The following is a 54,755-nucleotide window of genomic DNA, read 5'->3' on the forward strand; positions in this document are numbered from 1 at the left end:
GAAACGCGGTAGCGCCGATGGTAGTGTGGCATTCGCCATGCGAGAGTAGGACACTGCCAGGCTCCTAATTACGGTCACAGCGATGTGATTGGCCAAAAATGCAGACGCATTTGGCTGGTAGCAAGACCCTGAAAGCCCGCTCTCACGAGCGGGCTTTTTTCATGTCTGAAATTCCGGAAGGAATAGATCCTCCATGTTACCTTCTGCTTACTTCCTCTTTTCAAATCATATGTTTACTGGCCGGACATCTGGCGTTAGCACGCAATAGGCTTGTATCTGTCATATAACTCGGTAGAGTGAAGAGATGTGATGTTCGCCTGCTTTTCTGCAGATGGCTTTTCGTATCAGGCGTAACCTACCCCCCGCTTTTATCAACCTTGAGTTAGTGGTATCGATATGGAACAAGTAAATAAATCTACTTTTAGCGATGTATTGGAATACGTGCGTATGTCTCGTCGTCAGAACAAGCTCAAACGCGAGATCACCGATAACGAGAAAAAAATCCGTGATAACCAGAAGCGAGTACTGTTGCTCGATAACCTGAGTGACTACATCAAGCCGGGCATGAGCATAGATGAAGTTCAGGCCATCATCGCCAACATGCGCACCGACTATGAAGAGCGAGTCGATGACCATATCATCAAGAATGCTGAGCTCTCCAAGGAGCGTAAGGAGCTGAGCTCCAAGCTGAAAGCGATGAGCTCCCAGAAGTAATCCATCCAGGATAGAGATATTGAACACCGGCACATCGCCGGTGTTTTTGCATGAGTACAGCGGGTTAGAACGAGACAATCGACTCCCATTTTGGAGGTCGGCCTGTTACCATCGGCACGAAGCGGTGAATAGTTTTCAAGCCATTGACTTGAAAAGACTAAGCTTGAGTGAAACACAATAAATTGCGTAACCATGGTGGGCAAATATGGGCGCATTACAACGGACGGATCTGGATACAGTGGCACCTCAAGAGTTTCCCGTCCCGCCAGAGGGCGGTCCCAAAAAGCGCAAGCGTCGCTCCTGGTGGCGTTGGCTATTCTGTCTGTTTATCTTGCTCTGCCTGATAGCGGCAGGCCTGCTGATCGCTTACGAGATGAAGACCTCCAAGCTTCAATCACAAGAGATTTCCCGTTATGCGGCCAAGCTGACATATCAGGTCGAGCCAGGGCCGAGCAAACAGATTATCTTCCCGGATGACGGCCCCTTTGATAAACGGTTGGGCTATGTCTTGTTGCCCATGATGCAGGAGCGCTTGCTTCAGCGAGGCTATGAGGTGAGCGCGCAGGTACGCTTCTCCGATGCGCTCTACGACTATGCCAAACGTGGTTTCTTCGTACCATACACCGAGAAGGTGCAAGCTGGTCTGACCCTGCATGACTGCCGGGCCGACTCTTTCTACGCGTTCCACTATCCCACTTATTACTACCCCGATTTTGCCACGATCCCGCCTCTGGTCGTGCAGTCTTTGCTGTTCATCGAGAACCGCGATCTGCTGAGTAATGAGCAGCCCTTGGCGAATCCCGCTGTCGACTGGCCACGCTTTACCAAGGCGGCCGTCTCCCAGCTTGGCAAGGCGCTGGACATGGAAGGGCAGTCGGCGGGTGGCAGCACCCTGGCGACCCAGGTGGAGAAATACCGGCACTCACCCGATGGTTTGACCGTCTCGCCGACTGAGAAAATCCGTCAGATGATTTCAGCCAGCGTAAGGGCTTATCGATTGGGGCCTGAAACCCTGGAAGCGCGTAAACTGGTCGCCTGGGCCTACCTCAACTCTGTCCCCTTGTCGGCGGCCCCTGGTCATGGCGAGGTGCATGGACTGGGTGATGGTCTCTGGGTATGGTTTGGTGCCGATGTGGCCGAGGTGAATCGCCTGCTCGATCCTGCGCGCAATCAGGATGCCTCCCTGGACGATAAAGGGTTGGCACTGCGCCAGGTGGTCTCCTTGATGATCGCCCACCGTCGTCCCTCCTACTACCTCGCTCAGGGGCGTGATGCCCTGTCCGCGCTCACCGACAGCTATCTGCGTCTCTTTGTGCAAGAGGGCATGATCACCCCGGATCTGATGGCGGCTGGCCTTAAGGCCAAGATCAAATACCGGGATTTCTTGCAGTCACCTGCTATTACCAAGGTCAATAACAACAAGGGGTTGCAGGTTGCTCGCACTCGTTTGAGCCGCCAGCTAGGGGTGCAGTTGTACGATCTGGATCGCATGGATTTGACCGCCGAGACCAGCCTCAATATGCCGCTGCAAAAAGAGATCACTGGCTACCTGCATCAGTTGGCCGATCCCGTCTTTGCCGAGAAAGTCGGTTTATTTGGTGAGCGGTTACTCTCGCCGGAGAAGACGGGGGATGTGCGTTACAGCTTTACCCTGTTCGAGAAATCCCAGGATGGCTTCAAGGTTCGGGTACAGACTGACAACACGGATCAACCCTTCGACATCAACGAGGGCAGCAAGCTGGAGCTGGGATCTACCGCCAAGTTGCGGGTGCTGACGACTTATCTGCAGATCGTCGCCGAGCTGCATGACAACTATGTGGAGATGCCGGCTGAGAACCTGCGCAAGCTGGATCTCTCCCCCCAGGACAACATCAGCCGCTGGGCAGTCTCCTATCTGGCCTCGGCCAAGGACAAGAGCCTGTCCACCATGCTGGAGGTGGCACTGGATCGCAAATATTCGGCCAGCCCCTATGAAGGCTTCTTCACGGGCGGCGGCATGCACACCTTCAACAACTTCAACAAGTACGATAACAATCGCAATCCATCGATCCGTGACGCGCTGCGAGAGTCCCTCAACCTGCCATTCGTGCGTCTGATGCGTGATCTGGTGCGCTATACCCTCTACAAGGAAGGTAACCGCAATCAGCTGCTCAAGGATGACAAGGATCCGCGCCGCACCGAGTATCTGACCCGGTTTGCCGATAAGGAGGGGCAGACCTATTTGCTGCGCTTCTGGCGTAAATACAATGGCAAGACCCCGACCGAGCAGATCGATACCTTCCTCGATGGGCTCAAACCGAGTGCGAGTCGTTTGGCGGCGGTGCATCGCTATCTCTACCCCGATGCGGATTTACCGACCTTCACCGCCTTCCTGGATGCGCGTCTGCCCAAGGTGCTGCGTAATCAGTTGAGTGAAAAGCGTATCAGCCAGCTCTATGACTCTTATGGTCCAGGTAAGTATTCACTACCGGATCAGGGCTATATCGCGCGGGTACACCCTCTCGAACTCTGGCTGGTCTCCTATCTCAAGGCCTATGAGAAGGCGACGTTCGCCGATGCGGTGCTGGCGAGTCGGGACGAACGTCAGGAGGTCTATAGCTGGTTGTTCAAGACCCGCCATCGCAGTGCCCGCGATACCCGGGTTCGTACCATGCTGGAGGTGGAGGCCTTCCTCGATATTCATCAGCGCTGGGCGAAGGTGGGCTATCCGTTCGATCACCTGGTGCCCTCTCTGGCCACTGCCCTGGGCAGCTCGGGCGACCGGCCAGCGGCTCTGGCCGAGCTGATGGGTATCATTCAGAACGATGGCATCCGGGCACCGACCTTGCGCATCGACCACCTGTCGTTTGCCAAGGGCACGCCGTTCGAGACCGAGTTTGAGCCACTCCATACCCAGGGTGAGCGGGTGCTACCCTCCGAGGTGGCGACAGCCCTGCGAGGTGCGCTTTCCAAAGTGGTGGAAGGCGGCACGGCGCGGCGCATCTCTGGCGCCTTTACCCTGGCCGACGGCACAGTGCTGACCATGGGTGGCAAGACGGGGACAGGGGACAACAGGCTCGAAACCGTGGGACGCTACGGCAACGTCACCAGCTCCCTGGCTCGTAACCGCACGGCTACCTTCGTGTTTTTCATCGGCGATGATCACTTCGGAACCCTGACCGCCTATGTACCTGGCAGTCAGTCAGACAAGTTCCGCTTCACGTCGGCGCTGCCAGTGCAGGTGCTCAAGGGCATGGCACCCTTGCTCACACCTTATCTGGTGCCTGGGACCCAGACCCAGTGTCTGGCGCCGGTTGCGGGTTGAGAACAAGGGAATGCCAGATACGAAAACGGGGCCTGATGGCCCCGTTTTTATAGCGATATCCGTCCATCACTTCCCTTACAACTGGTCTTCTATCTCGCCACGCAGATATTGGTAGATCTCGCGAAATGCCGCAGGCGGCTTGTTATGCTCGCGCTCTTTCTTGGCGTTGCGGATCAACTGGCGCAGCTTCTGGCGGTCCAGTTCATGGAACTGGGACATCAGTTCATTGAGAGCCTCGTCCCCTTCGACGATCAAGCGCTCGCGCCACTGCTCCAGGCGGTGCAGGCGAGCATTGATGGTGGAGTGGCGATTCTTGAAGATCGACAGTGCTTCGGTGATGGGCGCTATGTCGCGACTGCGCATCAGTTTACCGATGAACTGCAGGTGACGGCGGTAGGACTCATCCTTCTTGGGCTTGAGTTTACGACCCAGTTCGATAGCTTCCGCCAGCTCTTCGTCCAGTGTGATACGTTCCAGCTCGCTGTGGCTGAGATCGACGAGATCATCACCCATCTGCTGCAGTATCTCGGCCTCACGCTTCAACTGGCTCTTGCTGGGGCCCCAGTCATCCAACTCTTGCTCATCGTTAAAGTGGCTCATTATTCTTCATATCCTGTCATTCGCGTTTGGTCGATATGTTACCAGTTTCTCCCGCTGGGCGCAGGGGTCTGATATGCTTAGCCCCCTTCCTTTCTTCACGCAGACTTGAGTTATGACGCAGCAAGACGAAATCCGCCAGGATCAGGCGCAACTGGAGGCCGTGGTGGCCGAGGCGCTTGAGATTGCCAAAGGGCTGGGCGCCTCCTTGGCGGAGGTCTCTATCAGCAAGCAGACCGGTTTGTCGGTCAATACCCGCGGCTGCGAGCTGGAAAGCATCGAATTCAACAAGGATGGGGCGCTGGGCATCGCCGTCTACCGCAACGGTTGCAAGGGATCCTCATCGACCACGGATCTGAGCCAGTCCGCGATTCGTGCCGCCGTCGAGGCGGCCATCGAGATTGCCCGCCACACTTCGGCCGATGATTGTGCCGGCCTGGCCGATCCCGAGCTGCTCGCCTGGGATGCCCCGGACTTGCAGCTCTGTCACCCCATAGAGCTGGATCCCCAGCGTGGCATCGCATTGGCTATCGAGTGCGAGCGGCTCTCCCTGAATCGAGACAGCCGGATCAAGCACTCCGATGGTGCCGGTTTCTCCAGCCACCTCGGTATCAAGGTCTATGGCAACAGTCACGGTTTTGTGAAGGGCTATGCGGCCTCGCGTAACTCCCTGAGTTGCATGCTGATCGGGGAGCAGGATGGCGACATGCAGCGCGATTATGGCTACTCCTCCAGCCGTGACCTTGCCGGGCTCTGGAGCCCGCAACGCATCGCCGACGAGGCCGTAGAGCGTACTCTAGCCCGTCTTGGTGCCCGCAAGATCACGACCCGCCATGCTCCTGTGCTCTTCCACCCCGATACCGCAGCCGGTCTGTGGGGCCATCTGGTGATGGCCATCAGCGGCGGCAATCTCTACCGCAAGTCGAGCTTCCTGCAAGGTCGTCTGGGCGAACAGATCCTGCCTGCCTGGCTCAGGATCCAGGAGTTCCCCCATCTGCTGGGGGGCTTGGCCAGTTCGCCCTTCGATGGTGAGGGGGTGCGTACCCAGGATCGCGACATCATCCGCGATGGCAGCCTGATGAGCTGGCTGCTCACCTCCTACTCGGCGCGCAAGCTGGGGCTGACCACCACGGGCCACGCCGGTGGCATTCACAACTGGCAGGTGTCAAACACGGGTCAGAATTTCCTGGGCTTGCTCAAGGAGATGGGCACGGGTCTGCTGGTGACCGAGCTGATGGGGCAGGGGGTCAATATCGTCAATGGCGACTACTCCCGTGGCGCGGCTGGGTTCTGGGTCGAGAATGGCGAGATAGCCTACCCGGTCGAGGAGATCACCATCGCGGGCAACCTCAATGACATGTACCGCCAGATAGTGGCAGTCGGTACCGACGAAGATGAACGATCCAGCCTCAAGACCGGCTCTGTGCTGATCGAGAACATGAAGCTGGCCGGCCACTGAGTCTTTGCCCTGTACGGCAAAATAAAAAGGCCCCCTCGCCAGGCGAGGGGGCCTTTTTCATCGGCAGCATGCGGTTTAGCCGGCGATGCGCTCGATGCGACCACCCAGGGCTTGCAGCTTGTGCTCTATGTCTTCATAGCCACGGTCGATGTGATAGATACGCTCGACTATAGTGGTGCCTTCGGCGACGAAGCCAGCCAGAACCAGGCTGGCGGAGGCGCGCAGATCGGTGGCCATGACCTGGGCACCCTTGAGCTGCTCGGTGTCACGGCAGATGGCAACGTTGCCCTGCAACTCGATATCCGCGCCCATCCGCACCAGTTCCGGCACGTGCATGAAGCGGTTCTCGAAGATAGTCTCGGTGACCATGCCGGTGCCCTTGGCGACGGCGTTCAACACGGTGAACTGGGCCTGCATGTCGGTCGGGAAGGCCGGGTAGGGAGCGGTCTTGATGGTGACCGGCTTGAGGGTACGACCTGTCATGTCCAGGCTGATCCAGTCTGGGCCCTTCTCGATGAGTGCGCCCGCCTCTTCCAGCTTGACCAGTACAGCTTCCAGCAGGGAGGGATCCGTCTTGCGGCAGACAACCTTGCCACCGGTGACAGCGGCACCGACCAGGAAGGTACCGGTTTCGATGCGATCCGGCTGGACGCTGTAGGCGCCACCGTGCAGCTTCTCGACCCCGTCGATAGTCAGGGTATCTGTGCCTGCACCCTGCACCTTGGCGCCGAGGGTGTTGAGGAAGTTGGCGAGATCGACCACTTCCGGCTCACGGGCGGCGTTCTCGATCACGGTGCGACCATCGGCCAGGGCCGCGGCCATCATCAGGTTCTCGGTGCCGGTGACGGAGATCATGTCCATCAGTATGTGGGCACCCTTGAGGCGACCATCGACACGCGCCTTGATGTAACCATCTTCGATGGTGATCTTGGCACCCATCAGCTCCAGGCCATGCACATGCAGGTTGACCGGACGGGCTCCAATGGCGCAACCGCCAGGCAGGGAGACGTCTGCGGCACCGAAGCGGGCGGCCAGGGGGCCGAGGGCCAGTATGGAGGCGCGCATGGTCTTGACCAGCTCATAGGGGGCGACGTGGTTGTTGACGGCACCGGTCAGTACGGTCACGTTACCGTTGACCTTGGTGCTGGCCCCCAGCATCTCCAGCAGCTTGAGGGTGGTGCCGACATCTTTGAGGCGAGGCACGTTGGAGAGCTGGATCTCTTCGTCACACAACAAGGTGGCGAACAGGATCGGCAGGGCGGCGTTTTTGGCGCCGGAGATGGTCACTTCGCCGTTGAGAGTACAACGACCATCGATCTTGAATTTGTCCATGTTACTTAAATACCAAATCAGGAGGGCAGGATAAATTTGCGTTCACGGGCCCACTCGGTAGGCGTAAAGGCCTTGATGGAGAGGGCATGAATGGCGTTGGTGGCGATCTTGTCCATCAGCGGGGCGTAGATGGCCTGCTGCTTCTTGACCCGGCTCATGCCGTCGAACATGTCGCCGACGGCGATCACCTGGTAGTGACTGCCATCCCCTTTGACGTGCACTTCGGACAGGGGCAATGCCTCTAGGAGTAGTGCTTCAATTTCAGAGACTTGCATTATGCGTCCTCGGTTTGTTGGGCAATGGGTTGGAAAAGAGCGACGACCCCGTACAGGGTCGCCAGAGTATAGATGTCGGCGGTGGCATTGATCAGCTGTGGCTGGGCGCCCCGGGCCAGTGCGGCCTTGGCCCACTTGACCAGCAGCGCCAGCCCGGCGGAGTCGAGTCGCTCGACCTGGCTGAGGTCCAGACTGTCTTGCTGCCACCACTGATCGCGGCTCTGCCACAGAGTGATGACCTGCTCGGATTGCAGGTCGGCACCGAATGTCATGACTTGAGTACCAGCGGCTTGGCGTTGTGGGCCTGCAGCTGGGCAATCACGGCGTCTATGCCGTTCTGGCGGATCAGGCCACCGAGCTCGCTCTGCTTGGCGGAGAGCAGGCTGATACCTTCGGCCACCATGTCAAACGCCTTCCACTCACCGGTCTTGTTGTTCTTGCGCAGCTTGAATTCGAGGAAGAGATCGGGCTTGCCGCTCTCCTTGACGCTGACGCTGACTGCCGTGATGTTACCGGTCGCGGGCTTGCCCGGTTCGACCTTGACAACCTGCTTGTCAAAATGGGCAAGGGCATCGGCATAGGAGCTCACCATGTATTCGGTGAACACCTGCACGAAGGCATCACGCTGGGCCGGGGTGGTCTCTTTGATCTGGTTGCCGAGCACCTTGTAGGCAGCAAAGCGGGTGTCGATGTAGGGCAGCAGCTCTTCGCGGATGATGACTCTCAGGTGATCCGGATCCTGCTTGATTTGTGCCTGATCGGCCTTCAAGCGGGCGAAAGTCTGCTTGGCTGCGGTATCGACCAGAGCATAGGGGTCGCTCGGATAGCTCTCGGCCTGGGCCACCAAGGAGAACAATATGCTGGTCATCAGCCCGATCAGCAGGGTCATTTTCTTCAACATGGTTACTCCTTCTTGGTGTCGTCTTTGCTGTCGGAAGATTGGCTATACAAGAACTTGCCAATCAGATCCTCGAGCACTATGGCGGACTTGGTGTCTTCTATGGTGTCGCCATTCTTGAGCATGCCAGTCCCCATCTCCTCGTCGGAGAAACCGGGTGCCAGGCCGATATATTGCTCGCCGAGCAGGCCAGAGGTCAGGATGGAGAGGCTGCTGGTTTCGGAGAACTCCCCGGCACTCTTTTGCATCTCCAGCGTGACAACGGGCACCTGGGTGTTGCTGTCCAGGCTGATGTCACTGACTCGACCGACTACCACGCCGCCCACCTTGATCGGCGAGCGCACTTTCAGGCCGCCGATATTATCGAAATGGGCGCGCAGGGTATAGGTTTCTCCCTCAGGTTTAAAGCTCAAACCGGCGACTTGCAGTGCCAACGCCAGAATGGCTGCGATGCCGGCCAGCATGAAGGCGCCAACCAGGAATTCTACTTTGCTGAACTTCATCTTTACCTTATCCAAACATGATTGCGGTGAGTATAAAATCCAGGCCGAGCACGGCCAGGGAGGAGTTGACCACGGTGCGGGTCGTGGCCTGGCTTATCCCAGCCGAGGTGGGCTTGGCATCATAACCGTTAAAGAGCGCAATCCAGGTGACAACCAGGGCGAAGATCACGCTCTTGATGGCGCCCTGCATGATGTCATCCTGCCAGTCTACCGCGGCCTGCATGGCGGACCAGAAGCCGCCCTCATCGACGCCGAGCCAGTCTACCCCGACCAATTTGCCACCCATGATGCCAATCAGGCTGAATATGAAGGCCAGCAGCGGCATGCTGATGACGCCAGCCCAGAAACGGGGGGCGACCACGCGGCGCAGGGGATCGACCGCCATCATCTCGAGGCTGGAGAGCTGCTCGGTCGCCTTCATCAAACCTATCTCGGCGGTGAGTGCTGAACCGGCCCGGCCTGCGAACAGCAGCGCAGTGACCACAGGACCCAGCTCGCGGAGCAGAGAGAGAGAGACCAGCGGCCCCAGGCTGCCTTCCGCACCGAAGTCTTTCAGTACGTTGTAACCCTGCAGCGAGAGCACCATGCCGATGAAGAGGCCGGAGACCAGGATGATGGCGACCGACTGCACCCCCACCACATAGAGCTGCTGGATGAGCAGCGGGAAGTGCTTGCGCGGTTGCGGGCGACCGGCCAGGGCGTGAAACAGCATTATGGTCGCCCGTCCCATGGCGGTCAGAGACTGGATCCCGGATCGCCCCAACTGGGTTATTTGACTTATCAACATCATAGATCCTGTAGCAGTTCGCCAGCCGGGAAATGAAATGGAACCGGACCATCGGGCAGCCCTTGCAGGAACTGTTCGACCTCGGGATTGCGATCCTCCCGCAACTGCTGGGGTGTGCCCTGGGCCACGACCTTGCGATTGGCGATGATATAGGCGTAATCGGCGATGCCCATCACCTCGGTGACATCATGGGTGACGATGACGGAGGTAATGCCAAGGGCATCGTTGAGCTCGCGAATAAGTTTTACCAGCACCCCCATGGTGATGGGATCCTGGCCGACGAAGGGCTCATCGAACATGATGAGGTCCGGATCCAGAGCGATGGCCCTTGCCAGGGCCGCGCGTCTGGCCATGCCCCCCGAGAGCTGGGAGGGCATCAGGGATGCCGCGCCGCGCAGACCGACGGCTTCCAGCTTCATCATGACGATGGTGTGGATCAGCGCCTCGGGCAAGCCGGAGTGCTCACGCAGGGGGAAGGCCACATTGTCGAACACCGTCATGCCGGTGAAGAGGGCACCACTCTGGAACAGCATGCTCATCCGCTTGCGCAGGGTATAGAGTCGGCCGCGCGACAGGCTGGGCACGTCCTCACCGTCAAACAGTATGGTGCCGGCATCGGGTTTGAGTTGACCGCCGATCAGCCGCAGCAGCGTGGTCTTGCCGATCCCGCTTGGCCCCATCACGGCGGTCACCTTGCCACGGGGGATGGTGAGGCTGATGTTGTCGTAGAGCAGGCGATCGCCGTGACTGAAGCTGAGATCGGAGATGGTGATCAGATCGTTGTTCAAACAATTGTCCATCGGGTGCAAATGAAGAGCGAATTTTATGGGCTAGTCTAGGTCTAAGCAACAACAAGGCACAACTATTGAGCAGGCCAGTCCCCTCTGTCGGCGACAGTTTCCGGCCTTTCGCCCCCCATCATGCTCGCCAGAAACCATCAGATTCGCTTATCTGGACAGACTTTTTTATAATCCCGCAGCTAATTTCGGCCCGGAGCTCTCCCCATATGTCTATCAAGCCTGAAAACCTGTCTGAAATGTTCGATTTTCGTCGCAGTGCCAAAGCGGTGCTGGACATAGAGAAACAAGCCATCGAGGGCTTGCATCAGTATCTGGACGAGACCTTTGTTCGTGCCTGCCAGCTGATGCTGGGCTGCGGGGGCAAGATAGTCATCACTGGCATGGGCAAGTCCGGCCACATCGGCAACAAGATTGCCGCTACCCTGGCCAGTACGGGTACCCCGGCCTTTTTCCTGCATCCTGGCGAAGCCAGTCATGGGGACCTTGGCATGATCTCGGCAGGGGATCTCATCATCGCCATCTCCAACTCCGGGGAGAGCGACGAGATCCTGGCCCTGCTGCCGGTACTCAAGCGCCGGGGCATACCGCTCATCTGCATGACCGGCAATCCAGCCTCGACCATGGCCAAAGAGGCGAATGTGCACCTCTGTGTCAGGGTCGAACAAGAGGCCTGCCCCCTGGGACTGGCCCCGACCTCCAGCACCACGGCCACCTTAGTCATGGGAGATGCTCTGGCGGTGGCTCTGCTGGAAGCCCGTGGCTTCACCGCCGATGACTTCGCGCTCTCCCATCCGGGGGGATCCCTGGGCAAGCGCCTGCTGCTGCGGGTTGGCGATCTGATGCATGCCGGAGATCTGTTGCCCCGGGTAGGGATAGATGCCACCATCAGTCAGGCTCTGCTGGAAGTCAGCAGCAAGGGGCTCGGCATGACGGCCGTGGTCGATGGCGACGGCCTGTTGGCCGGCCTGTTTACCGATGGTGACCTGCGCCGCATCCTGGATCTGCGGGTCGATATTCACAGCACGCCTATCGCGCAGGTGATGACGGCCAACTGTGTTACCGTAAGACCGGAGATGATGGCCGCCGAGGCGGTAAAGTTGATGGAAACGAAAAAAATCAATGGCTTGTTGGTAGTTGATGCGGACAAACGACCGCTCGGTGCCTTCAACATGCACGATCTGCTCAAGGCGGGAGTGATTTGATGCAACAGATTGCAACGCCCTATGGCCCAGTGACGGCAGCCCAGCATGAGAAGGCTGCCCGTATACGCCTGCTGGTGTGCGACGTGGACGGCGTGCTCTCCAATGGCCTCATCTATATGGGCAACGATGGCGAAGAGCTCAAGACCTTCTGCACCCGGGACGGGGCAGGCATGAAGGCCTTGATGAAGGCGGGGATTGAGATTGCCATCATCACCGGCCGCAACTCGCGCATCGTCAGCAACCGGATGGCGAGTCTGGGGGTCAAGCATCTGGTACAGGGGGCGGACACCAAGCTGCCTCACTTTGAGGCGCTATTGGCCAAACTGGGCCTGGAGGCCACTCAGGCCGCTTATATGGGGGATGACACCATAGATCTGCCGGTGATGCAGGCCTGTGGGCTGGGGGTCGCAGTTGCCGATGCTCATCCACTGGTTGCGGCCCGGGCCGATCTGGTCACCCGTTTGGGTGGCGGCATGGGGGCGGTACGCGAGTTGTGCGATCTCATCTTGCAGGCTCAGGGCCATGCCGATGAGCTGGCCGAGGTGTCGGCATGATCAATCGCCAGACCTTGCTGTTCGCCGTGCTCTTCCTGGCTGCCTTGGCCATCTGGCAATTGGGAGACGTGACCCTGGCGCCGCCAGCCGCGACCAAGACAGAACATTATCAGCCGGACTTCATCGCCAAGGATCTGGTGACCACCCGCTTCGACGAGACAGGCAAGCGCAGCGAGCGGCTGGAGTCTGTCTATGCCGAGTATTTTCAGCTGCTCGAGCAGGCTACCTTCGACAAGCCCATCGTCTATCTGTTTGATGACAAGGGTCAGGAAGAGTGGAAGGTGACCGCCGAGACGGGAGTGCTCAACACGGACGACAACGTGATACTGCGCGATAAGGTCCATCTCGATGGCCTCTTGCCCACCTCCTTCATCTCCACCCTGGACACACCCTATCTGGAGCTGGACTTGGTGACCCAGGATGTGAGAAGCAATCGGCAGGTCAACATAGTCGCCAAAGAGTTCCAGACCGAGGGCGTGGGCCTGAAGGGTCATCTGGATCGCAAATATTTCGAATTACTGGATCAAGGTCATGCCATCTATTTCAATGAAAAACGTTAATCTGGCCGTCCTGGCACTGCTGCTGTGCGGCGGCGTCAACGCCAAAGAGTCCGACTTCGCCGAGAAGGTGTATGTGGACGCCGTCAAGCAGATCGCCGAGATGCAGGATAACCGCGTCACTTTCAGTGACGATGTGATCATCACCCAGGGCACCATCAAGATTAAGGCTGACAAGGTCGTGGTGATCCGCTCCGGCGAGAAGGGTGCCGAGGTGATGACCGCCTATGGCAAGCCCGCCACCTTCTTCCAGATCCTCGATAACGGCAAGCCGGTCAATGCGCACGGTGACAGCATCCGCTATGAGCTGAAGAACCGCCTGGTGACCATTACCGGCAACGGTGAACTCAAGCAGGAGGACAGCCAGGTCAACGGCGACCTCATTCGCTATGACATCGTCAAGCAGAAGATGATCGCCGAGAGCAAGGGGGAGACCAATCGCGTCAAGACGGTCTTCCTGCCTGATCAGGTTGAGAACTTCGACAAGCCCGCCGACAAGAAGCAGGACAAATAAACCATGGCCGTGTTGAAAGCAGCAGGGCTGCAGAAGAGCTACAAGAAGCGCATGGTGGTCAGTGATGTCAGCCTGGAAGTGGGCACTGGCCAGATCGTGGGTCTGCTCGGCCCGAACGGTGCGGGCAAGACCACCTCTTTTTACATGATCGTCGGCCTGGTGCAGCGCGATGCGGGCCTCATCACCATCGATGAGCAGGACATCAGCCTGCAGCCCATGCATATCCGTGCCCGCAATGGCATCGGTTACTTGCCGCAAGAAGCGTCCATTTTTCGTCGCCTCTCCGTCTATGACAACCTCATGGGGGTCATGCAGACCCGCAAGGGGCTGAGTCGGGAGGAGCGTGAAGACAAGGTTGAACAGCTGCTGGAAGAGTTCAGCATCACCCACATTCGCGACAACCTGGGCCAGAGCCTGTCCGGTGGCGAGCGACGCCGAGTCGAGATAGCCCGTGCCCTGGCCGCCGAACCGCGCTTCATCCTGCTGGATGAGCCCTTTGCCGGGGTAGATCCCATCTCCGTCATCGACATCAAGAAGATCATCCAGCACCTCAAGGAGCGGGGCCTGGGTGTGCTTATCACCGACCACAACGTGCGGGAGACGCTGGACGTGTGCGAGAAGGCCTATATCGTCAGCCATGGCCAGATGATAGCGGAAGGCACTCCCGCCGAGATCCTGGCCGATGAACAGGTCAAGCGTGTCTATTTGGGCGATCAATTCAGTCTATAGTAAGGGGAAATCACCCTTTGCTGCCTGATGACCGCCTCGCTGAATATAAGGATATCCCGACGTAGATGAAGCCGACACTCCAGTTGCGCCTCGGTCAGCAATTGACCATGACGCCACAGTTACAACAAGCGATTCGTCTGCTCCAGCTCTCCTCATTGGAACTTCAGCAGGAGATCCAGCAAGCCCTCGATAACAACCCCCTGCTCGAGCAAGAAGAGGCCGAGCAGCAGGAGACCCATGCCGAGGTCAAGCAAGACGAGAGTCAGCTCGACAGCAGCGAGGCCATGGCGCAGGAACAGATGCCGGACGAGCTGCCGGTCGACAGCAGCTGGGATGATGTCTACTCCGCCGGTACTGGCCAGAGTGCAGGGCCCGTCTTTGAGGGGGAAGAGAGCGTCTATCAGGGGGAAACCACCGAGAACCTGCAGGACTACCTGCTGTGGCAGATGCGACTCACCCCCTTCAGCGATGTCGATGCCGCCATCGCCCTGGCCATCATCGATGGCATTGATGAGTCCGGTTACCTGACCAGTCCTCTGGAGGATATCCGGCAGGCGGTGAGCAGCGAAGAGGTTGAGGTAGAGCTCGACGAGGTGGAAGCCGTGCTCAAGCGGGTGCAGCATTTCGATCCCGTGGGCATCGCCGCCCGTTCGGTGCAAGAGTGCCTGCTGATCCAGTTAGGTCAGTTCAGCCCCGATCTGCCCTGGCTGGCCGAGGCGCGGGAGGTGATTGGCGAGCACATGGATTTGTTGGGCAATCGTGACTATCGCACCCTGGCGCGCAAGACCCGCCTCAAGGAGGGGGATCTCAAGGAGGTCATCGACCTTATCCAGCAACTCGAGCCCAGACCCGGCAACAGGGTGGTGCAAAGTGACTCCCAGTATGTGATCCCGGATGTGTCAGTCATCAAGCGTCAGAATCGCTGGGTGGTGGAGCTCAATCCGGATTCGGCACCGCGCATTCGGGTCAACGAAACCTATGCGGCCATGGCCCGCCAGGCGCGTACCAGCCAGGATACCCAGTTCATTCGCTCCCATCTGCAAGATGCAAAATGGTTCATCAAGAGCCTGGAGAGCCGCAATGAGACGCTGCTGAAAGTTGCTACTTGCATCGTGGAGCAGCAGCAGGGGTTCTTTGAATATGGCGAAGAGGCCATGAAACCCATGGTGCTCAACGACATCGCCGAGGCGGTGGAGATGCATGAATCGACTATTTCCCGGGTGACTACCCAGAAGTACATGCATACCCCGCGCGGCATCTTCGAACTGAAGTATTTTTTCTCCAGCCACGTCAATACCGAAGGAGGAGGTGAATGTTCATCGACTGCAATTCGCGCCCTGATCAAGAAGCTGGTGACGGCGGAGAACCCGGCGAAACCGTTAAGTGATAGCAAGATCGCGGATTTGTTGGCCGAACAGGGTATTATGGTGGCACGACGCACGATCGCCAAATACCGTGAATCCTTGTTGATACCACCGTCCAATCAGCGCAAACGCCTGGTTTAGGCAAAACAAAAGGAAGACGTTATGCAAATTAACTTGACCGGACACCACGTAGAGATCACCGAAGCACTACGTGATTATGTGAATAACAAGTTTGCCAGACTCGAGCGTCACTTTGACCAGATCAACAATGTTCACGTGGTGTTGAGCGTAGAAAAACTGAACCAGATTGCCGAAGCCAAGCTACACGTCAGCGGGGGCGAAGTGTTCGCCAACTCACAACATGCAGATATGTATGCTGCGATAGATAGCCTGCTCGACAAACTTGATCGACAGATCATCAAGCACAAAGACAAGCTAAATCAAAAATAACTATGCAACTTGAACACATACTGAGTCGGGACTGCACCAAGAGTGCGGTCCCTTGTACCAGCAAGAAACGCGCCCTGGAAATCATCAGCGAACTGGCCGCCGAGCGGCTGGGAACCTCACGCCAGGCCCTGTTTGAATGTCTGCTTGCCCGTGAAAAAATGGGTAGCACCGGCATAGGTGCCGGGATCGCCATTCCCCACGGTCGTATCGGCGACGAGTTCCCGCCGACGGCCGTCCTGATGACCTTCGCAGAACCCATCCCCTTTGACTCCATCGACAATCAGCCCGTCGATCTGCTGTTTGCGTTGCTGGTGCCGGAGAGTGAGTGCAAGCAGCACCTCAAGACCCTCTCCCTGATGGCATCCAAGCTCGGTGACAAGGCGGTGTGCCGCCAGTTGCGCCAGGCCAGCAGCGATGATGATCTCTACCAGATCATGATCTCCGCCTGATGGGCATCACTCAGCTCTAATCAATCCTTGTTGTGGGAGGGCGCAAGATGCAGCTCATCGTAGTCAGTGGCCGATCCGGGTCGGGCAAGACAGTCGCCCTGCGGGTGCTGGAAGATCTCGGTTATTACTGTGTCGACAACTTGCCGGTCAATTTATTGCCCCAGCTGATCGTGTCGGTACAGAGTCAGTACGACAAGCTGGCGGTCAGCATAGACGTGCGCAATCTGCCCAGCGATCCGGAGCGGCTAGAGACGCTGCTTGCTCAGGTGCGCAACGATGGCAGGGTGCAGTACAGCAGCTTCTTCTTCGATGCCGAGAACAGTACTCTGCTCAAGCGCTATGGCGAGAGCCGCCGCCTGCACCCGCTGTCTCGCAAGCGCCTCTCATTGGACGAGGCGATCCGTGAAGAGACCCATCTGCTGGCGCCTATCTCGGCCAGCGCCGACCTGCGCATCGATACCACAAGCCTCAGCATCCATGACCTGAGCGAGCTCATCAAGACCCGGGTGCTCGGCAAGAAAGAGAACGAGCTGGTGCTGGTGTTCGAGTCGTTCGGTTTCAAATATGGCATTCCCAAGGATGCCGACTTCGTGTTCGATGCCCGCTTCCTGCCCAATCCGCACTGGATCCCCGAACTCAAGCCCTTTACCGGCAAGGACGAGCCCGTGGCTCGCTACCTGGCCAGTCAGCCGGACGTGATGCAGTTCACCCTGCAGATAGAGAACATGCTGGCGACCTGGTTGCCAGCCCTGGAGCGCAACAACCGCAGCTACCTCACGGTCGGCATTGGCTGTACCGGTGGCCAGCACAGGTCGGTGTTTATCGCCGAACAGCTGGCTCGCACCTTTGAGGGGCTCGGCAAGAACGTGCAGATCCGCCATCGCACCCTGGACAAACGCGATCCGCAACATTGATGGCCCAACGGGAGGTCAGATGACAGTTTCCGCCTCGGTAGAAGTGAAGAACAAGCTGGGCATGCATGCGCGCCCGGCCATGATGCTGTTCGAGCTGGTACAGGGGTTCGATGCCCATGTGCTGCTGCGTAACGAAGAGGGGGTCGAGGCCGATGCCGATAGTGTCATCGGCATGCTGATGCTGGATTCTGCCCAGGGCAAGCAGGTGGAAGTGCAGGCCGAAGGGCCCCAGGAAGAGGCGGCCCTGGCCGCAGTGGTGGCGCTGTTCACCTCGGGTTTCAACGAGGAGTAGGGCCGATCACTCCCCTGGTTAGTGGGGCCCGGTGCGTGCCAGCGCCTTGAAACTGGCGAAGTTTTCACAGGCCAGCAGACTCTTGCTGGCCTTCTCGTTCATCAGGCTGATGAAGAGATCGTAGAGGCCCATGGCCTCCTCATAGTCCCCCTTGCTGATGGCCAGCACGAAGATGAGGCTGGCACTCTCGCCGTTGCCCCACTCTATGCCTTGTGGCGCCAGCACCGTATAGACACAAGTACGCTTGGCCAGCAGGCCGAGGGAATGGGGCAGGGCTATCCCTTCCCCCAGCATGGTGGAGACGATGTGCTCGCGCTCGAACAGAGAAGCGCGAAAACCGGCCTCGACCATCTCTTCCGCTTCCAACTGCTCGCAGACTCGCATCAGTAGCTGACTCTGGTTGATGGCTTCATTGAGAATAAGGAAGTGGCGCTCGCTGAAGTATTTGTCGAGCAGGTAGGGGCGGGTGCGATCGATCAGCACCAGCTTGCCGAGCTGCTCCAGCTGATACTGGGTCGGAAAAGGGTTGACCTGTACCACTGGGATGCCCTTCTCGCTCACCCGTACCGTGCTTATCACGAAATCCTGATCCAGCCTGTCCAGGGCCTCGTAGTCGCGCACCGAATCCAGGCTGGTGAACCTCAGTTGCGGGTATTCACGTCTGATGCTGGCCTCCAGTACCCGGAAGGTGGCATTGCCCGCATCGCAGAGCAACAGGGCATGGGGGCGACGCTCGTAGCCGATGTCGTAGTGACGCTCCAGCCCGACACCTATGTGGATCACCAGGTAACCAATCTCGTGGTTGGTGAGCCGGTAAGGGGTCTGTCTGATCCACTCGGAGATGGCGGCAAGGGTGATGTCGTAGGCGAGGGGGTAGTGCTGCTTGATGTGCTCGGCCAGCGGGTTGTGACTGCCTATCTGGTATTTGACCCGCAGCAGCATGGTGCTGATGTGGGTGAGCAGATCCCCGCGCAGCTGGGCGTCGTGGCGCAGGTCATAGGGGAAATGCTGATGGATATAGTCGAGCAGATGGCTGACGAGCCGCTCACTCTCCGCGGCCATGACCGGATTGAGCAGGGGGTTGTCGGCAATGACCCGCGCCTGGATCTGGATGGCCAGACAGGCCAGCTCGCTTGCACCCGGCCGGGTCAGGCTGGGCAGTTGCGCGAAGATGGCTTCGGCCGCCGTCAACATGCTGTCCGTCAAGTCTTCGGTATCGAACTGGGCCAGCTCATGCCCTGCGGCGAGACGCAGCAAGGCGACGGCGCAGTAGATGGTCAGCTGCTGCAGCCCCTCATCGGTCAGTCGCAACTGGTGGCGGCTGAGTTGCTCGTGGATCCGGTTGCCGAGTACCTCCAGGGTCTTGCTGGGGCAGAGGGTGGGCAGCAGGCTCTGCAACTGGGTGTTATGGAGCAGCTCCTGATAGAGCAACTGGGTCAGGCAGGCGCGGATCGCCGTCTCCTCGCCCTGGATGCGCATGCCGAGGCGAGCCTTGCTCTCTATGGTCAGCCCGAAGTGAGCCAACCGCTCGCGCACCTCGGCCATGTCCCCCTGCAGTGCCGCCCGGCTCAGATACCAGGTATCGGCCAGGTCTTCCAGCCTGATCCCCTGCTCGGCGCTGAGCAGCATGATCTGCAGATGCAACACCCGCTCCCGGCTGGTGCGTGGCAGGCTCGCCTCCTGCTGGCGGCTGGCAAGCAGCGCATCGAAGAGCGTCTGGTTGTAGATCTTGAGCCGATAACCGGCACCACGCTGATGAATGAGGTGGGCACCGTGGTTGGCGATCAGCTCATTGAGGGTAGAGACATCGGTGCGCACCGTGCGGGTCGAGACCTGCAGCTGGCGCGCGAGCTCCTCCTGGGGCAAGGCTTGATCGCGCAGGGCATCCAGCAACTGGTTCAGGCGGGGAGTGGGAAACTTCATAGGGGTCTGGGTCGCTCCGATCTGGCCATGAGGGGATGAGGGATGGGATCATATCGACAAATCATTCAATAACCCAACCCGACCAGCTGGGTCGGGTTGGGTGTTAACCAGGGGCTATGGCGATATCAAGCCAGCAAGCCCTTGACGGTGGCGAGCAGGGTGCGTACATCCTCGGGGCGGGTCTCGCCACTGGCCTGGTCGATGATGGAGCTGTAGATGTGCGGTATCACCTTGGCGACGCCGGCCTCCAGGGCAATGCGCACTATCTCCTCGAAGTTGTCGAGGTCGATGCCGCCGGTGGGCTCCAGCCAGAAGTCATGGCGGGCGCACGCCTCGGCCACCGCCACATACTCATCCCGGCAGGCGAGGCCATTCATGGGGAAGAACTTGACCGAGCTGCCGCCCATGTCTTTGAGCAGAGCGATGGCGGTATCGATGGGCACTATGCCATCGGCCTGCTGGGCGCTGAGGGCGCCGGTGGAGATCTTGACCATGCCGGGGGTGCCGGTCGGGGAGATGAGACCATTGACCAGGCTCTCGCTCTGACCGAGCAGGGCCCGGCTGGCGCCGACCCCGGTGAACACCTGGTTGACGTGTTGGGGCTGCAGCTGGCGGGCCAGCTCGGCCACCATGGCGGACTGGCGGGGATCCCCTGCGCCCAGGCCGATGGAGAGGGCGTTGTCGATAAGCTTGGCGTACTCACCCATGTCGGCGACGGCGGAGGGCACATCCGGGTAGTTCTTGGAGAGCACGCCGACCAGCACATGGCCCTCGGCGGCTTCATAGACATCGACGGCGTTTTGCCTGGAGCCGGCCAGCACGTTGAGGCAGACACGGTCACGGTAGTAGTTGGGAATAAGGGACATCAGCGGGTCTCCTGGGTTAACTGGGCGATGGCGGTATGGATCTGATCGAGCTGGGCAGGGCTGACGCTGCGCACATCTATCTCGATATGGCCTTCATTGGCCTTGTAGCCGCGACAGTAGATGGCCGGGTTGCCCTGTTGCAGGCGCTGCACCAGCTGGGTCGTACTCATCGGGAGTCTGGCGTGGTCGAAGGCGATGTCGGTGCGGGCGATGTCGCGTCCGGCACTGTCCCACACTGTTCTGGCGCTGACGCCCGGTAGCTGATTGAGCCGCTCGATGAAGGGGGTCATCTTGGCGACCATGGCGGCGCCGCTCTCTTTTTCTTTGACGAGATAGCGTTCGATGGCGTGGGTCAGGCCGAGGATCCCCTCCTTGCCCACCTTCATGGCGCGACCTATGCCGTTGCTCTGCTGCTTGACCCACTCCACATACTGACGTTTGCCGAGCACCAGGCCGCTGGTCGGGCCCTCGATGGCCTTGGCGCCACTGTAGATGACGAGATCGGCGCCGAGTTGATAGTAGAGCTGCAGATCCTCCTCGGCCGCCGCATCGACGATGAGCGGCAACTGGTGAGCCTGGGCCACCTCGACTGCCTCTGCGACCGACAGCATGCTCTTCTGCACGCAGTGGTGAGACTTGATATAGAGGATGGCGGCGGTATTGGGGTTGATGGCGGCGGCCAGTTGGGCGGGGGAGCATTCGTTGGCATAGCCCGCCTCGACCAGCTTGCCGCCCCCCAGATTGATCATGGTGCCGACCGGGGCGCCGAAGTTCACGTTATGGCCCTTGGCCAACAGGATTTCGCTTGGCACCTGATGCGGGTGGGCGTGCAGTTGCTCCAGGCGGTAGGGATCGCCGCGCACTATCATGGCGGCCACCGACTGGGCGATGCCTGCGGAGGCGCAGGAGACCACCACGGCGTCTTCCACATCCAGCAGGCGGGCGATATAGGCGCCGCTCTTGTTGACCAGATCCTTCACTTCAAAGTAGTGATCCAGGCCGAAGTTGACCGCCTCGACCACTTCTTGTTCCGGGGTCGAGGCCCCGAGAATAGTCATGCGGCCGGAGGCGTTGATCACAGGTTTGAGATCATATTTTTCATAGACGGAAGACATGATGAGATTCCCCATGTTGAGTCAGAGTCAGTTTGCCCGCGACCAGGGCGGCAACAGGCATCAGCTGGTGGTCACCGCTGCGGTGCTGCGCCTCGGTATCGGCGAACAGGCGCGGCTGGTGGGCCAGCTCGAACAGGGTCAGGTCGGCATCGGCCCCCAGGGTCAAGCGCCCCTTGCCGCGCAGGCGCAGTGCATCGGCGGCGCGGTCGGTGACGCAGGAGATGACCCGCTCCAGGGGCAGGCCGATGGCCAAGAATTTGGACATGACGTGCGCCAGGCTGTAGACGGGGCCCTTGATGCGGTTCTTGCAGTAGATATCCGAGCTGATGGTGTCCGGCAGCACGCCAGCCTGGATGGCTTGCTCAGCCACCTCGAAACTGAAGCTGGCACCACCGTGGCCGACGTCCATCAGCAGGCCGCGGGTCATGGCGCTGCGTACGGAATGCCTGAGTTCCCCGGCCGGGGTGAGGATGCGATTGGGCTTGCCGTTATAGCAGTGGGTCAGCAGATCCCCGTCGCCGAGCAGGGCGACCAGCTCATCCAGATCCGGCGGGGTGTTACCCACATGCACCATGAGCGGCAAGTTGCCGTTGTCGCGCTGGATCTGCTTGGCGATACGCAGGGGGTCCAGACCGTTTTCGCCCACCACGCTGCCACTCATCCGAGCCTTGATACCGACGATGAAGTCGGGGTGACGGCGGATGGCCGCCTGGGCCAGGGCCGGGTCGATGTCGGCGCGGTTGGCCAGCTCATTCTGGCGCAGCAGACCGATACGGGAGATGTTGAGCAGGGCATGAACCCGGGTCTGACAATGGGCGGTCAGGGCCTGGAAGTCATCCACGTCGTCGGCACCGGTGCTGCCGGCATCGATGACGGTGGTGACGCCGGACTCGACGCCTACCTTGTCCGGCTCATCCTGATAGATGGGGGACCTGGGGTAACAGTGGGTGTGGGAGTCTATCCAGCCAGCGCTGAGATAGAGGTTGCCACCGAGATCCAGCTCGCGGCTGGCGTGGACCTTGTCGAGCTGGCCGAGGGCGGCAATCTTGCCAGCCGCGATGGCCACATCGGTCAGGTCGCCGCAGGCCAGGCGTGCTCGTCTGAAGATGATGTCGTACATAGGATGCCTCGCAGGTTCTGTTCGCCACCCGCGGGTGGCGAACAGAAGGGTCAGGAGATGGCGATCGGGAAGAAGGCGCCCAGCAACATGGCGCCGAGTATGGCCCCCCCCGTGATGGGTTTGCCCCAGAGGTAGAAGAGCAGGGCACCAAACAGGGATCCCAGGCCGATGGGGATGGAAGCCCCGATGGCGGAGAGGATGATCAAGGGGCCCAGGAAGCGGCCTGAACTGTTGCCGGCCCCCATCATCACATCCGCCCCGTAGGTGGAGTCACTCTGGTTCACGGTGAATTTACGGGCCAGTATGATGAGGCCGCCGATGATGACCCCCACGGCCATGCCGGTTGCGAGAGCCGCCCCGAAGTTCTCCACCGGGTACATGATGCCCGCGCCCATCAGCAGCGCCGGGATCCCCAAGCCAACCCCGGTCTGGATGGCGCCACCTATATCGAGTATCCCCACCAGGGAGCCTTCGATGATGCGGGCGAACAGGAAGCTGGCCCCAAAGGCGGCGACAGCACCGTAGACGCCGGTATCAATGCCGGCGCGCAGCATGGAGACGAAGGCCACTTCGTTGAAGGCACCCACCCCGTAGAGGTAGTACATGTGGGTACCGGCAAAGACACCGGCCGAGAGCAGCCCCACGAAGATGGGGAAGGACCAGTCGGCATACCAGAAGTTGTTTCTCAGTTTCTCATCCATGGGATAGCCCTTATTTGCTGCTAAGCAGGTTATGGACATTATCCAGCCACAGGGGGATACCCATGTGGAAAGACTCAATCAGTTTCATGTCGAAGCCGCGGAAGAATCCGCTCAGCACGAACAGCAGCACGATGGCGGTCATCATCACCCTGGTGACGTGGTTCCAGCCGCTCTCTTCGACCCCTTTACCGATCAGGATGCCGAGTACCAGACCCGGTACGGCGTTACCCATGATGAGCTGGGCCAGGCCCCCAAAGATGGTGGCCCAGAAGCCGGACTTCTTGCCCGCCTCTATGGCTGCCAGCCAGAAGATCACCGGCATGATGGTGTTGACCAGCAGGTTGGCGGCGGGCACCAGCACCTTGACGGCGGTCACCTGCAAGGCTTCGGGGACGGCGGCGGCGGTGCTGTTGAGGAAGGTGACCACGATGGCACCAATGATGCCGCCGGCGATGGCCATCTTCTTGGGATCGTGCAAGGTGGTGGCGAGATCCCGGTTCTTGATCATCAGCACGGCAGTGGCCCAGTGCGGGATGATGCGGTGATCCACGTCCTGGGTGAAGGCGCCGGCCGCCACGGTCGAGGCCCAGGCGTTGAAGAAGAAGCCGAGGCCGAAGGAGAAGTGGGAGGCAGGATCCCCTTCACAGGAGTTGAGCTCTCCCAGGGTACGAAACGCCCCCATGCCCTGTACGGTCGGCGCGTGGAACATGCGGGCCGCTCCGGCCCCGACCCCGACGCCTACCAGGCCACCGATGATCAGCGACTTGATAAAAATGATGAGAAACATGCAATTTATCCTTTGTGAATTGCGTTACACCCGGGTGAAGTCCAGCTGCCGGGTATCGATCGCGTTGATGCTGACCTGGATCTCGAGTTCGACCCGAAATTCGTGTCGCGTCCGTGGCAGGAAGAAGAACAGGAACTTCTCGACCCGAATCGACTCTTCCGCCTTGAGCACCTTGACCGCGAGGGGTTCAACCCGCAGCAGCACCTGCTCTGTCTCCTTGAGCAGATTCTGTTGCACCTTGCTGAGGGCCGCGGCAAAGGCTTGTTGCCGGGTGGCCCCCTTGCCGCTCACGACCACCTGGCTGGTGAACTGGTGCTGCATCAGGCGTGACCGTGCTTCTTGGCGAAGGCTTCAATCAGCTTCTGACCCAGCTCTTCCTTGTCCATGAAACCAAAGCCCAGCACCACACAGCCATCATTGATGGCGGTGACCCCCTCTTCGACGGAGCGCATGCCATAGCGGCACTTGTAGCCGTATTTGGTCTGGGCCGTGATGGCGCCAGCGCCGCCGCTGCCGCAGAAGGAGATGCCCAGATCCGCCTGCTCCTTGTGCATCACATCACCGAGCTTCATGTCCGCGGCCATACCGGGGATGACAGTGACCTCTGCCCCGGCCGCACTGGCACCGGCGCCGACTTTCTGGCCCTTGCCGAGACGATCTCCAATCACGAGTTTGATGGCTGACATTTAGTTATCTCCTGTGGTTGCTGGTCGAGCAGCTGAGCTGAGTTCGTTTTCTTTGGCCACTTCGAAGTGGACAGACAACAGATGGGCTTCTTCATAGGCCAGATTATCCAGCCAGGCGACGACCTGTTCGGCCAGTCGCAGGGACAGGGGGGAGATCTCGTCAAACAGGGAGAGATCAACCTCCGGCAGTGCTTCACCACTGTATGAGCGCCACACCATGGCCTTGACGTGGGAGGCGAGCATCTGCTGCTGGACGTCATTGGGGACTATGCCGCGCTCGGCGAGCAGGGGATAGATTCTGGCCAGGGTATCGGTACTCTTGCGCCCTATTTGTGGGCTGTCCGGGGTGAGGTTGTGGCTACTTGCTTGCAAAGTCTTCTCTCCTGATGACAACGAGATGGTGACGACGAGACATGGGCTTACCCTATGCCTCCCCGGAATGGACAGGGAGGCAGGCTTTTTCCACAAGCAAATGGAAATTCGCCATCATCGGCGTTGAGGGGAGGGTTTTCTTGAACTGGATCCGGGGAATGGGCGTCAAGGGGCCCGAGGATGTGAGCCGCCTCACACCCCGGTGGCGCAAGCCGTGGCGAAGCCGGGTGCAGGAAGTGTGACCCTGTTCACATCAGGGAAGGAGGACGGCGAGGGCATGGAGGTGAAGGAGCGGACGGTATGAGTCCCGTCCGCCGCAGGGCAAGTGTCAGCTGGCGCTGGCTGCGCTGGTGCTGCCTTGCTGGTTCTGGTAGCGCAGGTCTTCTTCTATGGTGACCGTCAGTTCGAGGGGCTTGCCGTCGCGGATCACCGAGATCTTCATCTGGGCGCCGGGTCGGCTCTCGACAATCTTATCCATGGCGGCACGGACGCCGCTGATGGCCTCGCCGTTGATCTTGAGCAGCACGTCACCGCGCTGAATGCCCCCTTTGGCAGCAGGACCGGCAGGGTCCAGGCTTTCGACCACCAGGCCACGCAGATCGCCAAGGTTCATCATGCGCGCGACGATGGGATTGATTTCGACGCTGGAGATGCCGAGGTAGCCGCGGATGACCCGGCCATTGCTGATCAATTCGTCCATGATGCGCTTGGCAAGGCGATAGGGGATGGCGAAGCTGATGCCATAGCTCTCCTGGTTGCCACTCAGGTGATAGGCGGCGGTGTTGATACCGACCAGATTGCCATTGGCGTTGACCAGGGCCCCCCCCGAGTTGCCCTCGTTGATGGCGGCATCGGTCTGCAGCAGATCCTGGCGGCCATTGCTGTCGGGCCCCATGCTGGAGAGGCCGAGGCGACCGGTGGCACTGATGATGCCCTGGGTGATGGTCTGGCCGACGTTATAGGGGTTGCCGATGGCGAGCACCACGTCCCCGACGTCCGGGCGCAGATCGGGATCCTGAGGGATCACCGGCAGGTTGTCTGATTCGATATAGAGCACGGCGAGATCGGTGAGCTTGTCGGTACCGACCAGCTCGGCGCTGAACACCCGGCCATCTTGCAGCGCGACAATGATCTGGTCCGCATCGGCGATGACATGGTAGTTGGTCAGCACATGGCCACGGGGGTTCATGATGACCCCGGAACCCAGCCCCTGAGGCCTGAGCTCGGCCTTCTCGCCACGATTGCCAGCGAAACTGCGGGTGTAGATGTTGACCACGGCAGGACCTGCGCGGTGGGCGGCATAGGAGAAGCTCATCTCCCGATTGTTACTGATGAGGTCGGGCAGCAGGGCACCGCCTCTGAGGCTGGGGAAGAACAACAGCAATAGGGCCGCGACCGTGAGGCCAAAGGCGACTGACTTGCCCAAGTAACTGATCAGAGGTGGGATTTTCATTTCATTCTCATTGCGGCTCGCTGCCAGCAGAGAATAACACTAACGGTGCATAAAAATCACCCGCGACCTGGGTCGCGGGTGATGGGGGTTAATGCATGCTCATGAAGGGATCAGCGGATCACCAGGTAGAGCGAGGAGTCGCCGCGCTGGATGTTGAGGGCCAGCACATCCGGCTTGTTCTTCAACGCCTTGGTCAGGTCGGCAAGGGCATTCACTCTCAGCCGGTTGACCCCGATGATGATGTCGCCCTTCTGCAGGCCGGAAGCGGCTGCCGGAGAGCGCGGATCTATCTCGGAGACGGCAACACCCGCCACGGGGTCCGTGGTGGTACTGAGCTTGGCGCCTTCCAGAGCCGGATGCAGGGCACTGGCACGCACCTCGCTGTCATCGGCCTGTTTCAGGGTGACCTTGACGCTCTGCTCCTTGCCATCACGCACTATGCCCAGGGTGACTTGTTTGCCGGCACCCATGGTCGCGATTTTGGCACGCAGTTCCCCAAACGAACGTATGGGCTTGCCATCTATGCTGGAGATGATGTCCCCGGCCTTGATGCCAGCCTTGTCGGCGGAGGAGCCCGGCATGACCTGGTTGACGAAGGCACCATTCTGCTTGGTTGAGCCGAAGGTCTTGGCCAGATCCGAGGTCAGCTCGGCACCGGTGATGCCCAGCTGGCCACGGCGCACTTCACCGAACTTGATGATCTGATCGGACAGGTCGCGCACCATGTTGGATGGAATGGCGAAGCCAATGCCGATGTTGCCCCCATTCGGACCCAGGATGGCGGTGTTGATGCCGATCAGCTCGCCACGCAGGTTGAGCAAGGCGCCACCCGAGTTGCCCGAGTTGATGGCCGCGTCAGTCTGAATAAAGTTTTCGAAGTTCTCGATGTTCAGGCCGCTGCGCCCCAAGGCGGAGACGATGCCTGAGGTGACGGTCTGACCCAGGCCGAAGGGGTTGCCGATGGCCAGGGCATAATCCCCGACTCTCAGTTCGTCGGAGTCAGCCAGCTTGATGGCCGTCAGGTCATCCGCCTTGATCTGCAGCAGGGCGATATCGGACTGCTTGTCTTCGCCGATCTTCTTGGCCGTGAATTCGCGGCCATCCTTGAGGCTGACCTTGATCTCATCCGCTTCGTGGATCACGTGAGCATTGGTGATCACATAGCCTTTCTTGGCATCAATGATGACCCCGGAGCCGAGCGCCTGGAAAGGCTGTTCGCTGACCTGTTCATCAGGCATGTTGGGGCCGAAGAAGAAGCGGAATTGCTCGGGCAGACGCTGTCTGGTGACTTTCTTGCCGGAGACAGAGATGTTGACCACAGCAGGAGTCACCTGTTCCAGCACGGGGGCCAGACTCGGGATCTCCTGATTTCCCATCAGGGAGGGCAGTGCCGCCTGGGCAGGGGCCGCAGACATGGCGATACCGACGCTGAGGGCTAGCACGCTGAGCAGAGAAAGAGGTTTACGCATATGAATAACAGCTCCCAGTTAATTGACAGTGCTTTTGCCAAGAATCTGACTACGGATCAAGGAATTAGTTCCAGGAAAGTGTCAGCTGGATTGCTTGAGCAGGCCTGAGGCGCTACCGGCATAGTCCCGCGGAGGCAGACCCTGGCTCTCTTCATCCTTGGTTTGTGTCGGTTCGACTTCTTGCTCGCGGAACAGGGGTTCCTCGGCCTTGGCCAGGAATTTGCTCTGTTCGGCCATGTGGCGATAGAGGGTCTGGTACTGCTCGGCTAGCTGCTCCATCAGGGCGGCGCTGTCGGCAAAGTGAGTGTTGATCTGGCCCTGGTAACTCTCCATGTCCTTGCGGGCCGTGCTGAGTTCGCGCTCGAGGCGACCGGCATCACGGCTACGTACCGAGAAACGACCAATCAGGACGCCGATAATCAGGGCGGCAACGGCCAGCAGGATCCCATTTAACAGACTCATAGATGCTCCTTGTTACAGCTAATTCAACATGTGGATGATGGCCCAGAATGGCCGTCAACCCTGGTGGCACTATACCGTGCACCCCGGGGCCGTGATACCCTTTTGTCCTCTATTCAGGGACTTGGAGACGTTTGACAGGATGACCCCGCAGCAAAAATATCAGCAAGATCTGCAACGCTCTGATTTTCAGGCCGATCCGGCCCAGGCGATGGCAGTGGCACATCTGGAGCGACTCTATCAGGATTTGTGCGCTCCCCCGACTCCGACCAGATCCCGTGGTTGGCTGGGCTGGTTGCAAAAACCGCAAGCCGTCACGCCTGTCCGGGGATTATATATGTGGGGTGGGGTCGGCCGGGGCAAGACCTGGTTGATGGATATTTTTTTTGACGCCCTGCCCGGGGATCGTAAGTTACGGGTGCATTTTCACCGTTTCATGCACAGGGTTCATGATGAACTCAGAGGCTTGACCGGTCAGGCCGATCCTCTGGAACTCATTGCCAGCAAGCTGGCCAGCGAGACAGACATCATCTGTTTCGATGAGTTTTTTGTCTCGGACATCACCGATGCCATGCTGCTGGGCACCCTGTTCCAGGCGCTGTTTGGCCACGGCGTCGTGCTGGTGGCGACCTCCAATATTCCCCCCAAGGATCTCTACCGCAATGGGCTGCAACGGGCGCGCTTTCTGCCAGCCATCGCGCTGATCGAACAGCATTGCGAGATCCTCAATGTCGATGGGGGAGTCGATTACCGGCTGCGGACATTGGAGCAGGCCGAGATCTATCACCATCCCCTCGACGGGGACGCAAGATCGAACCTGGAGCGCTATTTCCAGCAACTGACCGGGCAGAAGCAACCAGTGCCATTGGCCATCGAAGTGAATCATCGTCAGTTGCAGACACTGGGGGCCGAGGAGGGACTGCTCTACATCAGCTTCGATCAACTCTGTCGGAGCGCCCGCTCTCAAGGGGATTACATCGAGCTGTCACGGCTGTTTCATACCGTGTTGCTGGCCGAGGTACAACCAATGGGGGCGGGGTCGGACGATGCAGCCCGGCGTTTCATTGCCATGGTTGACGAGTTCTATGAGCGTCACGTCAAGCTCATCATTTCGGCAGCCGTCCCCATGGCGGAACTCTACAGCGGAGGCTTGCTCAGCTTCGAGTTCAAACGCTGCCTTTCACGACTGCAGGAGATGCAATCGCACGAATACCTTGCCAGAGTGCACCTTCCTTAGTCACAATACCCGCGCCTGCCAGTCGGATGGGCATCTGCGGCAGGTAGGGTCGGGCGACATTTGCTAGCGTCATGGCAGTGAAATTAGCAGGTGATATTTAAGGCAACTTCACTTATAATCGCCCGGCCCACGTTACAGCTGTCGATAAGACAGCAATACTTTAAAGCTTTACTTGTATTCGAAGGGGTACAGGTAGGCCATCGTTTGTTGCTTGTGGGCGAGCCCCCATAAGCAATTGGGTCTGTAACAGGTAATTGGGTTTAACTTAATGAAAACTTTCGTTGCCAAGCCAGAAACCGTAAAACGTGACTGGTACATTGTGGACGCAGAAGGTAAAACTCTGGGTCGTATCGCAACTGAGATTGCTTCTCGTCTGCGTGGTAAGCACAAAGCTGAGTATACTCCGCACGTTGACACCGGTGATTACATCATCGTTGTAAACGCTGAGAAGGTGCATGTTACCGGTAAGAAATTTACCGATAAAATCTACCATTCTCACTCCGGTTTCCCGGGTGGTATCAAGTCAATCAGCTTCGACAAGCTGATCAAGCGTAAACCGGAAATGGTAATCGAAGCTGCTATCAAAGGCATGCTGCCGAAAGGTCCTCTGGGCCGTGCCATGTTCCGTAAACTGAAAGTTTACGCAGGCGCCGAGCATGCTCATGCTGCTCAGCAACCTCAAGTACTGGATATCTAATCGGGAACTGGCAACATGGCAGAAAATCAATACTACGGTACCGGCCGTCGCAAAAGCTCCACTGCTCGCGTCTTTATCAAAGCGGGTAGCGGTAAAATCGTAATCAACCAGCGCTCCCTGGAGCAGTACTTCGGTCGTCCGACTGCCCGTATGGTAGTTCGTCAGCCGCTGGAACTGGTTGAAATGACCGAAAAACTGGATCTGTACATCACCGTTAACGGTGGTGGCATCTCCGGTCAAGCTGGTGCGATCCGTCACGGTATCACTCGTGCTCTGATGCAGTACGATGAGACCCTGCGCGGTGAACTGCGTAAAGCAGGCTTTGTTACTCGTGATGCCCGTAAGGTTGAGCGTAAGAAAGTCGGTCTGCACAAAGCTCGTAAGCGTCCGCAGTACTCCAAGCGTTAATTCGCTTTTGGTACTCACTCTTTCGAGTGTTAAAAAAGCCTGGCAGCCGCCAGGCTTTTTTTATTGGTAACGTTTCGATAGCCATTGCTAACCTCACGTCACAAAAGACAAAAAATTGTGTCTTTATTGTTTTTGCCCTTCGCTTCTCTTTCTTGTCAATTTGTTATCTTTTCTTTAAAATTTCCTCGATTTTTCTGTGACAATTGTAACTCCTGCTTCCGCCACTGTTGTCACAGGGGAACAGGGACATTATAAGAATGCGCCGAGTCCACATGGGAGAGTTTTTGGATGAGCAATGCGCCAGTTGATACCGGCCGCCGCAGATTTCTTACCTGGTCAACGATCGCCGTTGGTGGGGTAGGGGCTGCTTTTACCGCAGTGCCGTTTATAAAATCATGGAACCCGAGTGCCAAGGCCAAGGCTGCTGGCGCTCCGGTTGAAGTCGACATTAGCAAGTTGGAGCCGGGTCAACTCATTCGCGTTGAATGGCGCGGCAAGCCGGTTTGGGTGGTCAATCGCTCCAAGCAGATCCTGGATGGCCTGCCGACGCACGATAACCTGTTGCGCGATCCAAAGTCCGATGAGCCCCAACAACCTGACTATGCCCATAATGGATACAGATCCATCAAGCCGGAAATCTTCGTGGCTGTTGGTATCTGTACTCATTTGGGTTGCTCCCCGTCTTATCTGCCGGACAGCTTCGGTGAACAGGTCGAAGGGGTCAGTTCTGGCTTTTTCTGCCCCTGTCATGGCTCCAAGTTTGACATGGCCGGTCGCGTGTTTCAGGGGGTTCCTGCCCCATTGAACCTGGTGATCCCGCCGTACCAGTATCTCAACGACACCACCATCCTGGTCGGTGCCGATGGCAAGGAGGCCTGACCATGTTTGCCAAATTGATGGGCTGGATCGATTATCGTTTTCCGCTCACAGCCATGTACAACGACCACATGGCCAAGTACCCGGCACCGAAGAACCTCAATTTTTGGTACTTTTTCGGGTCCCTTGCCATGCTGGTGCTGGTTAACCAGATAGTCACAGGCATCTGGCTGACCATGAACTACAACCCGTCGGCCGAGGGTGCTTTCGCCTCTGTCGAATACATCATGCGGGATGTGGATTACGGCTGGCTGCTGCGCTACATGCACAGTACCGGCGCCTCCGCCTTCTTCGTGGTGGTCTATCTGCACATGTTCCGTGGCCTCATCTATGGTTCCTACCAGAAGCCCCGTGAGCTGCTATGGATCTTCGGCATGCTGATCTTCCTGGTATTGATGGCGGAAGCCTTCATGGGGTACTTGTTGCCCTGGGGGCAGATGTCCTTCTGGGGCGCTCAGGTCATCATCTCGTTGTTTGGTGCCATCCCGGTGATCGGTGACGATCTGACCCTGTGGATCCGGGGTGACTATGTTATCTCGGGGGCAACACTCACCCGCTTCTTTGCACTGCATGTCATCGCATTGCCGCTAGTCATAGTGTTGCTGGTTGCCATGCATATTTTGGCACTGCATGAGGTGGGCTCCAACAACCCGGACGGGATCGAGATCAAGGCACACAAGGACGAGAATGGCTGGCCGCTGGATGCCGTTGCCTTCCATCCCTACTTCACCGTCAAGGACATGATAGGTGTGGCCGGGTTCCTGTTCTTCTTCTGCGCCATCATCTTCTTCAAGCCGGACATGTGGGGTTATTTCCTCGAGAAGCCGAACTTTGAAGTGGCGAATGGTCTGAAGACCCCGGAGCATATCGCCCCGGTCTGGTACTTCACTCCTTTCTACGCCATCTTGCGTGCGGTGCCGGACAAGTTGCTCGGTGTCATCATGATGGGCCTCTCCATCGTCGTGCTCTTCCTGTTGCCATGGCTGGATCGCTGCAAGGTGCGTTCGGTACGCTACCGCAGCATCCTGCACAAGCTGAACATCGCCCAGTTTGTGGTCTGCTTCGTCATTCTCGGTGTGCTTGGCGTATTGCCCTCCACCCCGACACTGACCCTGCTTGCCCAGATCTGTTCGCTTGGTTATTTCGGGTTCTTTGTCCTGCTCTATTTCTATAGCAAGAACGAAAATACCAAGCCGCTGCCGGAGAGGATCACATTCAAATGAAACGAATAATCTTTGCTGTGCTGGCTCTGCTCCCCGGACTGGCGATGGCGGCCACTCATGGTGTGGCCCTGGACAAGGCTGATTATGATCTGAGCGACAAGGCGTCTTTGCAGCGTGGCGCGACCACCTTCATGAACTACTGTGCAGGCTGCCATTCCACCCAGTATCAGCGTTACAACCGGGTGGCTGAGGATTTGGATATACCCGAGGATCTGATGCGGGACAATCTCATCTTCAACGGTGCCAAGGTGGGGGATCTGATGAAGAGCTCCATCGCCGAGAAGGATGCTGCCCGCTGGTTCGGTGCACCGCCACCGGACTTGACGCTGGTTGCCCGGGTGCGTGGTGCAGACTGGATCTACACCTACCTGCGCTCCTTCTACGTGGATCCGACGCGCCCATTCGGGGTGAATAACCTGGTGTTCCCCTCTGTGGGCATGCCCCATGTGCTGGAGCCGCTGCAGGGTACTCCACGTCTGGAACAGGAGACCCGCCTGGTCGATGGGCAAGAGGTGCAGGAGACTATTGGCATCAAATCCGATGGCAATGGTGAAATGACCAACGAAGAATATGATCAGACGGTACTGGATCTGGTAAACTTCTTGGTCTACTCGGCTGAGCCGGTCAAACTGGAGCGCGAACGCATGGGCTTCTGGGTGCTGGGCTTTATCGCGATCTTCTTCATCTTCACTGTGCTGTTGAAGAAGGAATTCTGGCGCGACGTTCACTAAGCGACCAGATCCGAGTAATATAATGCACGGCAATGAGGTCCAAGTTACTTCATTGCCGTTTCTGCTTTTTAATGACGGGAGGGTTCAATGGCTGTAGCTGCCAATAAGCGTTCGGTAATGACGCTGTTTTCCGGTGCCAACGATATGTTCAGCCATCAGGTGCGCATTGTCCTGGCGGAGAAGGGTGTTAGCGTAGATATCTGCCAGGTTGACCCGAGCAACCTGCCGGATGAACTGGCTGAGCTGAACCCGTACAACTCGGTGCCGACTCTGGTGGATCGTGAGCTTGCACTCTATACCTCACGCATCATCATGGAGTATCTGGACGAGCGCTTCCCTCATCCGCCACTGATGCCTGTCTACCCGGTTGCTCGTGGTAACAGCCGTCTGATGATGCATCGCATCGAACTGGACTGGTACAGTCTGGCCGACAAGATCATGGCAGGCACCGATGTCGAGGCGGCACGCAACGAGTTGCGTGACAATCTGTTGGCCATCGCCCCCATCTTCGGTGAAATGCCTTATTTCATGAGCGAAGAGTTCGGTCTGGTCGACTGCTACATGGCTCCGTTGCTGTGGCGTCTGCCGAGCCTGGGGATCGATCTGGGTGGCCGTGGCGCGAAAGAGCTGAAGGCCTATATGGTTCGTCTGTTCGAGCGTGAGTCCTTCCAGGCATCGCTCACTGAAGCTGAGCGCGAGATCCGCTCCGGTATATGAGTATGGAACCGACAATGACCCCGAGCCGCCCGTACCTGTTGCGGGCGTTCTTTGACTGGCTGCTGGACAATGACTTGACGCCTCACCTGGTGGTGAACGTCAACATTCCCCATGTGCAGGTGCCGCTGCAATTTGCCCAAGATGGGCAGATAGTGCTGAACATAGCGCCGCGAGCGGTGATGCAGTTCCACATGGATAATGATGCTATCAGCTTCAGCGCCCGCTTTGGTGGCGTGTCCCAGCAGGTTTATATTCCCATGGCGGCCATAGTGGCCATCCATGCCAGAGAGAACGGTGTTGGTACTCTGTTCCCGCCCGAGCCAGCTTATGACCTCTGGCTGGAGCAGGCGGAAGATCAGGCGCAACCTGAGCCTGAACCGCCGCGCCCCACGGGCAGGCCGAGTCTCACTGTCATCAAGTAACCTCGTTGAATCAATAAAAACGCAGCCAATCGGCTGCGTTTTTTTATTTCGGATGCGAGGCCCGCGTCAGTCCTGAGCGTATTCGAACGCCTTGATGACCCGGGTCACACCGCTGACGTGGCGGGCAATCTCGACCGACTGTTCCGCCTCTTTACGGGTCACCAGACCGATCAGGAAGACCTCGCCGTTCTCTGTCACCACCTTGACCTTGGTACTGTCGAAGTCCTTGGCGGCCAGCATGTCGGTGCGCACCTTGGAGGTGATCCAGGAGTCGTTGCTGCGGGTACCTATGCTCACCGGTTTGCCAAGGCGCAGTTCGTTGTAAACGTGACGAACGCCCTCAATGCGGCCAACCGACTGGCCTGCGGTCTGCTTGTAAGCATCGGTTGGTGTCTGACCGACCAGCAGCACGCGGCCATTATTGCTGTAGACACTGATCTTGCTGGCCGCAGAGAGCTGCTTGTTGTCTGCCAGCACGTTGGACGCTTTCAACTCGATGGCCTGATCGTCCCACTGGGTGCTCAGGGTGCGGCGATCGCCGGCGCTGGATGCGGTACCGGCGGCACCACCGACCAGCACGGCCGCACAGCCTTGCAGCAGGAGAGTTCCGGCCACCAGGGTCAGGGTCAGCGTGGTTTTTTTCAAGATGTCAGTCCTCTTGTTGCGGGAAAAGCGTCTGATCGATGAGATCACAGAGGCAATGCAGGGTCAACAGGTTGACTTCCAAAATGCGTGGTCGACGGGCAGAGGGAACCCGGATCTCGACATCGTTTGGACCGAGCAGACCGGCCATCTCGCCGCCGTCACCGCCGCTCAGCACCACTATGGTCATGTCACGGGAGAGGGCGGCTTCGGCCGCCTTGATCAGACTGCGGCTGTGGCCGGAGGTGGTAATGACCACCAGGATGTCACCGGGTTGACCCAGGGCGCGGATCTGCTTGGCATACACCTCTTCGAAGCCGTGATCGGTGGCGATGGCACTGATGGTCGCCATGTCCGCGGTCAGTGCCATGCCAGGCAGGGAGGGGCGCTGTGTCTCGTAGCAGTTGACCAGCTCGCTGATAAACAGCTGCGCCAGGGCGGCGGAGGGACCGTTACCGCAGGCGAGTACCTTGTGGCCATTGAGCAGGCAGATGGTGATCATCTGCGCCGCAGTATGGATGGCATCCGGTAGCGCCTCCGAGGCGGCGATCTTGGTTTGAATGCTTTCTGTGTAGTTTTCTTTGATGCGATCTGTCATGGGATCCTCTTAAAAAGCGTTCTGGATCCAGTCAGGCTGGTTGCCCTCGAACGCCAGCACATCGAATCGACAGGCCTGGCTGGCCTCGTTGATGCCATGGTGCGTCAAATAGTGGCGGGCGGCTAGCATGAGCTTGCGCTGTTTGGCCGGGGTGACCGAGGCGGCGGCACCGCCATGGTCGTTATTGGCCCGATATCGAACCTCGACAAACACCAGGGTATCACCCTGGCGCATGATGAGATCCAGCTCGCCACCGCGACAGTGATAGTTGCGTTCAATCAGTTGCAGGCCCTTGGCCTGCAACCAGTCGGCGGCGACTAACTCAAAGTGCTGCCCCGGGCGCTGTGGTGTCGCTGTCGTCTGAAACAGGTTCAGGCAGTGCTGTATCAGGGGCTTGAGCCGGCTCTTCATCGCTGGACTCCGGGGTGTCAGGGAGCGTGGCTTGCTCCATGCCGATGGGGTTACCCGTTGCATCGAGCAGCTTGCCATCCTGATAGGTGGCCCAGCTCTGCTCCCGCTGTACGACGCCATCCTGACTAATGCTGAGTTGACCGCTCAAACCCGGCTGTTTCATGGCGCCGACGGCGCGCATCTGCATCAGGTTAGGACTGAGGCTGACGGCGTCATAGCCCAGGGCAAACAGGCGCAGCAGGTCACCCTGAGTCTGTGGCCAGAGCAGCTGGGCCTTGCCGCGCAGCTCGTTGAACTCACCCAGCATCAACGGCATATCGCCTATGCGCAGACCATTGAGCTCCGAGGCTGCCTCGGTGGCCCCGCTGTCATAACCGCGGGGGCCGGTGAAGATCGGCAGGCTACCCATGGGATTGACCGAGATATCCACATAGGGTTTGACCATGCGGGTCTCGAGGTTGTTGGCGATCAGATAGACGACATCGATGCTGCGCGGCGTCTCATCGGAGAGCTGCATGACCTCGCCCGCCCGGGCGGTGGAGCGACCGCTCAAGGCATTTTTCACCATGCCCGGCACCTCTTTGCGGGAGGTAAAGGTCGCGACCACGGGCTTGTCCTGACTCAGACCGCTCCAGGTCTGCTCGAACGCCTTGATGCTGCCATAGCCAATGCGGCCCTGGGTGGCGATCAGCAGGGGCTTGCGATAGCCCTGGCCAAACAAGTAGTTGGCAGCCTGACTTGCATCGGCGGCGGCCGAGAGGGAGAAGTAGAAGGTGCTGTCATTGACGATCGGTTTGTCCAGCTCGTTCAGGGCGAGCACGGGCACGGTCGGGTTGAGCTTGAGCAGCTCCTCGACCCTGTCCTTGAGCAAGGGGCCGATGATCATGTCGGCACCATCCTGGATGGCTTGCTGGTAAATCTCGCCAACGGATTTGGTCTGGGTGTCGTAGAAGTTCAGGCTGTATTGGCCGTTATTCTCCTTGTAGGACATCAGCATACCGTTGCGGATTGCCGATCCCTGGGGCTCCAGATTGCCGGACAGTGGCAAGAAAACGGCTATCTGCTGAGGAGCCAGGCCAGTGGTACTGGCCAAGTCGCCAAGACCGGCCGGCATGTCCTGCTGGGCAGGATGGTTTGGGAAGTCACGCTTCCAGCCATCTAACTGACGAGCCAGCTGGCTCGGCTGAGCACCAAACTCGTTGACCAGGGCAGCCAGTCGCAGCCAGCCGGTGGTCACATCGGGTGCCGGTGCTTCTTCCAGCGCTTGCAGGGTGGTGGGGGTCATGCTTTTCAGCAGGGACCAGATCTGCTTGTGATTGGTGGCAACCTCCTCTTTGGCCAGATAGGGCTCCAGCAAGATCAGGGATTTGGCGGCACCAAACTTGTTATTGATGTCGAGCTGCAACACGGTGCGCTGGCGATACCAGTCACGCTGGGTATCGGCATCAAGCTCCACCGCCGGCTTGCCTTCCAGCAAGATCAACGCCTGGTTGGCATTGCCCTGGGCCAGGAGCACATGGGCTTCAAGCAACTGCGCCTGAGCTTGCTGTTGTGGTGTCTTGGCCTGTTTTTGCAGCTGTTGCAGCAAGGCCTGCGCCGGGTTGAGCTGGCCTTGAGCCAGATAGCTGCGCGCAGCCAGGGTTTGCCAGATGAAGGCTTCATCCGGCTTGGCCGGATCCACCTTGGCCAGATAGGCCTCTGGATTCTGGGTCAGTGTGGCGAAGCCAGAGAGGCCTCCTGCCTGTCCAGAGGGTTGATTGGGTTCCGACGCGCAACCCGCAAGCAGGATAGCTGCGAGTAGGATGCCGAAGAGTCGTGATACACTTAGCTGCTTTGTAACCCGGTTCAAGTTCATTCCCCGACCAGTGTTGAAGTTACCCATAGTGTAAACGGGCCAATATGGCGACACAATTGTCGGGATGCTCGGAGATCCCATGAGTGACACCCCAACCCTCTATATAGTCCCCACTCCCATCGGTAATTTGGCCGATATCACCCAGCGCGCCCTCGATATTCTGCGCCGGGTCGATCTGGTGGCGGCCGAGGATACCCGCCACACCGGCATACTGCTCAAACACTACCAGATCTCGGTGAGCAGCTTCCCTTTGCACGATCACAACGAGCAGCAGAAGGCCGAGGTGTTGATAGCGAAAATCAAGGAAGGCAAGAGTGTAGCCCTGGTATCGGATGCGGGCACGCCGCTGATTAGCGACCCCGGTTATCACCTGGTCACCCGCTGTCGCGAAGCCGGGGTCAAGGTGGTGCCGCTGCCGGGCCCGTGCGCGGCCATCACGGCGCTCAGTGCTGCTGGCCTGCCCACCGACCGTTTCGCCTTCGAGGGATTCTTGCCTGCGAAAGCCAAGGGACGTGACGACCGGCTGCAGGCCGTCATCGAAGATACCCGCTCCCTGGTGTTCTACGAGTCACCGCGCCGGGTGCAGGACACGGTAGAAGCGATTGCTCGCATCCTGGGGGAGCGCCAGGTGGTGGTGTGCCGCGAGTTGACCAAGACCTTTGAATCCATCCACGGTCTGCCCGCCTCCGAGATGCTGGTCTGGCTGGGCGAGGATGAAAACCGTTGCCGCGGTGAAATCGTGCTGGTGGTGGCCGGCGCCAGCAAGGTGGAAGAAGAGCTGCCCTTTGATGCGATCCGCACCCTGGGTCTGCTGGTGGCCGAACTGCCGCTCAAGAAGGCGGCCGCGCTGACCGCCGAGATCCATGGGGTGAAGAAGAACGCCCTCTACAAGTACGGGCTCGAACACCACCAGAAAGAGTAAATAGCCTGGTCGGTTCGACGCCGATGATCTTTCACGACCACGCCCGGGTGTGGCAACGGGAGCCTTTCAGCAAGATTGAGGATGGCTGACCGATGGTCATGTCACTCTGACAGGAGGCATCAAGCCGTGAATAAATGCCACTATCGACAATTGCCGGTTTACCCCGGCCAGCAGACAGGGCTATAATCCGCGCCCGGAGTCGGCTGGACAATCGCTGCTTCGTCGTTGTGCCTTTCGGGGCAGACGGGCGGAGGGGAGGAAAGTCCGGGCTTCATAGGGCAGGGTGCCAGGTAACGCCTGGGAGGCGTGAGCCTACGACCAGTGCAACAGAGAGCAAACCGCCGATGGCCCGCAAGGGATCAGGTAAGGGTGAAAGGGTGCGGTAAGAGCGCACCGCGCGTCTGGCAACAGTTCGTGGCACGGTAAACTCCACCCGAAGCAAGACCAAATAGGCCCCTATTGGCGCGGCCCGCGTTGGGGGCGGGTAGGTTGCTTGAGCCAGTGAGCGATTGCTGGCCTAGAGGAATGATTGTCACCGGGGCAACCCGGAACAGAACCCGGCTTACAGGCCGACTCCGACCTAATTTCAGGGTACTCTGTTACCCACAAGAATCCCGGTACCTTCTGGTCCGGGATTTTTCTTTATGGGCCTGCCTGGGTCGATAGCACCTTTTTTCATTTTGTAATACAGTTCCCGCCCATTTTGGTCGCTTCAAGTCGACTGGTCCCCTTTTCTCCACCTGCCCCGTCACCCTGATGTGGGTTAAGGGTGGCATGAACATGGTTAAGGTGAATTCGCAATGTCAGCTAGCAGCCTAACGCTAACACCATCCCGGCTGCTGCCGGCCGAACAGGGACGGGGGCTTCCTCGCTACGATCTGCTCGGTGTCGAGCGAGCCAAACAGGGTCATCTCAAGCAGATGAATGCCCACTTGGCCAGCTTCTCCTTGCAGGCTGCCGGGTGCATGGCCCAGCTGTTCAACAGCGCCGAGTGCGATCTCGTGTTTCAGGATTTCGTCAGTGCCGGCCATTTCCCTCCTGAAGATCAGCAGTTCTGGCTCGAAGCCAGGGCCCAGCGTGACGAGCGCTACCGAGTGTTTTTCTCCATCTCAGCGTCCGTCATCTATCGTCTCGCCGTGATCTTCTTCGGAGGACAGCTGCAAGCGGGTGAGGAGCCGAGTCAGGCCAAATCCCTCAGTGATACAGAGCAGCGCCTGTTGCACCGACTCTGCCAATACCAGGTCGATATTCTCTCCTCCTGCATGGGACTCGGCGATCTGGGCTGGCAGCTCACCCCCGTGCCTGCCGATGTGCTGCCAGTGGGGCCTGCGCTCTGGTCCAGCCAGGCGACTCTGAGTCTGGGAGAACATAACCATCAGTGGCGGTTGTGGTGGCTGCAGGCCGAAACCGAGGCGCAACTGACCGATCAACGCCCTGTTCGCGGTGAGCTGGAACAAGCGATGACTCACCTGCCGGTGCAATTGCGGGTGGTGATGGGACAGATGGCCATGACCCTGGCTGATCTGGAGACCTTGCAGGTTGGTGATGTGCTGGCTTTGGATATGCCTGACCTGGTGCCTGCCCTGATCGGCAGCCGCCCCTGTTTCAATGGACGCATTGCCGAGCAAAAAGGCAGCCTGGTGTATCAGGTAACGGCAGTGATAGAGGAGTAAGAACAAGATGAACGAACATAACATCAATGATCCCCTGGATCTGGACAGCCTGGATCAGTTGTTTGATGACGAACTCAGCATGCCGAGTGCGGCCGATTACCTGGCGCCGACCGGTAGCGGCAAGCCGAGGGATCTCTCCTTCTTCCGCCAGATCCCGGTCAAGGTGACCCTGGAAGTGGCCAGTGCAGAGGTGCCGCTTGGGGATCTGATGCAGCTCGAAGAGGGGGCTGTCATCGAGCTGGACAAGTTGGCGGGTGAGCCGCTGGATGTCCGGGTCAATGGCAAACTGTTGGCCCGTGGTGAGGTGGTGGTGGTCAATGGCAAGTATGGCCTGCGTCTGGTCGAGGTGGTTGACACCAAGCTGCTGGGTGGCATGGACGACTGATGCGCGTCCTGCTGCCGCTGCTCTTGCTCGTCGCCCTGCCCAGCTGGGGTGCGGACATGACCCTCTTCTCGGTCGCGCCTGGCGCCGAAGGGGGCGAGGACTACAACATCAAGTTGCAGATCCTCTTCTTCATGACCCTGCTGGGGTTGTTGCCGACCCTGTTACTGATGATGACCAGCTTTACCCGCATCATCATAGTGCTGGCCATATTGCGCCAGGCGCTGGGTCTGCAACAGAGCCCACCAAACCGAGTACTGATCGGCATCAGTTTGATCCTGACGCTGGTCATCATGCGTCCGGTCTGGACCGAGATGTACGAAAACGCCTTCCTGCCCTATGACAACGACGAAATCACCCTGTCCGAGGGGATAAGCCGTGCCGAGCAACCCTTGCGGCGCTTCATGTTGGCGCAGACCCGGGAGCCGGATCTGGAGCAGATGCTGCGGATCTCGGGGGAGTCGACCAGCCTCACCAAGGCGGAAATACCCTTCGGTGTCTTGTTGCCCGCCTTCGTGCTGAGCGAGCTCAATACCGCGTTTCAGATAGGCTTCATGCTGTTTATCCCCTTCCTGGTGATCGATCTGGTGGTCGCCAGCGTCTTGATGGCCATGGGGATGATGATGCTGTCGCCGCTCATCATCTCGTTGCCGTTCAAGCTGATGGTATTCGTACTGGTTGATGGGTGGTCGATGACGGTCGGCACCCTGGCCGCCAGCTTCGGAGGGGGCTGACCATGACCCCCGAGCAGAGCGTCAGTCTGGTGGGTGGCGCAGTGAATCTGGTGGTGATCATGGTCTCTGTGCTGGTGGTGCCCGGCTTGATCGTCGGACTCATCGTGAGTGTGTTTCAGGCGGCGACCCAGATCCAGGAACAGACCCTCAGCTTCCTGCCCCGTTTCATCGTGACGCTGTTGACGCTGATCTTCACTGGTCACTGGCTTTTGGCCCAGATCACCACCCTCTTCAATGAGCTGTTTGCCAAGATCCCCGGGCTTATCGGATGAACTCGCTGATCTCGGTCAGTGCGGCCGAGCTGACGGCCTGGCTGGGACAGTGGTGGTGGCCCTTCATTCGTATCGGCGCTGCCTTCTGGGTGATGCCCTTCTTCGGGGATGGCCGGGTGCCGCCCCAGATCCGGCTGTTGCTCGCCTTCCTGCTCAGCCTGCTGCTGGCCCCCATGCTCAAGGCCATGCCGCTGATAGACCCCTTCTCGGCACAGGCTATCCTGGTCACGCTGGAACAGTTGATGTTCGGCCTGTTATTCGGGCTCTGCGTCCAGATGCTGTTCATGGTGATGACCATGGCGGGCCAGATACTGTCGATGCAAATGGGTCTGGGTATGGCGGTCATGAATGACCCCAGCAATGGTGAATCGGCGCCTATCATCAGCCAGATCATGCTCATCTTTGCCACGCTGTTGTTTCTCGGCCTCAATGGTCATCTGGTGGTGCTGGAGGTGCTGGTGCAGAGTCTGCGCAGCTGGCCGCCGGGCTCTTCGCTCTACCTGCTCGATATCAAGGGGGTCATCGGCCTGTTTGGCTGGAGTATCGGGGCCGCCCTCATCCTGACCCTGCCTGCCGTGGTGGCGATGCTGATGGTGAATCTCACCTTCGGGGTCATGAACCGCACGGCCCCCTCCCTCAACATCTTCTCCCTGGGGTTCCCCATGACGCTGTTGCTGGGGTTGCTGACCATGGCGCTCTCCATCAGCGGGGTGCCTGCTCGTTATCTCGATCTGGTCAGCCATGTGCTGGAGCAGTTGCAGGGATTGAGTGTGCAATGAGTCAGACCAGCGCCCAGGATAAAACCGAGCAGGCCTCCACCCAGAAACAGCGCAAGGCTCGGGATGAGGGGCAGATTGCCCGCTCCCGGGAGATGAGCTCGGCGGGTTTGCTGCTGCTCGGTGGACTCGCCATGCAGTGGATGGTGCCCGGCCTTGGCAGTTTCTTCGCCGAATTGATGAAACGTCCCATCCGTTTCGACTGGCAGGGGGCGCGGGATCCCCAGATGATGATGAGCTGGACCGGGGAGGCCCTGTTCAGCATGCTCATGGCCTTGCTGCCCCTGTTCGGTTTCCTGGCACTGATGCTGATCCTGGTCAGCATGGTGCCGGGGGGCATGGTGTTCACCTGGAAAAAGTTGATGCCCAGCGGTGAGAAGCTCAATCCGCTCAAGGGACTCAAGCGCATGTTTTCCACCCATAGCCTGATGGAGCTGCTCAAGTCCATTCTCAAGATAGTGCTGATTGGTTCAACCTTGGCCCTGTTATTGCAGCATCAGTGGCCGACCCTGTTGCAAATGAATCGAATGCCGCCCCAGATGGCGATGGAGCAGGCGCTGGGGATCCTCTCCCAGGCCTTTATCCTGCTTGGCGCCGTTCAGATGCTGATCGCCCTGCTCGATGTGCCTTACCAACGCTGGTCGATGCAGAAACAACTGCGCATGACCAAGCAGGAGGTCAAGGATGAGCACAAGAACAGCGAGGGTCGCCCGGAGATCAAGGCGAAGATCCGTCAAGTACAAGCCATGCTGGCCAGGGCCCGCATCGAGAAGCGGGTGCCCCAGGCCGATGTGATAGTGGTGAACCCGAGCCACTATGCGGTGGCCATCAAATACGATCCCGCCCGCGCCAATGCCCCTTATGTGATCGCCAAGGGGGTCGACAGCATGGCCGAGCGGATCAAGCAGGTGGGCAAGCAGCACGACAAGATGGTGTTGAGCCTGCCTGAGCTGACTCGAGCCATCTACTACTCGACCCGAATCGATCAGGAGGTCCCGGCCGGTCTCTATACCGCGGTGGCTTATGTCCTGAACCATGTATTGCAGTTGCAGGCCTATCAGGCTGGGCGGGGCAAGCAGCCCGGCCCGCTAGCCCCCCTGCATGTGCCCCCTGAATTGCGTCAACCCGAGAGGTAAGTTGTGAACTGGCGTACCCTGACCAAGTCCTATACGGCCATCCCCCTGATGCTGCTGGCCATACTGGCCATGATGATACTGCCGCTGCCGGGTTGGCTGCTCGATGGCCTGTTCACCTTCAACATAGTGTTGGCGATCATGGTGTTGCTGGTCTCGGTCTCGGCCCGCCGTCCCCTCGACTTCTCCGTGTTCCCGACCGTGCTGCTGGTGGCGACCCTGATGAGGCTCTCCCTCAACGTCGCCTCGACCCGGGTGGTGCTGCTCAATGGCCATGAGGGCAATGATGCGGCGGGCAAGGTCATCCAGGCGTTCGGCGAGGTGGTCATCGGCGGCAACTATGTGGTTGGCCTGGTGGTGTTCATCATCTTGATGATCATCAACTTCGTGGTCATCACCAAGGGTGGCGAACGGATATCAGAGGTGTCGGCCCGCTTCACCCTGGACGCCATGCCGGGCAAACAGATGGCCATAGATGCCGACTTGAATGCCGGCATCATGGATCAACACCAGGCCCGGGCCCGGCGGGAAGAGATCTCCCGCGAGGCCGACTTCTACGGGGCCATGGATGGTGCCTCCAAGTTCGTGCGTGGGGATGCCATCGCCGGGCTGCTGGTGCTCATCATCAACCTGGTTGGCGGTCTCGCCATCGGTATCTTTCAGCATGCCCTGCCGGTGGCAGAGGCCTTCCAGCGCTATGCCCTGCTCACCATAGGGGACGGTCTGGTTGCCCAGATCCCCTCCCTGCTGATGTCTACCGCAGCCGCCATCATAGTGACCCGGGTCAGTGATGAGGGGGAGATGTCCGATCAGGTGGGCCAGCAGCTATTGGCGTCGCCCAGGGTCATCTACACGGCTGCCGCCATCATGCTGATCCTGGGTCTTGTGCCCGGCATGCCCATGCTGGCCTTCGTCAGTTTTGCCGCCGTCCTGGCCTGGACCGGCTGGCGGGTGAGCCTGCGACAGCAGCAGGATCCGGCCCTCGATGCCGCCGAGCAACTGAGTCAGCAGTTGGTGTTGCCTGAACATCAGGGGTTGGAGTGGCAGGATCTGCCCTATGTCGATCCCATCGCCATCGAGCTTGGTTACAAGCTGGTTCCCCTGGCCGAGGCGGACAAGGGCGCCGAGCTGCTGGTGCGGGTGCGGGGCATCAGAAAGACCCTCTCCGAGCAGTATGGTTTCTTGCTGCCCGAGATCCGGGTGCGTGACAACCTGCAGCTGCAACCCGATCAATACCGAGTCCGGCTCTCCTCCGTGCCCATGGCGAGCGGGCAGGTGGATTGCCAGCGGCTGATGGCCATCAGCAGTGGCGAGACCTACGGTGCCCTGGACGGCGAGCTGACCCAGGATCCCGCCTACGGCATGAACGCGGTCTGGATAGCCCCGGACCACAAGGCCAAGGCACTCAATCTGGGTTACTCGGTGGTGGACTCGGCGACCGTGATAGCGACCCATGCCAGCAAGCTGCTGCGTGAACAGCTCGACACCCTGTTCGGCCACGATGAAGTCGGCAAGCTGGGTCAATACCTGGCGACCCTGTCTCCCCGTCTGGCGGAGGAGCTCAACCTCGCCCTGACCCAGATGCAGCAGCTTCGGGTGTTCCGGCAACTGCTCAAGGAGCAGGTGAGCCTGACCGACATCCGCACCATAGCGACCACCTTGCTCGACGCGAGCGAGCTGACCAAGGATCCCGTGCTGCTGGCGGCGGACGTGCGCTGCGCCCTCAAGCGCCAGATAGTGCGCCAGGTGATAGGACAGCGTGAGCTGCTGGCCACCTTTACGCTGGATGAACGACTGGAGCAGACACTGTTGGCGGCCATGAATCAGGCTCAGCAACAGGGCAAGGTGGCGCTGGACAGTTTCCCGGTTGACCCCCAATTGCTGGCTCAGCTCCAACAAAATATGCCCCTTGTCAAGGAGCAGCTCCAGCAGCAGGGCCATGCCCCAGTATTGGTGGTGATGCCCCAACTGAGACCTTTGCTGTCCCGTTATGCCACCTCCTTCGCCAAGGGGCTCAAGGTACTCTCTTACAACGAGATCCCGGAGGAGCTGAGGGTGGAAGTGGTCGGTACCCTGGGGTGAAGAGAATTGCCCTTGATCTCAGTCAGATAGGAAAACCTTATTCCGCATCTGTGCTTGAACTGTCTTCTCAACTTGTTATGATGCGCCGTGTTTTGACGCTTTCCGCCAAAACATACTGATAAATATAATAATTTGATACGTGCTGCCAGGCTGCGACAACCGCTGTCTGGCTGTCCTTTTGCATAAGGGCATATCGCATGAAAAAGGCAAACTGAACTGAAAAGTCAGGACGCAAAGCCTCCGGTCTAATGGCGGGAATGCCAATGATAGCGGGGTTACCAGGGATAGGTACCGTCACGAATGACGCCTATAGCAAACCGACATGCACGCAGATGCATGGCGGCGGCCACCTCTTTCCTCGGTTTTGACATTTCAGTTCTGTTGATTGACGACAATACAATCACAGGTTCAGGTTCATATGCTTTCGGATGTTTCTCTGAAATGTACCCCGACGCCGCCAGGCCTTGGGGGGCTCCCTCATCTGTTATTGCTGCAGCCAGACTCTTCTGCCGGGGAAGAGATACTGATCATGCTGGAGAGTTCGGGATATCGGGTATCTATCGTCGACTCGGCAAGGCAGGCATGCGCCAGCCTTGCCAATGACAGGGTCGATCTACTGTTGCTGGACGTGAGCACGCCCATCGACAACCTCAAGGGCTTTCTGGGCAAATTGACCGACACCGACAGTGTCATCCTGGTCAATGAGCACCAGGGGCATCTGGCGGCCGAGGCCATGGGGGCCGGCGCCATCGATTACATCATCAAACCCTTCGGGCGACAGCAGATGCTGGATGCGATCCGGGGAGCCTTGCGCCTGCGCCAGCCGATCCCGGATCTGATTGCTGAGTCGAGTGCCAGTCGTCAGGTATTGCAGCTGGCCCGCCGGGCCGCCAAGACCTCGGCCACTATTCTCATCGGTGGTGAATCCGGGACCGGCAAGGAGCGCCTGGCACGGTACATCCATGAGATGTCCAACCGCTGTGATGGCCCCTTCGTCGCCATCAACTGCGCCGCCATCCCCGAGTCGATGATCGAGTCCATCCTGTTTGGTCATGCCAAAGGGGCCTTCACCGGGGCGGTGTCGGCCCAGCCTGGCAAGTTCGAGCAGGCGCAGGGGGGGACCCTGTTGCTGGACGAAATCTCCGAACTGCCCCTGGCACTGCAAGCCAAGCTGCTGCGGGTGTTGCAGGAGCGCCAGGTCGAGCGACTGGGGAGCCATCAACTGATCAACCTGGATGTACGCATCATCGCGGCCAGCAACAAGGATCTGCGGACCCTGGTGGCCGCAGGGCTGTTTCGTGAGGATCTCTTCTACCGCCTCGATGTGCTGCCCATGAGCTGGCCTGCGTTGCGTGAACGGCCGGGAGATATCCTGCCGCTGGCTGAATATTTCATCGCCCGCTATGCACCCAGACAGGGTCATTGGTTGAGCGAGCTGGCACGCAAGCAGATGCTTGCTTATCCCTGGCCCGGCAATGTGCGCGAGCTCGACAATGTCATTCAGCGTTCGCTCATCATGGCGCGAGGATTGCATATTCAAGCGATCGATTTGATGCTGCCCCGTGAGCCGGGGGCCGCAGAACCCGGTTTGGTCGAGCCTTTATTGGCCCCTGAAGGGCTGATGGAGACCCGCCGCCATGCCGAGTTTCAGTTCGTATTAGAGACCCTGCGCCGCTGTAGCGGCCATCGAACCCGCACGGCCGAGGCCCTGGGCATGACGACCCGGGCATTGCGCTACAAGCTGGCGGCGATGCGTGAGCAGGGCATAGACATTGAACTCCAGATTCAAAATTGAGGGATAACCCAGTGAAGATTGAAATGATGTCGTCACAGACCACTCTGTTGCAGCAGATGCAGGAGCTGAAGCGGGTGGCGAGCCAGGAGCCTCACATCGAGCTCCAGGGCGGTCAGGAAGTCTCCTTCGGCAATGCCATGCGAGACGTGGTCAATCGGGTCAACGAACAACAAAACATCTCTTCCCGTCTGATGACGGCGGTCGATGCGGGCCAGAGCGATGATCTGGTCGGGGCCATGGTGGCCAGTCAGAAAGCCGGTCTTAGCTTTTCCGCCCTGATGCAGGTGCGCAACAAGCTGATGACGGGTTTCGATGACATCATGCGCATGCCGCTCTGAGGTTACTGATGACTGAATTGGTAAGCGGCTCGCCACGGGAGGCCGTCAGCATGCAGCAGCGCATACAGGCGTGGCTGAAGAACTGGCGCAGCCTCTCTCGCGACAATAAATCCATCCTGACCATAGCCCTGTTGGCCGCCACCGTGGCGGGGACCATAGTGGTCATCCTCTGGACCTCCAGCAAGAACTACGTGCCCCTGTACGGCAAGCAGGAGTTGTACGACACCGCCAATATCATGGAGATGCTGGAGAAAGAGCAGATCCCCTTCCAGCTTGAGAAAAGCTCCGGGCAGGTACTGGTGCCAGAGAGTCAACTGGCTCACATTCGTATGGCGCTAGCTGCGCGTGGGGTCCGTGCCGCCATGCCCTCTGGCCTGGAAGGGCTGGATGCGGTCACGGGTCTTGGCACCAGCGAATTCATGGAAGGGGCGCGTTATCGTCACGCCCTGGAAGGGGAGCTGGCGCGTACCATTATCTCCCTCAACGCGGTGCGCAGTGCCCGTGTCCATCTGGCTATTCCCAAGCGCACCCTGTTTGTCGGTCGTGATGAAGAGAAGCCCAGTGCCTCTGTCATGGTGGATCTGCAACCGGGTCAATCGATGGAAGCGGGTCAGGTTGAGGCCATCGCCAATCTGGTGGCCGGTAGCATCTCCGGCATGAAACCGGGCGCCGTGACCATCATCGATCAGGCTGGCCAGCTGCTGAGCAGCGAGCTGGGAGACAAGATGGGCTTTGGCAAACAGAGCGTGCAGCAGATGGAATACGTGCGCAAGCTGGAGCAATACATACGCCAACGTGCCACTGACATGCTCTACCCCATGCTGGGCACGGGCAACTTCCGGGTGCAGATAGCCGCAGACGTCAATTTCAATGCGGTCGAAGAGACTCAGCAGCAGTTCGATCCGCAAGGTGTGATCACCCAGGAGACCAACAAGTCCGACAAGACGGTCGATGCCCTGGCCATGGGGATCCCGGGAGCCCTGTCCAATCGGCCACCCGAGACGGCACCCCAGGCCGAACCGGCCGATGGTGCCGCCGCGGCACCCGCGGAACCGGCCCCCAAGAACGACAGCCGGACCGAGCGCCAGGAGAGCAGTCGCCAATACGAAAATAGCCGCACCGTGGTGCATACCCGCTATCAGCAGGGGCGACTCGAGCGGATGAACGTCTCGGTGCTGCTCAACGAGCAGACTGCGCCGAAAGAGGGCTGGAATGAGGCTCAGCTTGGCCAGATCCGCCAGATGGTGGAGCGGGCCGTCGGCTTTGATACCGGTCGGGGCGATCAGATCAGCCTGCAGGTATTCAATTTCACCGACGAGGTGCAGGTCGCCCCTCCCGAATCCAGCTGGTGGGAGACCCCGTACTGGCAGGACTCCCTGCGTTACCTGGTCGGCGGCCTGCTGGGTCTGACTCTGGTGTTCTTCGGGATACGTCCCCTGGTCAAGCATCTGGTGCGTACCCAGCAGCCAGTGGTCGTGCCGGACGAAGAGGAGCAGGAGGAGCGGGAACCCGAACTCGGCCTGCCGCTACAGCGCCGGACCGATGAGACGCTGGCGGCGCCTCACAGTAAAGGTCTCATCCGTACCGATGATGAGCAGGGGCCTCACTTCAGCGCCCTGGACCTCGATGCACTGCCCGAGCCGGGCTCTGAACTCGAGGTGCAGTTGAAACACCTGCAACTGCTGGTGGACAAAGACACGGCCCGGGTGGCCGAAGTGGTCAAGGCATGGGTGAGCAGTAATGAGCAACGCTAACATGAACCAGAGTGCAGTGGACATCGACATAGACAACCTGGAGAAGGCGGCCATCTTGTTGCTCAGCATGGGCACAGAGGCGGCCGCCAAGGTGATGCAGAAGCTGTCGCGCGACGAGGTGCAACGGCTCATCTCCAAGATGGCGGGCCTGTCCGGGGTCAGCTCCATCGAGGCGAAGTGGACCCTGCAGCAGTTCTTCATCCAGTACCGGGAGCAGAGCGGCATCGCCAGCGCCTCCCGGGATTATCTGGAGCAGACCCTGGATCTTGCCCTGGGCCAACGGCTCTCCCGCAGCCTGCTCGATAGCCTGTATGGCGACGCCATGAGCCAGGATATCCAGCGTCTGCAGTGGGTGCCTGCCGAGGTGCTTGCCCGCTTCTTTCGCAACGAACACCCGCAGATGCAGGCCGTCTTGCTGGCCTTCCTGCCGCCCCAGACCGCCTCGGCAGTGCTCGATGCCTTGCCAGGTTCGCTCCACGATGACCTGCTGGTTCGGGTCGCCGGACTCAGCTCGGTGAGCGAGCATGTGCTCGATGAGCTGCGACTCACCCTGGATCGCTGTCTGGCCTATGTGGCGGATCAGTCCGGCGCCAAGGTCAACGGGGTGCGCCAGGTTGCCGATATCCTCAATCGTTATCAGGGCAACAAGGAGCAGATGCTCTCCCTGCTGCGTGAGCGCGATGGCGACATGGCCCTCGAAATAGAGAAGAACATGTTCGACTTCATGGCCCTGCGCCGTCAGAGCGACGACACCTTGCAGCGCCTGGTGCAGGAGTTGCCCGCCGATCTGCTGGCCCTGGCTCTGAAGAACACCGAGACCAGCTTTCGCAAGGTGGTGCTCGGTGCCATGCCCAAGCGGATGGCCCAGTCCCTCGAGGCCCAGATCCAGGATCAGGGCAGCGTCTCTTTGCGCAAGGTGGAACAGGCACGGGACGACATCATGCAACTGGTGCGCGAACTGGTCGAGCAGGGCGAGGTCGAGTTCCAGCTGTTCGAAGAGCCCACGGTCAACTGATGAGAGACGAGCATGCCTAACAAGATGCGCAAGTTGGCCCCGGGGGCGACCCGTCGCTACCGTTTCCCGCAACTCGGCCAGGTCGGAGAGGGGGAGCCGAGCGAGCAGGAGCAGTTCGAGTTCGGTTACCAGCAGGGGCTGGAGCAGGGCCAGGATCTGGGTTATCAGGAAGGTTACCAGCAGGGACTCACCAGCGGCCTGATTGAGGGTGAGAGTCGGGGGGTGGCGCAGGGCCAAGCCCGGGGCCTTGCCCAGGGATTGGCCGAAGGACGCGGCTCCTTCGACCAGGCCATGGTGCCTTTTGAGAAATTGCAGCAACAGTGGGATAGCCTCTGCCAGGCCCGCATGTTGCAGCAAAAGCAGGTGTTGGCTCAGTTGGTTGAGCAGGTGGCGCGGCGGGTCATCCAGGCCGAGTTCACCCTCAACCCCCAGCAAGTGCTGACGCAAGTCGAGCAGGCGCTGGCCAGCCTGCCGAGCCAGCCTGAAGAGTTGGTCATCTACCTCAATGAGGGAGACAGGCGCCGTCTGGCCGAACTCGGCGTGACCCGCTGCGCTGGCTGGCCGTTGCAGCAGGATGCGGCCCTGGCCATGGGGGATGCCAGGCTCGAGACTCAGGCGGCTGTGATTGAGGTCAATACCGCGGAGCGGCTCGACGCCTGCCTTGACAAGATCAACAGCGCCCTGGATGCCAGCCTGAATGGATAAGCGTTTGCAGCAGGCGCTCAGTTCGGCACTGGATGACTTTGAGCCCGCCCCCGGCTTTCGCCGTTATGGCCGGCTGGTGCGGGTCACGGGGCTCACCCTGGAAGTGGTTGGCTGCCAGCTGGTCATGGGCCAGCGCTGCCGGGTGGATACCGCGGGCGAGGGCTATCTGCTGGCGGAGGTGGTTGGCTTCAATCGCGACGTCTCTTACCTGATGCCGTTGCAGGCCATGAGCGGCCTCTACTCGGGGGCGAGGGTGTTGCCCATCTCGGGTGAGGAGACGATCCGGGTCGGCGATCACCTGCTTGGCCGCGTGCTCGATGGTTTGTTGCAGCCTTTGGATGGCCTCCCGCTGCCAGACGCCGGGGAGCGCGTCAGCTTGTTCAGTTCCCCCCCCAATCCCCTGCAGCGTACCCCGGTGCGCGAGCCCCTCGACGTCGGGGTGCGTGCCATCAATGGCTTGCTCACGGTCGGCAAGGGTCAGCGGCTCGGGTTATTCGCAGGCTCCGGAGTCGGCAAGAGCATGCTGCTTGGCATGATGACCCGCAACACCACGGCCCAGATCGTCATCGTCGGTCTGATCGGCGAGCGAGGGCGCGAGGTGCGCGAGTTTATCGAACACAGCCTGGGCCGCGAGGGGCTGGCGCGGGCCGTGGTCATTGCAGCACCGGCCGATCAATCCCCGCTGATGCGGCTGCGCGCGGCTCAGCTTTGTCATCGCCTCGCCGAATACTTTCGCGAGCAGGGCCAGGACGTGTTGCTGCTGATGGACTCCCTGACCCGTTATGCCCAGGCCCAGCGCGAGATAGCCCTGGCCATCGGTGAGCCACCCGCCACCCGGGGTTATCCGCCTTCGGTGTTCAGCATGTTGACCCAGCTGGTGGAGCGGGCCGGTAACGGTGTCGATCCCAATGGCAGCCTGAGCGCCTTCTATACGGTGCTGGCGGAAGGGGACGATCAGCAAGATCCTGTGGTGGATGCGGCCCGCGCCATTCTGGATGGCCACATAGTGCTGACCCGGCGCCTGGCCGAAGAGGGCCACTATCCGGCCATCGACATCGGTGCCTCGGTCAGCCGGGTCATGCCTCAGGTGGTACCGGCAGAGTGGCAATCCCTGGCGGTCACCCTGCGCCAGCTGTGGGGGCGTTATCAGCAGGTGCGCGAATTGCTGCCTCTTGGCGGTTATCAGGCGGGGGCGGATGCCCAGATGGATGAGGCCGTGCAGCGTTACCCCGCCATCGCGGCGCTGCTGCAGCAAGGGATCCATGAAGTGACCCCCCTGGCCGAGGCCCCTGCCGGGTTGCGCCAGGCGCTTGGCCGCCCGGCCTAAGGAGAGACAGTGCTCAATGCATATCTGGGTTTACAACAGCAGGCGCTGGACGAGATGGGCAAGGAGCGTCAGCGGCTGCGTGAGCTGGCTCAGCGTGAGGAGTTGCGGGCATTCAGATTGCAGGAGGTGATCGCCAGCCTGGGTCAGGGGCAGGGTTTCCACCCTCTGTTGCTGCAAAATCGTCAGCAGATGGATGCCCAGCTGCGCCGCTTGCACGCCCATCAGGTTCAGCAATCGGCGATGGCGCGCCTCGATCTGGATCGCCATGAGTTGCAATTGCGCCAGCAGTTCGGGCGCGTGAAGGGATTGGAAGGGGTGCTGGATCGGCGGGCACTGGCGGACAGGAGACTCAGGGAGTCACAGGAGCAGCGTCTGCTCGATGAGATAAGCGGCCTGCGCCATCGTACCCGGGGTAGTTGACGCAGGGGGGGAAGAGCCTGAGGTTCAGGCTTCCTGGCCATACTCCTGGCGCTGACCGAGCAGGGTATGCAGGGTTTCAATCTGTCCCGCCAGCAGGCGACCGTTGCGATCGTTCTGCTGTTGGCACTGGCGCAGGCTGGACTCGAGTTGTTGCCACTGGCCCGTCATGGTGTGTTGCAACTGAGCGGGCAGGCGAGCGATCAGCTTGGCCATGCCCTGCTCATTGGGCGCCATGCCCAGGGCGAGCAGATGCTGGCAGCGTTGCTGAGCCTGTTGCTCTATCTGCTTCATCAGTTCAGTTTGCTGCAGATTATGCTGGGTCAAGGCATCCACTTCGTGGGTCGCCAGCAGCAGATGCTGGCGCTGCAGCATCTGTTGCAACTCGCCATAGCGGCCGAGATCCCGCTGGATGCCGAGCAGCAGTTGCTTGACTCTCTGTTTGGCATCCAGAGGGCTGGCGGATTGGCTCATCGACGGTGCAGTTCCAATATGGCCTGGCTCAAGGCATCCATGTCGAGGCTCAGACGCCCTTCCCCTATGGCCTGACGGATCTGCTCGACCTTGGCCATGTCGACATCCGGGGTGTCGGCCAGGGCGATACTGGCTTGTGCCATGGTCTGGGCAGTGGCACTGATCTGGCTCTCACCGCTTTGGCGAGGTGGGTTTGGCGTTGGGGCCGCATCCTGCCTGCGTTGAGTCAGAGGTTGAGTCGGGATGAGGTCGGCGCGGGTGATCTTCATATGTTCACTTCCTGATGGTCTACTGGAGTAAAGCGACCGGGGGTCAGCATAACTTGAATGGACTGTTCGCTCAAAACACTCAAAATCGTGTCTCCACCTCGCCCTTGCCCAGCACCCAGGTCTGGATCTCTCTGCCCGAGCTGTTGTTGCGTACCCTGATACCCTCGCCGATGGCGCCATTTTCCAGCGCCTCCCCTCGTGTCGTGGCGGCAAAACTGCCCTGAC

63 protein-coding genes, 1 other RNA gene and 1 riboswitch (1 of these 65 running past the window's edge) are annotated in these 54,755 nt (G+C 59.4%); of the genes, 37 read left to right on the forward strand and 27 right to left on the reverse strand.

Annotation, left to right across the window (positions count from 1 at the left end; genetic code table 11):
- Positions 1 to 396: 396 nt before the first annotated feature.
- Both tmaR and M2367_RS11835 read left to right on the forward strand, forming a co-directional pair.
- Entirely contained in the window at positions 397 to 714 is a 318-nt protein-coding gene (gene tmaR, locus M2367_RS11830; RefSeq protein ID WP_042041924.1) for a PTS system regulator TmaR, read from the forward strand.
- Positions 715 to 919: 205 nt separating this feature from the next.
- Positions 920 to 4,018: a transglycosylase domain-containing protein gene (locus tag M2367_RS11835; RefSeq protein ID WP_259236808.1), complete on the forward strand. Its 3,099-nt coding sequence runs from the start codon at positions 920 to 922 to the stop codon at positions 4,016 to 4,018.
- 75 nt (positions 4,019 to 4,093) lie between these two features.
- Here the strand turns inward: M2367_RS11835 and yjgA are convergent, their stop codons facing one another.
- Positions 4,094 to 4,618, reverse strand: coding sequence for a ribosome biogenesis factor YjgA (gene yjgA / locus M2367_RS11840; RefSeq protein ID WP_042041922.1), 525 nt, complete (start codon positions 4,616 to 4,618; stop codon positions 4,094 to 4,096).
- A gap of 112 nt (positions 4,619 to 4,730) precedes the next feature.
- On the opposite strand from yjgA, the gene pmbA reads away from it, so the two are divergent.
- The gene (gene pmbA / locus M2367_RS11845; protein ID WP_259236809.1) at positions 4,731 to 6,074 is read left to right on the forward strand and encodes a metalloprotease PmbA; all 1,344 of its coding nucleotides are present in this window, start codon (positions 4,731 to 4,733) and stop codon (positions 6,072 to 6,074) included.
- A gap of 75 nt (positions 6,075 to 6,149) precedes the next feature.
- Here the strand turns inward: pmbA and murA are convergent, their stop codons facing one another.
- From murA to mlaF, 7 genes are read right to left on the reverse strand one after another with little or no spacing between them, the layout of a single operon-like run.
- On the reverse strand, positions 6,150 to 7,406 hold the full coding sequence (gene murA / locus M2367_RS11850; RefSeq protein WP_042041919.1) for a UDP-N-acetylglucosamine 1-carboxyvinyltransferase: 1,257 nt from the start codon (positions 7,404 to 7,406) through the stop codon (positions 6,150 to 6,152).
- 17 nt (positions 7,407 to 7,423) lie between these two features.
- Positions 7,424 to 7,681, reverse strand: coding sequence for a BolA family iron metabolism protein IbaG (gene ibaG, locus M2367_RS11855; protein WP_005891007.1), 258 nt, complete (start codon positions 7,679 to 7,681; stop codon positions 7,424 to 7,426).
- A complete protein-coding gene (locus M2367_RS11860; RefSeq protein WP_042041917.1) occupies positions 7,681 to 7,953 on the reverse strand; it encodes a lipid asymmetry maintenance protein MlaB in 273 nt (90 codons plus the stop codon). The genes ibaG and M2367_RS11860 overlap by 1 nt, the downstream gene beginning before the upstream one ends.
- A complete protein-coding gene (gene mlaC / locus M2367_RS11865; protein ID WP_042041916.1) occupies positions 7,950 to 8,582 on the reverse strand; it encodes a phospholipid-binding protein MlaC in 633 nt (210 codons plus the stop codon). The genes M2367_RS11860 and mlaC overlap by 4 nt, the downstream gene beginning before the upstream one ends.
- Positions 8,583 to 8,584: 2 nt before the next feature.
- A complete protein-coding gene (mlaD, locus tag M2367_RS11870) occupies positions 8,585 to 9,082 on the reverse strand; it encodes an outer membrane lipid asymmetry maintenance protein MlaD (RefSeq protein WP_259236810.1) in 498 nt (165 codons plus the stop codon).
- 7 nt (positions 9,083 to 9,089) lie between these two features.
- Complete coding sequence (gene mlaE / locus M2367_RS11875) at positions 9,090 to 9,869, reverse strand: lipid asymmetry maintenance ABC transporter permease subunit MlaE (RefSeq protein ID WP_259236811.1); 780 nt, start codon at positions 9,867 to 9,869, stop codon at positions 9,090 to 9,092.
- On the reverse strand, positions 9,869 to 10,669 hold the full coding sequence (gene mlaF, locus M2367_RS11880) for a phospholipid ABC transporter ATP-binding protein MlaF (RefSeq protein ID WP_042041913.1): 801 nt from the start codon (positions 10,667 to 10,669) through the stop codon (positions 9,869 to 9,871). Before mlaF ends, mlaE begins: the two co-directional genes overlap by 1 nt.
- Positions 10,670 to 10,875: 206 nt before the next feature.
- Here mlaF and M2367_RS11885 point away from each other — a divergent pair, with 206 nt between their 5' ends.
- The 10 genes from M2367_RS11885 (at position 10,876) to npr (ending at position 17,694) form a co-directional block, all read left to right on the forward strand.
- A complete protein-coding gene (locus tag M2367_RS11885) occupies positions 10,876 to 11,871 on the forward strand; it encodes a KpsF/GutQ family sugar-phosphate isomerase (RefSeq protein ID WP_042041912.1) in 996 nt (331 codons plus the stop codon).
- Positions 11,871 to 12,425 (forward strand): 3-deoxy-manno-octulosonate-8-phosphatase KdsC, encoded by a 555-nt coding sequence (gene kdsC / locus M2367_RS11890; protein WP_259236812.1) that lies wholly within the window; start codon positions 11,871 to 11,873, stop codon positions 12,423 to 12,425. The genes M2367_RS11885 and kdsC overlap by 1 nt, the downstream gene beginning before the upstream one ends.
- A complete protein-coding gene (lptC, locus tag M2367_RS11895; RefSeq protein WP_042041962.1) occupies positions 12,425 to 12,985 on the forward strand; it encodes an LPS export ABC transporter periplasmic protein LptC in 561 nt (186 codons plus the stop codon). Before kdsC ends, lptC begins: the two co-directional genes overlap by 1 nt.
- A complete protein-coding gene (gene lptA / locus M2367_RS11900; protein WP_042041910.1) occupies positions 12,972 to 13,496 on the forward strand; it encodes a lipopolysaccharide transport periplasmic protein LptA in 525 nt (174 codons plus the stop codon). Before lptC ends, lptA begins: the two co-directional genes overlap by 14 nt.
- 3 nt (positions 13,497 to 13,499) lie before the next feature.
- Positions 13,500 to 14,225, forward strand: coding sequence for an LPS export ABC transporter ATP-binding protein (gene lptB, locus M2367_RS11905; RefSeq protein WP_042041909.1), 726 nt, complete (start codon positions 13,500 to 13,502; stop codon positions 14,223 to 14,225).
- A 65-nt stretch (positions 14,226 to 14,290) separates the two neighbouring features.
- Complete coding sequence (locus M2367_RS11910) at positions 14,291 to 15,730, forward strand: RNA polymerase factor sigma-54 (RefSeq protein ID WP_259236813.1); 1,440 nt, start codon at positions 14,291 to 14,293, stop codon at positions 15,728 to 15,730.
- Between the two features lie 21 nt (positions 15,731 to 15,751).
- Entirely contained in the window at positions 15,752 to 16,039 is a 288-nt protein-coding gene (gene hpf / locus M2367_RS11915) for a ribosome hibernation promoting factor (RefSeq protein WP_042041907.1), read from the forward strand.
- A gap of 2 nt (positions 16,040 to 16,041) precedes the next feature.
- Positions 16,042 to 16,488: a PTS IIA-like nitrogen regulatory protein PtsN gene (ptsN, locus tag M2367_RS11920; RefSeq protein WP_042041906.1), complete on the forward strand. Its 447-nt coding sequence runs from the start codon at positions 16,042 to 16,044 to the stop codon at positions 16,486 to 16,488.
- 47 nt (positions 16,489 to 16,535) lie between these two features.
- Entirely contained in the window at positions 16,536 to 17,402 is an 867-nt protein-coding gene (gene rapZ / locus M2367_RS11925; protein WP_224431891.1) for an RNase adapter RapZ, read from the forward strand.
- Between the two features lie 19 nt (positions 17,403 to 17,421).
- Complete coding sequence (gene npr, locus M2367_RS11930) at positions 17,422 to 17,694, forward strand: PTS phosphocarrier protein NPr (protein WP_005891045.1); 273 nt, start codon at positions 17,422 to 17,424, stop codon at positions 17,692 to 17,694.
- Between the two features lie 18 nt (positions 17,695 to 17,712).
- Here the strand turns inward: npr and M2367_RS11935 are convergent, their stop codons facing one another.
- The 12 genes from M2367_RS11935 to M2367_RS11990 form a co-directional block, all read right to left on the reverse strand.
- Entirely contained in the window at positions 17,713 to 19,617 is a 1,905-nt protein-coding gene (locus tag M2367_RS11935; protein ID WP_259236814.1) for a transcription antiterminator, read from the reverse strand.
- Between the two features lie 125 nt (positions 19,618 to 19,742).
- Entirely contained in the window at positions 19,743 to 20,483 is a 741-nt protein-coding gene (locus M2367_RS11940) for a 2-dehydro-3-deoxy-phosphogluconate aldolase (RefSeq protein WP_259236815.1), read from the reverse strand.
- On the reverse strand, positions 20,483 to 21,598 hold the full coding sequence (locus M2367_RS11945) for a DgaE family pyridoxal phosphate-dependent ammonia lyase (RefSeq protein ID WP_259236816.1): 1,116 nt from the start codon (positions 21,596 to 21,598) through the stop codon (positions 20,483 to 20,485). The genes M2367_RS11940 and M2367_RS11945 overlap by 1 nt, the downstream gene beginning before the upstream one ends.
- A complete protein-coding gene (locus M2367_RS11950; protein ID WP_259236817.1) occupies positions 21,582 to 22,718 on the reverse strand; it encodes an amidohydrolase/deacetylase family metallohydrolase in 1,137 nt (378 codons plus the stop codon). Before M2367_RS11950 ends, M2367_RS11945 begins: the two co-directional genes overlap by 17 nt.
- A 50-nt stretch (positions 22,719 to 22,768) precedes the next feature.
- Entirely contained in the window at positions 22,769 to 23,419 is a 651-nt protein-coding gene (locus M2367_RS11955; RefSeq protein WP_042041900.1) for a DUF4310 family protein, read from the reverse strand.
- A 10-nt stretch (positions 23,420 to 23,429) separates the two neighbouring features.
- Positions 23,430 to 24,206: a DUF4311 domain-containing protein gene (locus M2367_RS11960; protein ID WP_042041899.1), complete on the reverse strand. Its 777-nt coding sequence runs from the start codon at positions 24,204 to 24,206 to the stop codon at positions 23,430 to 23,432.
- A 24-nt stretch (positions 24,207 to 24,230) separates the two neighbouring features.
- Positions 24,231 to 24,527 carry a DUF4312 family protein gene (locus M2367_RS11965; protein WP_042041898.1) on the reverse strand — a complete coding sequence of 99 codons (297 nt, stop codon included), beginning with the start codon at positions 24,525 to 24,527 and terminating at the stop codon, positions 24,231 to 24,233.
- Positions 24,527 to 24,892: a glycine-rich SFCGS family protein gene (locus M2367_RS11970; RefSeq protein ID WP_259236818.1), complete on the reverse strand. Its 366-nt coding sequence runs from the start codon at positions 24,890 to 24,892 to the stop codon at positions 24,527 to 24,529. Before M2367_RS11970 ends, M2367_RS11965 begins: the two co-directional genes overlap by 1 nt.
- Positions 24,893 to 25,264 (reverse strand): transcriptional regulator, encoded by a 372-nt coding sequence (locus M2367_RS11975; protein ID WP_224431896.1) that lies wholly within the window; start codon positions 25,262 to 25,264, stop codon positions 24,893 to 24,895.
- Positions 25,265 to 25,592: 328 nt separating this feature from the next.
- Positions 25,593 to 26,717, reverse strand: coding sequence for an outer membrane-stress sensor serine endopeptidase DegS (gene degS / locus M2367_RS11980; protein ID WP_042041896.1), 1,125 nt, complete (start codon positions 26,715 to 26,717; stop codon positions 25,593 to 25,595).
- A 110-nt stretch (positions 26,718 to 26,827) separates the two neighbouring features.
- Entirely contained in the window at positions 26,828 to 28,186 is a 1,359-nt protein-coding gene (locus M2367_RS11985) for a DegQ family serine endoprotease (RefSeq protein ID WP_042041895.1), read from the reverse strand.
- An 81-nt stretch (positions 28,187 to 28,267) separates the two neighbouring features.
- Positions 28,268 to 28,648 (reverse strand): YhcB family protein, encoded by a 381-nt coding sequence (locus M2367_RS11990; protein ID WP_259236819.1) that lies wholly within the window; start codon positions 28,646 to 28,648, stop codon positions 28,268 to 28,270.
- A 139-nt stretch (positions 28,649 to 28,787) separates the two neighbouring features.
- Here M2367_RS11990 and zapE point away from each other — a divergent pair, with 139 nt between their 5' ends.
- The 8 genes from zapE (at position 28,788) to M2367_RS12030 (ending at position 34,956) form a co-directional block, all read left to right on the forward strand.
- Complete coding sequence (zapE, locus tag M2367_RS11995) at positions 28,788 to 29,882, forward strand: cell division protein ZapE (RefSeq protein WP_259236820.1); 1,095 nt, start codon at positions 28,788 to 28,790, stop codon at positions 29,880 to 29,882.
- Positions 29,883 to 30,150: 268 nt separating this feature from the next.
- Positions 30,151 to 30,579 (forward strand): 50S ribosomal protein L13, encoded by a 429-nt coding sequence (gene rplM, locus M2367_RS12000; protein WP_042019612.1) that lies wholly within the window; start codon positions 30,151 to 30,153, stop codon positions 30,577 to 30,579.
- A 15-nt stretch (positions 30,580 to 30,594) separates the two neighbouring features.
- Positions 30,595 to 30,987, forward strand: coding sequence for a 30S ribosomal protein S9 (gene rpsI, locus M2367_RS12005; RefSeq protein ID WP_005891084.1), 393 nt, complete (start codon positions 30,595 to 30,597; stop codon positions 30,985 to 30,987).
- A 288-nt stretch (positions 30,988 to 31,275) separates the two neighbouring features.
- Positions 31,276 to 31,866: a ubiquinol-cytochrome c reductase iron-sulfur subunit gene (gene petA, locus M2367_RS12010; protein WP_042041892.1), complete on the forward strand. Its 591-nt coding sequence runs from the start codon at positions 31,276 to 31,278 to the stop codon at positions 31,864 to 31,866.
- A gap of 2 nt (positions 31,867 to 31,868) precedes the next feature.
- A complete protein-coding gene (locus M2367_RS12015; RefSeq protein ID WP_042041891.1) occupies positions 31,869 to 33,086 on the forward strand; it encodes a cytochrome bc complex cytochrome b subunit in 1,218 nt (405 codons plus the stop codon).
- Positions 33,083 to 33,817 (forward strand): cytochrome c1, encoded by a 735-nt coding sequence (locus M2367_RS12020; protein ID WP_224431899.1) that lies wholly within the window; start codon positions 33,083 to 33,085, stop codon positions 33,815 to 33,817. The genes M2367_RS12015 and M2367_RS12020 overlap by 4 nt, the downstream gene beginning before the upstream one ends.
- Before the next feature lie 87 nt (positions 33,818 to 33,904).
- Positions 33,905 to 34,534, forward strand: a complete 630-nt coding sequence (sspA, locus tag M2367_RS12025; RefSeq protein WP_005891096.1) for a stringent starvation protein SspA — start codon at positions 33,905 to 33,907, stop codon at positions 34,532 to 34,534.
- The gene (locus M2367_RS12030) at positions 34,531 to 34,956 is read left to right on the forward strand and encodes a ClpXP protease specificity-enhancing factor (protein ID WP_042041888.1); all 426 of its coding nucleotides are present in this window, start codon (positions 34,531 to 34,533) and stop codon (positions 34,954 to 34,956) included. The genes sspA and M2367_RS12030 overlap by 4 nt, the downstream gene beginning before the upstream one ends.
- 66 nt (positions 34,957 to 35,022) lie before the next feature.
- On the opposite strand, the gene dolP is transcribed toward M2367_RS12030, so the two are convergent.
- From dolP to M2367_RS12050, 4 genes are read right to left on the reverse strand one after another with little or no spacing between them, the layout of a single operon-like run.
- The gene (gene dolP, locus M2367_RS12035; protein ID WP_259236821.1) at positions 35,023 to 35,601 is read right to left on the reverse strand and encodes a division/outer membrane stress-associated lipid-binding lipoprotein; all 579 of its coding nucleotides are present in this window, start codon (positions 35,599 to 35,601) and stop codon (positions 35,023 to 35,025) included.
- A 4-nt stretch (positions 35,602 to 35,605) separates the two neighbouring features.
- The gene (locus M2367_RS12040) at positions 35,606 to 36,196 is read right to left on the reverse strand and encodes an SIS domain-containing protein (protein WP_005891102.1); all 591 of its coding nucleotides are present in this window, start codon (positions 36,194 to 36,196) and stop codon (positions 35,606 to 35,608) included.
- Between the two features lie 9 nt (positions 36,197 to 36,205).
- Positions 36,206 to 36,607, reverse strand: a complete 402-nt coding sequence (locus M2367_RS12045) for a YraN family protein (protein WP_042041886.1) — start codon at positions 36,605 to 36,607, stop codon at positions 36,206 to 36,208.
- Positions 36,519 to 38,462, reverse strand: a complete 1,944-nt coding sequence (locus M2367_RS12050) for a penicillin-binding protein activator (protein WP_259236822.1) — start codon at positions 38,460 to 38,462, stop codon at positions 36,519 to 36,521. The genes M2367_RS12045 and M2367_RS12050 overlap by 89 nt, the downstream gene beginning before the upstream one ends.
- 79 nt (positions 38,463 to 38,541) lie before the next feature.
- Between M2367_RS12050 and rsmI the strand changes: the two genes are divergently transcribed.
- The 16 genes from rsmI (at position 38,542) to M2367_RS12130 (ending at position 53,790) form a co-directional block, all read left to right on the forward strand.
- Positions 38,542 to 39,384, forward strand: a complete 843-nt coding sequence (gene rsmI, locus M2367_RS12055) for a 16S rRNA (cytidine(1402)-2'-O)-methyltransferase (protein ID WP_259236823.1) — start codon at positions 38,542 to 38,544, stop codon at positions 39,382 to 39,384.
- Positions 39,385 to 39,579: 195 nt separating this feature from the next.
- Positions 39,580 to 39,965, forward strand: an RNA gene (rnpB, locus tag M2367_RS12060) — RNase P RNA component class A.
- A gap of 219 nt (positions 39,966 to 40,184) precedes the next feature.
- The gene (locus M2367_RS12065; protein WP_224431902.1) at positions 40,185 to 41,057 is read left to right on the forward strand and encodes a FliM/FliN family flagellar motor switch protein; all 873 of its coding nucleotides are present in this window, start codon (positions 40,185 to 40,187) and stop codon (positions 41,055 to 41,057) included.
- 7 nt (positions 41,058 to 41,064) lie between these two features.
- On the forward strand, positions 41,065 to 41,442 hold the full coding sequence (gene lfiN, locus M2367_RS12070; protein ID WP_042041883.1) for a lateral flagellar motor switch protein LfiN: 378 nt from the start codon (positions 41,065 to 41,067) through the stop codon (positions 41,440 to 41,442).
- Positions 41,442 to 42,173 (forward strand): flagellar type III secretion system pore protein FliP, encoded by a 732-nt coding sequence (fliP, locus tag M2367_RS12075; RefSeq protein ID WP_259236824.1) that lies wholly within the window; start codon positions 41,442 to 41,444, stop codon positions 42,171 to 42,173. Before lfiN ends, fliP begins: the two co-directional genes overlap by 1 nt.
- A 2-nt stretch (positions 42,174 to 42,175) precedes the next feature.
- A complete protein-coding gene (gene fliQ / locus M2367_RS12080) occupies positions 42,176 to 42,445 on the forward strand; it encodes a flagellar biosynthesis protein FliQ (RefSeq protein ID WP_042041880.1) in 270 nt (89 codons plus the stop codon).
- Positions 42,442 to 43,224: a lateral flagellar biosynthetic protein LfiR gene (gene lfiR, locus M2367_RS12085; RefSeq protein WP_042041879.1), complete on the forward strand. Its 783-nt coding sequence runs from the start codon at positions 42,442 to 42,444 to the stop codon at positions 43,222 to 43,224. The genes fliQ and lfiR overlap by 4 nt, the downstream gene beginning before the upstream one ends.
- Complete coding sequence (flhB, locus tag M2367_RS12090) at positions 43,221 to 44,357, forward strand: flagellar biosynthesis protein FlhB (protein WP_224431904.1); 1,137 nt, start codon at positions 43,221 to 43,223, stop codon at positions 44,355 to 44,357. The genes lfiR and flhB overlap by 4 nt, the downstream gene beginning before the upstream one ends.
- Before the next feature lie 3 nt (positions 44,358 to 44,360).
- Positions 44,361 to 46,436 carry a lateral flagellar biosynthesis protein LfhA gene (gene lfhA / locus M2367_RS12095; protein WP_224431905.1) on the forward strand — a complete coding sequence of 692 codons (2,076 nt, stop codon included), beginning with the start codon at positions 44,361 to 44,363 and terminating at the stop codon, positions 46,434 to 46,436.
- A gap of 195 nt (positions 46,437 to 46,631) precedes the next feature.
- A riboswitch (cyclic di-GMP riboswitch) is annotated at positions 46,632 to 46,719 on the forward strand.
- 246 nt (positions 46,720 to 46,965) lie between these two features.
- Positions 46,966 to 48,231 (forward strand): sigma-54-dependent transcriptional regulator, encoded by a 1,266-nt coding sequence (locus M2367_RS12100; RefSeq protein WP_370736605.1) that lies wholly within the window; start codon positions 46,966 to 46,968, stop codon positions 48,229 to 48,231.
- 11 nt (positions 48,232 to 48,242) lie between these two features.
- Positions 48,243 to 48,569: a lateral flagellar hook-basal body complex protein LfiE gene (lfiE, locus tag M2367_RS12105; protein WP_084218181.1), complete on the forward strand. Its 327-nt coding sequence runs from the start codon at positions 48,243 to 48,245 to the stop codon at positions 48,567 to 48,569.
- 74 nt (positions 48,570 to 48,643) lie between these two features.
- Positions 48,644 to 50,323, forward strand: a complete 1,680-nt coding sequence (gene fliFL, locus M2367_RS12110) for a lateral flagellar M-ring protein FliFL (RefSeq protein ID WP_310504070.1) — start codon at positions 48,644 to 48,646, stop codon at positions 50,321 to 50,323.
- Positions 50,310 to 51,338, forward strand: coding sequence for a lateral flagellar motor switch protein FliGL (gene fliGL / locus M2367_RS12115; protein ID WP_042041871.1), 1,029 nt, complete (start codon positions 50,310 to 50,312; stop codon positions 51,336 to 51,338). The genes fliFL and fliGL overlap by 14 nt, the downstream gene beginning before the upstream one ends.
- A 12-nt stretch (positions 51,339 to 51,350) precedes the next feature.
- Entirely contained in the window at positions 51,351 to 52,043 is a 693-nt protein-coding gene (locus M2367_RS12120) for a FliH/SctL family protein (RefSeq protein ID WP_042041870.1), read from the forward strand.
- Positions 52,036 to 53,370 carry a lateral flagellar FliI-like assembly ATPase LfiI gene (gene lfiI / locus M2367_RS12125; protein ID WP_042041869.1) on the forward strand — a complete coding sequence of 445 codons (1,335 nt, stop codon included), beginning with the start codon at positions 52,036 to 52,038 and terminating at the stop codon, positions 53,368 to 53,370. Before M2367_RS12120 ends, lfiI begins: the two co-directional genes overlap by 8 nt.
- A 9-nt stretch (positions 53,371 to 53,379) precedes the next feature.
- Positions 53,380 to 53,790 carry a flagellar FliJ family protein gene (locus tag M2367_RS12130; protein WP_042041867.1) on the forward strand — a complete coding sequence of 137 codons (411 nt, stop codon included), beginning with the start codon at positions 53,380 to 53,382 and terminating at the stop codon, positions 53,788 to 53,790.
- A 24-nt stretch (positions 53,791 to 53,814) separates the two neighbouring features.
- On the opposite strand, the gene M2367_RS12135 is transcribed toward M2367_RS12130, so the two are convergent.
- The 3 genes from M2367_RS12135 to flgA all read right to left on the reverse strand — a co-directional run.
- Positions 53,815 to 54,261, reverse strand: a complete 447-nt coding sequence (locus M2367_RS12135) for a flagellar protein FlgN (protein ID WP_042041866.1) — start codon at positions 54,259 to 54,261, stop codon at positions 53,815 to 53,817.
- Positions 54,258 to 54,530, reverse strand: coding sequence for a flagellar biosynthesis anti-sigma factor FlgM (gene flgM / locus M2367_RS12140; protein WP_224431907.1), 273 nt, complete (start codon positions 54,528 to 54,530; stop codon positions 54,258 to 54,260). The genes M2367_RS12135 and flgM overlap by 4 nt, the downstream gene beginning before the upstream one ends.
- Positions 54,531 to 54,609: 79 nt before the next feature.
- Positions 54,610 to 54,755 carry the 3' portion of a flagellar basal body P-ring formation chaperone FlgA gene (flgA, locus tag M2367_RS12145; RefSeq protein ID WP_224432926.1) on the reverse strand. Its footprint extends 550 nt past the window's final position, so the window shows 146 of its 696 coding nt (coding positions 551-696); its start codon lies off the right edge, out of view; it ends in the stop codon at positions 54,610 to 54,612.

This window comes from Aeromonas sp. BIGb0445, from assembly GCF_024809075.1.
GTDB classification, from domain to species: Bacteria; Pseudomonadota; Gammaproteobacteria; order Enterobacterales; family Aeromonadaceae; genus Aeromonas; species Aeromonas rivuli.

Coding starts and splice junctions, on each gene's coding strand:
- yjgA (WP_042041922.1), bottom strand. CDS start 4,618: ATGAGCCACTTTAACGATGAGCAAGAGTTGGATGACTGGGGCCCCAGC.
- mlaC (WP_042041916.1), bottom strand. CDS start 8,582: ATGTTGAAGAAAATGACCCTGCTGATCGGGCTGATGACCAGCATATTG.
- ibaG (WP_005891007.1), bottom strand. CDS start 7,681: ATGCAAGTCTCTGAAATTGAAGCACTACTCCTAGAGGCATTGCCCCTG.
- murA (WP_042041919.1), bottom strand. CDS start 7,406: ATGGACAAATTCAAGATCGATGGTCGTTGTACTCTCAACGGCGAAGTG.
- M2367_RS12065 (WP_224431902.1), top strand. CDS start 40,185: ATGTCAGCTAGCAGCCTAACGCTAACACCATCCCGGCTGCTGCCGGCC.
- tmaR (WP_042041924.1), top strand. CDS start 397: ATGGAACAAGTAAATAAATCTACTTTTAGCGATGTATTGGAATACGTG.
- M2367_RS11985 (WP_042041895.1), bottom strand. CDS start 28,186: ATGCGTAAACCTCTTTCTCTGCTCAGCGTGCTAGCCCTCAGCGTCGGT.
- kdsC (WP_259236812.1), top strand. CDS start 11,871: ATGCAACAGATTGCAACGCCCTATGGCCCAGTGACGGCAGCCCAGCAT.
- M2367_RS11990 (WP_259236819.1), bottom strand. CDS start 28,648: ATGAGTCTGTTAAATGGGATCCTGCTGGCCGTTGCCGCCCTGATTATC.
- M2367_RS12100 (WP_370736605.1), top strand. CDS start 46,966: ATGCTGGAGAGTTCGGGATATCGGGTATCTATCGTCGACTCGGCAAGG.
- degS (WP_042041896.1), bottom strand. CDS start 26,717: ATGAAAATCCCACCTCTGATCAGTTACTTGGGCAAGTCAGTCGCCTTT.
- lptB (WP_042041909.1), top strand. CDS start 13,500: ATGGCCGTGTTGAAAGCAGCAGGGCTGCAGAAGAGCTACAAGAAGCGC.
- mlaE (WP_259236811.1), bottom strand. CDS start 9,869: ATGTTGATAAGTCAAATAACCCAGTTGGGGCGATCCGGGATCCAGTCT.
- M2367_RS12015 (WP_042041891.1), top strand. CDS start 31,869: ATGTTTGCCAAATTGATGGGCTGGATCGATTATCGTTTTCCGCTCACA.
- M2367_RS12040 (WP_005891102.1), bottom strand. CDS start 36,196: ATGACAGATCGCATCAAAGAAAACTACACAGAAAGCATTCAAACCAAG.
- M2367_RS12120 (WP_042041870.1), top strand. CDS start 51,351: ATGCCTAACAAGATGCGCAAGTTGGCCCCGGGGGCGACCCGTCGCTAC.
- M2367_RS11955 (WP_042041900.1), bottom strand. CDS start 23,419: ATGGATGAGAAACTGAGAAACAACTTCTGGTATGCCGACTGGTCCTTC.
- M2367_RS11885 (WP_042041912.1), top strand. CDS start 10,876: ATGTCTATCAAGCCTGAAAACCTGTCTGAAATGTTCGATTTTCGTCGC.
- flhB (WP_224431904.1), top strand. CDS start 43,221: ATGAGTCAGACCAGCGCCCAGGATAAAACCGAGCAGGCCTCCACCCAG.
- M2367_RS12020 (WP_224431899.1), top strand. CDS start 33,083: ATGAAACGAATAATCTTTGCTGTGCTGGCTCTGCTCCCCGGACTGGCG.
- rpsI (WP_005891084.1), top strand. CDS start 30,595: ATGGCAGAAAATCAATACTACGGTACCGGCCGTCGCAAAAGCTCCACT.
- zapE (WP_259236820.1), top strand. CDS start 28,788: ATGACCCCGCAGCAAAAATATCAGCAAGATCTGCAACGCTCTGATTTT.
- fliGL (WP_042041871.1), top strand. CDS start 50,310: ATGAGCAACGCTAACATGAACCAGAGTGCAGTGGACATCGACATAGAC.
- lfiI (WP_042041869.1), top strand. CDS start 52,036: ATGGATAAGCGTTTGCAGCAGGCGCTCAGTTCGGCACTGGATGACTTT.
- petA (WP_042041892.1), top strand. CDS start 31,276: ATGAGCAATGCGCCAGTTGATACCGGCCGCCGCAGATTTCTTACCTGG.
- sspA (WP_005891096.1), top strand. CDS start 33,905: ATGGCTGTAGCTGCCAATAAGCGTTCGGTAATGACGCTGTTTTCCGGT.
- M2367_RS11945 (WP_259236816.1), bottom strand. CDS start 21,598: ATGTCTTCCGTCTATGAAAAATATGATCTCAAACCTGTGATCAACGCC.
- M2367_RS11835 (WP_259236808.1), top strand. CDS start 920: ATGGGCGCATTACAACGGACGGATCTGGATACAGTGGCACCTCAAGAG.
- flgM (WP_224431907.1), bottom strand. CDS start 54,530: ATGAAGATCACCCGCGCCGACCTCATCCCGACTCAACCTCTGACTCAA.
- rplM (WP_042019612.1), top strand. CDS start 30,151: ATGAAAACTTTCGTTGCCAAGCCAGAAACCGTAAAACGTGACTGGTAC.
- fliP (WP_259236824.1), top strand. CDS start 41,442: ATGCGCGTCCTGCTGCCGCTGCTCTTGCTCGTCGCCCTGCCCAGCTGG.
- M2367_RS12135 (WP_042041866.1), bottom strand. CDS start 54,261: ATGAGCCAATCCGCCAGCCCTCTGGATGCCAAACAGAGAGTCAAGCAA.
- mlaF (WP_042041913.1), bottom strand. CDS start 10,669: ATGGACAATTGTTTGAACAACGATCTGATCACCATCTCCGATCTCAGC.
- mlaD (WP_259236810.1), bottom strand. CDS start 9,082: ATGAAGTTCAGCAAAGTAGAATTCCTGGTTGGCGCCTTCATGCTGGCC.
- M2367_RS11940 (WP_259236815.1), bottom strand. CDS start 20,483: ATGTCCCTTATTCCCAACTACTACCGTGACCGTGTCTGCCTCAACGTG.
- lfiN (WP_042041883.1), top strand. CDS start 41,065: ATGAACGAACATAACATCAATGATCCCCTGGATCTGGACAGCCTGGAT.
- pmbA (WP_259236809.1), top strand. CDS start 4,731: ATGACGCAGCAAGACGAAATCCGCCAGGATCAGGCGCAACTGGAGGCC.
- M2367_RS12050 (WP_259236822.1), bottom strand. CDS start 38,462: ATGAACTTGAACCGGGTTACAAAGCAGCTAAGTGTATCACGACTCTTC.
- M2367_RS12045 (WP_042041886.1), bottom strand. CDS start 36,607: ATGAAGAGCCGGCTCAAGCCCCTGATACAGCACTGCCTGAACCTGTTT.
- M2367_RS11960 (WP_042041899.1), bottom strand. CDS start 24,206: ATGTTTCTCATCATTTTTATCAAGTCGCTGATCATCGGTGGCCTGGTA.
- M2367_RS11935 (WP_259236814.1), bottom strand. CDS start 19,617: ATGAAGTTTCCCACTCCCCGCCTGAACCAGTTGCTGGATGCCCTGCGC.
- rsmI (WP_259236823.1), top strand. CDS start 38,542: ATGAGTGACACCCCAACCCTCTATATAGTCCCCACTCCCATCGGTAAT.
- M2367_RS11970 (WP_259236818.1), bottom strand. CDS start 24,892: ATGTCAGCCATCAAACTCGTGATTGGAGATCGTCTCGGCAAGGGCCAG.
- hpf (WP_042041907.1), top strand. CDS start 15,752: ATGCAAATTAACTTGACCGGACACCACGTAGAGATCACCGAAGCACTA.
- M2367_RS11965 (WP_042041898.1), bottom strand. CDS start 24,527: ATGCAGCACCAGTTCACCAGCCAGGTGGTCGTGAGCGGCAAGGGGGCC.
- M2367_RS11950 (WP_259236817.1), bottom strand. CDS start 22,718: ATGTACGACATCATCTTCAGACGAGCACGCCTGGCCTGCGGCGACCTG.
- rapZ (WP_224431891.1), top strand. CDS start 16,536: ATGCAGCTCATCGTAGTCAGTGGCCGATCCGGGTCGGGCAAGACAGTC.
- lfiR (WP_042041879.1), top strand. CDS start 42,442: ATGAACTCGCTGATCTCGGTCAGTGCGGCCGAGCTGACGGCCTGGCTG.
- M2367_RS11910 (WP_259236813.1), top strand. CDS start 14,291: ATGAAGCCGACACTCCAGTTGCGCCTCGGTCAGCAATTGACCATGACG.
- fliQ (WP_042041880.1), top strand. CDS start 42,176: ATGACCCCCGAGCAGAGCGTCAGTCTGGTGGGTGGCGCAGTGAATCTG.
- lptA (WP_042041910.1), top strand. CDS start 12,972: ATGAAAAACGTTAATCTGGCCGTCCTGGCACTGCTGCTGTGCGGCGGC.
- M2367_RS12030 (WP_042041888.1), top strand. CDS start 34,531: ATGAGTATGGAACCGACAATGACCCCGAGCCGCCCGTACCTGTTGCGG.
- npr (WP_005891045.1), top strand. CDS start 17,422: ATGACAGTTTCCGCCTCGGTAGAAGTGAAGAACAAGCTGGGCATGCAT.
- ptsN (WP_042041906.1), top strand. CDS start 16,042: ATGCAACTTGAACACATACTGAGTCGGGACTGCACCAAGAGTGCGGTC.
- M2367_RS11860 (WP_042041917.1), bottom strand. CDS start 7,953: ATGACATTCGGTGCCGACCTGCAATCCGAGCAGGTCATCACTCTGTGG.